The organism is Rhodococcus sp. HM1 (genome assembly GCF_023218075.1).
Lineage (GTDB): Bacteria > Actinomycetota > Actinomycetes > Mycobacteriales > Mycobacteriaceae > Rhodococcus.
On sequence record NZ_JALPTB010000002.1, the window covers coordinates 173,015 to 226,653 of the forward strand.

At 68.9% G+C, this 53,639-nt stretch carries 65 protein-coding genes and 1 pseudogene (2 of these 66 running past the window's edge); 35 read left to right on the forward strand and 31 right to left on the reverse strand.

Annotation, left to right across the window (positions count from 1 at the left end; translation table 11 throughout):
* Both M1M07_RS01890 and M1M07_RS01895 read left to right on the forward strand, forming a co-directional pair.
* Positions 1–431, forward strand: partial view of a GAF and ANTAR domain-containing protein gene (locus tag M1M07_RS01890; RefSeq protein WP_248673144.1) — the 3' portion only. The gene continues 292 nt to the left of window position 1, outside the view; only the last 431 of its 723 coding nucleotides appear in the window; its start codon lies beyond the left edge, outside the window; it ends in the stop codon at positions 429–431.
* Between the two features lie 210 nt (positions 432–641).
* Complete coding sequence (locus M1M07_RS01895) at positions 642–1,004, forward strand: STAS domain-containing protein (protein ID WP_248673145.1); 363 nt, start codon at positions 642–644, stop codon at positions 1,002–1,004.
* Positions 1,005–1,155: 151 nt separating this feature from the next.
* On the opposite strand, the gene M1M07_RS01900 is transcribed toward M1M07_RS01895, so the two are convergent.
* Positions 1,156–1,608, reverse strand: a complete 453-nt coding sequence (locus M1M07_RS01900; protein WP_197255159.1) for a MarR family winged helix-turn-helix transcriptional regulator — start codon at positions 1,606–1,608, stop codon at positions 1,156–1,158.
* Positions 1,609–1,721: 113 nt separating this feature from the next.
* On the opposite strand from M1M07_RS01900, the gene M1M07_RS01905 reads away from it, so the two are divergent.
* A complete protein-coding gene (locus M1M07_RS01905) occupies positions 1,722–2,600 on the forward strand; it encodes an alpha/beta fold hydrolase (protein WP_248673146.1) in 879 nt (292 codons plus the stop codon).
* A gap of 96 nt (positions 2,601–2,696) precedes the next feature.
* Positions 2,697–3,194: a hypothetical protein gene (locus tag M1M07_RS01910; protein ID WP_248673147.1), complete on the forward strand. Its 498-nt coding sequence runs from the start codon at positions 2,697–2,699 to the stop codon at positions 3,192–3,194.
* A gap of 28 nt (positions 3,195–3,222) precedes the next feature.
* On the opposite strand, the gene M1M07_RS01915 is transcribed toward M1M07_RS01910, so the two are convergent.
* From M1M07_RS01915 to M1M07_RS01930, 4 genes are read right to left on the reverse strand one after another with little or no spacing between them, the layout of a single operon-like run.
* Entirely contained in the window at positions 3,223–4,062 is an 840-nt protein-coding gene (locus tag M1M07_RS01915; protein WP_248673148.1) for a galactosyltransferase-related protein, read from the reverse strand.
* Complete coding sequence (locus M1M07_RS01920; RefSeq protein WP_248673149.1) at positions 4,059–5,060, reverse strand: glycosyltransferase; 1,002 nt, start codon at positions 5,058–5,060, stop codon at positions 4,059–4,061. The genes M1M07_RS01915 and M1M07_RS01920 overlap by 4 nt, the downstream gene beginning before the upstream one ends.
* Positions 5,060–6,163 (reverse strand): glycosyltransferase family 4 protein, encoded by a 1,104-nt coding sequence (locus M1M07_RS01925; RefSeq protein WP_248673150.1) that lies wholly within the window; start codon positions 6,161–6,163, stop codon positions 5,060–5,062. Before M1M07_RS01925 ends, M1M07_RS01920 begins: the two co-directional genes overlap by 1 nt.
* Complete coding sequence (locus M1M07_RS01930) at positions 6,160–7,236, reverse strand: glycosyltransferase family 1 protein (RefSeq protein WP_248673151.1); 1,077 nt, start codon at positions 7,234–7,236, stop codon at positions 6,160–6,162. Before M1M07_RS01930 ends, M1M07_RS01925 begins: the two co-directional genes overlap by 4 nt.
* 206 nt (positions 7,237–7,442) lie before the next feature.
* On the opposite strand from M1M07_RS01930, the gene M1M07_RS01935 reads away from it, so the two are divergent.
* Complete coding sequence (locus M1M07_RS01935) at positions 7,443–8,018, forward strand: hemerythrin domain-containing protein (protein ID WP_248673152.1); 576 nt, start codon at positions 7,443–7,445, stop codon at positions 8,016–8,018.
* A 96-nt stretch (positions 8,019–8,114) separates the two neighbouring features.
* Here the strand turns inward: M1M07_RS01935 and M1M07_RS01940 are convergent, their stop codons facing one another.
* Positions 8,115–8,810 (reverse strand): PAS and ANTAR domain-containing protein, encoded by a 696-nt coding sequence (locus M1M07_RS01940; RefSeq protein WP_197255125.1) that lies wholly within the window; start codon positions 8,808–8,810, stop codon positions 8,115–8,117.
* Between the two features lie 226 nt (positions 8,811–9,036).
* Between M1M07_RS01940 and M1M07_RS01945 the strand changes: the two genes are divergently transcribed.
* The 6 genes from M1M07_RS01945 (at position 9,037) to M1M07_RS01970 (ending at position 14,097) form a co-directional block, all read left to right on the forward strand.
* Positions 9,037–9,444 carry a hypothetical protein gene (locus M1M07_RS01945; protein WP_248673153.1) on the forward strand — a complete coding sequence of 136 codons (408 nt, stop codon included), beginning with the start codon at positions 9,037–9,039 and terminating at the stop codon, positions 9,442–9,444.
* Positions 9,441–10,670, forward strand: a complete 1,230-nt coding sequence (locus M1M07_RS01950; protein ID WP_197255127.1) for an NRAMP family divalent metal transporter — start codon at positions 9,441–9,443, stop codon at positions 10,668–10,670. The genes M1M07_RS01945 and M1M07_RS01950 overlap by 4 nt, the downstream gene beginning before the upstream one ends.
* Entirely contained in the window at positions 10,667–11,071 is a 405-nt protein-coding gene (locus M1M07_RS01955; RefSeq protein WP_248673154.1) for a hypothetical protein, read from the forward strand. Before M1M07_RS01950 ends, M1M07_RS01955 begins: the two co-directional genes overlap by 4 nt.
* Positions 11,058–11,375: a PRC-barrel domain-containing protein gene (locus M1M07_RS01960; RefSeq protein WP_248673155.1), complete on the forward strand. Its 318-nt coding sequence runs from the start codon at positions 11,058–11,060 to the stop codon at positions 11,373–11,375. The genes M1M07_RS01955 and M1M07_RS01960 overlap by 14 nt, the downstream gene beginning before the upstream one ends.
* Before the next feature lie 180 nt (positions 11,376–11,555).
* Entirely contained in the window at positions 11,556–13,034 is a 1,479-nt protein-coding gene (locus M1M07_RS01965) for an aminotransferase class I/II-fold pyridoxal phosphate-dependent enzyme (protein ID WP_248673156.1), read from the forward strand.
* Positions 13,035–13,086: 52 nt separating this feature from the next.
* The gene (locus M1M07_RS01970) at positions 13,087–14,097 is read left to right on the forward strand and encodes a hypothetical protein (RefSeq protein ID WP_197255130.1); all 1,011 of its coding nucleotides are present in this window, start codon (positions 13,087–13,089) and stop codon (positions 14,095–14,097) included.
* 59 nt (positions 14,098–14,156) lie between these two features.
* On the opposite strand, the gene M1M07_RS01975 is transcribed toward M1M07_RS01970, so the two are convergent.
* The 3 genes from M1M07_RS01975 to M1M07_RS01985 form a co-directional block, all read right to left on the reverse strand.
* Positions 14,157–16,295, reverse strand: coding sequence for a catalase (locus M1M07_RS01975; protein ID WP_248673157.1), 2,139 nt, complete (start codon positions 16,293–16,295; stop codon positions 14,157–14,159).
* Between the two features lie 95 nt (positions 16,296–16,390).
* Positions 16,391–16,756 carry a hypothetical protein gene (locus tag M1M07_RS01980; protein ID WP_197255132.1) on the reverse strand — a complete coding sequence of 122 codons (366 nt, stop codon included), beginning with the start codon at positions 16,754–16,756 and terminating at the stop codon, positions 16,391–16,393.
* Positions 16,757–16,765: 9 nt separating this feature from the next.
* Positions 16,766–17,008 carry a hypothetical protein gene (locus M1M07_RS01985; protein ID WP_197255133.1) on the reverse strand — a complete coding sequence of 81 codons (243 nt, stop codon included), beginning with the start codon at positions 17,006–17,008 and terminating at the stop codon, positions 16,766–16,768.
* Positions 17,009–17,178: 170 nt separating this feature from the next.
* Between M1M07_RS01985 and M1M07_RS01990 the strand changes: the two genes are divergently transcribed.
* The 4 genes from M1M07_RS01990 (at position 17,179) to M1M07_RS02005 (ending at position 18,504) form a co-directional block, all read left to right on the forward strand.
* Complete coding sequence (locus tag M1M07_RS01990; protein ID WP_197255135.1) at positions 17,179–17,601, forward strand: DUF6292 family protein; 423 nt, start codon at positions 17,179–17,181, stop codon at positions 17,599–17,601.
* A 45-nt stretch (positions 17,602–17,646) separates the two neighbouring features.
* Positions 17,647–17,901, forward strand: a complete 255-nt coding sequence (locus M1M07_RS01995; protein WP_248673158.1) for a DUF6480 family protein — start codon at positions 17,647–17,649, stop codon at positions 17,899–17,901.
* An 82-nt stretch (positions 17,902–17,983) separates the two neighbouring features.
* A complete protein-coding gene (locus M1M07_RS02000) occupies positions 17,984–18,220 on the forward strand; it encodes a CsbD family protein (protein WP_197255139.1) in 237 nt (78 codons plus the stop codon).
* Between the two features lie 83 nt (positions 18,221–18,303).
* Positions 18,304–18,504 (forward strand): hypothetical protein, encoded by a 201-nt coding sequence (locus M1M07_RS02005; protein ID WP_197255141.1) that lies wholly within the window; start codon positions 18,304–18,306, stop codon positions 18,502–18,504.
* 18 nt (positions 18,505–18,522) lie between these two features.
* On the opposite strand, the gene M1M07_RS02010 is transcribed toward M1M07_RS02005, so the two are convergent.
* Positions 18,523–19,938, reverse strand: coding sequence for a trehalose-6-phosphate synthase (locus M1M07_RS02010; RefSeq protein WP_308200756.1), 1,416 nt, complete (start codon positions 19,936–19,938; stop codon positions 18,523–18,525).
* Between the two features lie 278 nt (positions 19,939–20,216).
* Between M1M07_RS02010 and M1M07_RS02015 the strand changes: the two genes are divergently transcribed.
* Positions 20,217–20,759 (forward strand): Dps family protein, encoded by a 543-nt coding sequence (locus M1M07_RS02015; protein ID WP_197255143.1) that lies wholly within the window; start codon positions 20,217–20,219, stop codon positions 20,757–20,759.
* Positions 20,760–20,861: 102 nt separating this feature from the next.
* On the opposite strand, the gene M1M07_RS02020 is transcribed toward M1M07_RS02015, so the two are convergent.
* Entirely contained in the window at positions 20,862–21,428 is a 567-nt protein-coding gene (locus tag M1M07_RS02020; protein WP_248673159.1) for a type 1 glutamine amidotransferase domain-containing protein, read from the reverse strand.
* 119 nt (positions 21,429–21,547) lie between these two features.
* On the opposite strand from M1M07_RS02020, the gene M1M07_RS02025 reads away from it, so the two are divergent.
* Together M1M07_RS02025 and M1M07_RS02030 are read left to right on the forward strand one after the other, a co-directional pair.
* Complete coding sequence (locus M1M07_RS02025; protein WP_248673160.1) at positions 21,548–22,552, forward strand: DNA topoisomerase IB; 1,005 nt, start codon at positions 21,548–21,550, stop codon at positions 22,550–22,552.
* Positions 22,553–22,651: 99 nt separating this feature from the next.
* Complete coding sequence (locus M1M07_RS02030; RefSeq protein WP_248673161.1) at positions 22,652–23,833, forward strand: zinc-dependent alcohol dehydrogenase; 1,182 nt, start codon at positions 22,652–22,654, stop codon at positions 23,831–23,833.
* A 1-nt stretch (position 23,834) separates the two neighbouring features.
* Here the strand turns inward: M1M07_RS02030 and M1M07_RS02035 are convergent, their stop codons facing one another.
* From M1M07_RS02035 to M1M07_RS02050, 4 genes are all read right to left on the reverse strand, one after another.
* Complete coding sequence (locus M1M07_RS02035) at positions 23,835–24,467, reverse strand: DUF2231 domain-containing protein (protein ID WP_248673162.1); 633 nt, start codon at positions 24,465–24,467, stop codon at positions 23,835–23,837.
* A 151-nt stretch (positions 24,468–24,618) separates the two neighbouring features.
* Entirely contained in the window at positions 24,619–27,210 is a 2,592-nt protein-coding gene (locus M1M07_RS32975; protein ID WP_248673163.1) for a multicopper oxidase domain-containing protein, read from the reverse strand.
* Between the two features lie 80 nt (positions 27,211–27,290).
* Positions 27,291–27,950, reverse strand: coding sequence for a transcriptional repressor LexA (gene lexA, locus M1M07_RS02045; protein ID WP_248673164.1), 660 nt, complete (start codon positions 27,948–27,950; stop codon positions 27,291–27,293).
* 42 nt (positions 27,951–27,992) lie between these two features.
* Complete coding sequence (locus M1M07_RS02050; protein WP_197256559.1) at positions 27,993–28,844, reverse strand: aldo/keto reductase; 852 nt, start codon at positions 28,842–28,844, stop codon at positions 27,993–27,995.
* A gap of 80 nt (positions 28,845–28,924) precedes the next feature.
* Between M1M07_RS02050 and M1M07_RS02055 the strand changes: the two genes are divergently transcribed.
* Genes M1M07_RS02055 through M1M07_RS02065 form a run of 3 tightly spaced genes read left to right on the forward strand, consistent with a single transcriptional unit; the run spans position 28,925 to position 30,091 of the window.
* The gene (locus tag M1M07_RS02055) at positions 28,925–29,191 is read left to right on the forward strand and encodes a hypothetical protein (protein WP_197256562.1); all 267 of its coding nucleotides are present in this window, start codon (positions 28,925–28,927) and stop codon (positions 29,189–29,191) included.
* A 35-nt stretch (positions 29,192–29,226) separates the two neighbouring features.
* Positions 29,227–29,889 (forward strand): HemK2/MTQ2 family protein methyltransferase, encoded by a 663-nt coding sequence (locus M1M07_RS02060; RefSeq protein WP_248673165.1) that lies wholly within the window; start codon positions 29,227–29,229, stop codon positions 29,887–29,889.
* Positions 29,890–29,935: 46 nt separating this feature from the next.
* Positions 29,936–30,091: a CDGSH iron-sulfur domain-containing protein gene (locus tag M1M07_RS02065; RefSeq protein ID WP_197256655.1), complete on the forward strand. Its 156-nt coding sequence runs from the start codon at positions 29,936–29,938 to the stop codon at positions 30,089–30,091.
* 6 nt (positions 30,092–30,097) lie between these two features.
* On the opposite strand, the gene M1M07_RS02070 is transcribed toward M1M07_RS02065, so the two are convergent.
* The gene (locus tag M1M07_RS02070; RefSeq protein WP_197256566.1) at positions 30,098–30,253 is read right to left on the reverse strand and encodes a DUF6131 family protein; all 156 of its coding nucleotides are present in this window, start codon (positions 30,251–30,253) and stop codon (positions 30,098–30,100) included.
* Positions 30,254–30,469: 216 nt separating this feature from the next.
* Between M1M07_RS02070 and M1M07_RS02075 the strand changes: the two genes are divergently transcribed.
* Positions 30,470–30,850, forward strand: coding sequence for a DUF5709 domain-containing protein (locus M1M07_RS02075; protein ID WP_197256568.1), 381 nt, complete (start codon positions 30,470–30,472; stop codon positions 30,848–30,850).
* 38 nt (positions 30,851–30,888) lie between these two features.
* Here the strand turns inward: M1M07_RS02075 and M1M07_RS02080 are convergent, their stop codons facing one another.
* The gene (locus tag M1M07_RS02080; protein WP_197256570.1) at positions 30,889–31,887 is read right to left on the reverse strand and encodes an iron-containing redox enzyme family protein; all 999 of its coding nucleotides are present in this window, start codon (positions 31,885–31,887) and stop codon (positions 30,889–30,891) included.
* Between the two features lie 74 nt (positions 31,888–31,961).
* Between M1M07_RS02080 and M1M07_RS02085 the strand changes: the two genes are divergently transcribed.
* Positions 31,962–32,828 (forward strand): SDR family oxidoreductase, encoded by an 867-nt coding sequence (locus M1M07_RS02085; RefSeq protein ID WP_197256572.1) that lies wholly within the window; start codon positions 31,962–31,964, stop codon positions 32,826–32,828.
* Positions 32,829–32,927: 99 nt separating this feature from the next.
* Here the strand turns inward: M1M07_RS02085 and M1M07_RS02090 are convergent, their stop codons facing one another.
* Entirely contained in the window at positions 32,928–33,482 is a 555-nt protein-coding gene (locus tag M1M07_RS02090; protein WP_197256574.1) for a DUF6328 family protein, read from the reverse strand.
* A 131-nt stretch (positions 33,483–33,613) separates the two neighbouring features.
* Here M1M07_RS02090 and M1M07_RS02095 point away from each other — a divergent pair, with 131 nt between their 5' ends.
* The gene (locus tag M1M07_RS02095; RefSeq protein WP_197256576.1) at positions 33,614–33,835 is read left to right on the forward strand and encodes a hypothetical protein; all 222 of its coding nucleotides are present in this window, start codon (positions 33,614–33,616) and stop codon (positions 33,833–33,835) included.
* A gap of 33 nt (positions 33,836–33,868) precedes the next feature.
* On the opposite strand, the gene M1M07_RS02100 is transcribed toward M1M07_RS02095, so the two are convergent.
* Genes M1M07_RS02100 through M1M07_RS02110 form a run of 3 tightly spaced genes read right to left on the reverse strand, consistent with a single transcriptional unit; the run spans position 33,869 to position 35,810 of the window.
* Entirely contained in the window at positions 33,869–34,732 is an 864-nt protein-coding gene (locus M1M07_RS02100) for a polyphosphate kinase 2 family protein (RefSeq protein WP_197256578.1), read from the reverse strand.
* Between the two features lie 30 nt (positions 34,733–34,762).
* Positions 34,763–35,122 carry a DUF4873 domain-containing protein gene (locus M1M07_RS02105; RefSeq protein WP_197256580.1) on the reverse strand — a complete coding sequence of 120 codons (360 nt, stop codon included), beginning with the start codon at positions 35,120–35,122 and terminating at the stop codon, positions 34,763–34,765.
* Between the two features lie 40 nt (positions 35,123–35,162).
* Complete coding sequence (locus M1M07_RS02110) at positions 35,163–35,810, reverse strand: TetR/AcrR family transcriptional regulator (RefSeq protein ID WP_248673181.1); 648 nt, start codon at positions 35,808–35,810, stop codon at positions 35,163–35,165.
* A 226-nt stretch (positions 35,811–36,036) separates the two neighbouring features.
* On the opposite strand from M1M07_RS02110, the gene M1M07_RS02115 reads away from it, so the two are divergent.
* From M1M07_RS02115 to M1M07_RS02145, 7 genes are all read left to right on the forward strand, one after another.
* Complete coding sequence (locus M1M07_RS02115) at positions 36,037–37,308, forward strand: DUF445 domain-containing protein (protein ID WP_197256584.1); 1,272 nt, start codon at positions 36,037–36,039, stop codon at positions 37,306–37,308.
* A 60-nt stretch (positions 37,309–37,368) separates the two neighbouring features.
* Positions 37,369–37,878: a helix-turn-helix domain-containing protein gene (locus tag M1M07_RS02120; protein WP_197256586.1), complete on the forward strand. Its 510-nt coding sequence runs from the start codon at positions 37,369–37,371 to the stop codon at positions 37,876–37,878.
* A gap of 1 nt (position 37,879) precedes the next feature.
* Positions 37,880–38,695, forward strand: a complete 816-nt coding sequence (locus M1M07_RS02125; protein ID WP_197256588.1) for a heparin-binding hemagglutinin — start codon at positions 37,880–37,882, stop codon at positions 38,693–38,695.
* Positions 38,696–38,822: 127 nt separating this feature from the next.
* Positions 38,823–39,113: a DUF2516 family protein gene (locus tag M1M07_RS02130; protein ID WP_197256590.1), complete on the forward strand. Its 291-nt coding sequence runs from the start codon at positions 38,823–38,825 to the stop codon at positions 39,111–39,113.
* Positions 39,114–39,193: 80 nt separating this feature from the next.
* On the forward strand, positions 39,194–40,096 hold the full coding sequence (locus tag M1M07_RS02135; RefSeq protein ID WP_197256592.1) for a diiron oxygenase: 903 nt from the start codon (positions 39,194–39,196) through the stop codon (positions 40,094–40,096).
* 38 nt (positions 40,097–40,134) lie between these two features.
* On the forward strand, positions 40,135–41,181 hold the full coding sequence (locus M1M07_RS02140) for an alpha/beta fold hydrolase (protein ID WP_248673166.1): 1,047 nt from the start codon (positions 40,135–40,137) through the stop codon (positions 41,179–41,181).
* Positions 41,182–41,243: 62 nt separating this feature from the next.
* Positions 41,244–42,827, forward strand: a complete 1,584-nt coding sequence (locus M1M07_RS02145; protein ID WP_248673167.1) for a molybdopterin-dependent oxidoreductase — start codon at positions 41,244–41,246, stop codon at positions 42,825–42,827.
* A gap of 27 nt (positions 42,828–42,854) precedes the next feature.
* On the opposite strand, the gene purU is transcribed toward M1M07_RS02145, so the two are convergent.
* The 3 genes and pseudogenes from purU to M1M07_RS02160 all read right to left on the reverse strand — a co-directional run bounded on the left by purU (position 42,855) and on the right by M1M07_RS02160 (position 45,168).
* Positions 42,855–43,739: a formyltetrahydrofolate deformylase gene (gene purU, locus M1M07_RS02150; protein ID WP_197256597.1), complete on the reverse strand. Its 885-nt coding sequence runs from the start codon at positions 43,737–43,739 to the stop codon at positions 42,855–42,857.
* A gap of 43 nt (positions 43,740–43,782) precedes the next feature.
* Positions 43,783–44,634, reverse strand: coding sequence for a class I SAM-dependent methyltransferase (locus M1M07_RS02155; protein ID WP_248673168.1), 852 nt, complete (start codon positions 44,632–44,634; stop codon positions 43,783–43,785).
* A gap of 10 nt (positions 44,635–44,644) precedes the next feature.
* Positions 44,645–45,168: pseudogene (locus M1M07_RS02160) on the reverse strand (GNAT family N-acetyltransferase).
* Between the two features lie 62 nt (positions 45,169–45,230).
* On the opposite strand from M1M07_RS02160, the gene deoC reads away from it, so the two are divergent.
* Positions 45,231–45,896: a deoxyribose-phosphate aldolase gene (gene deoC / locus M1M07_RS02165; RefSeq protein ID WP_248673169.1), complete on the forward strand. Its 666-nt coding sequence runs from the start codon at positions 45,231–45,233 to the stop codon at positions 45,894–45,896.
* Between the two features lie 13 nt (positions 45,897–45,909).
* On the opposite strand, the gene M1M07_RS02170 is transcribed toward deoC, so the two are convergent.
* Positions 45,910–46,650 (reverse strand): DUF2993 domain-containing protein, encoded by a 741-nt coding sequence (locus M1M07_RS02170; protein WP_248673170.1) that lies wholly within the window; start codon positions 46,648–46,650, stop codon positions 45,910–45,912.
* Between the two features lie 104 nt (positions 46,651–46,754).
* Here M1M07_RS02170 and M1M07_RS02175 point away from each other — a divergent pair, with 104 nt between their 5' ends.
* A complete protein-coding gene (locus M1M07_RS02175) occupies positions 46,755–47,372 on the forward strand; it encodes a type IV toxin-antitoxin system AbiEi family antitoxin domain-containing protein (RefSeq protein ID WP_197256606.1) in 618 nt (205 codons plus the stop codon).
* Positions 47,373–47,430: 58 nt separating this feature from the next.
* Here M1M07_RS02175 and M1M07_RS02180 read toward each other — a convergent pair whose 3' ends face one another.
* The 3 genes from M1M07_RS02180 to M1M07_RS02190 are packed head-to-tail and all read right to left on the reverse strand — an operon-like array spanning position 47,431 to position 49,270.
* The gene (locus tag M1M07_RS02180; RefSeq protein ID WP_197256608.1) at positions 47,431–48,207 is read right to left on the reverse strand and encodes a class I SAM-dependent methyltransferase; all 777 of its coding nucleotides are present in this window, start codon (positions 48,205–48,207) and stop codon (positions 47,431–47,433) included.
* A 13-nt stretch (positions 48,208–48,220) separates the two neighbouring features.
* Entirely contained in the window at positions 48,221–48,721 is a 501-nt protein-coding gene (locus tag M1M07_RS02185) for a DUF2505 domain-containing protein (RefSeq protein WP_197256610.1), read from the reverse strand.
* Positions 48,722–48,763: 42 nt separating this feature from the next.
* Positions 48,764–49,270, reverse strand: coding sequence for a DUF2505 domain-containing protein (locus M1M07_RS02190; RefSeq protein WP_197256612.1), 507 nt, complete (start codon positions 49,268–49,270; stop codon positions 48,764–48,766).
* Positions 49,271–49,294: 24 nt separating this feature from the next.
* Here M1M07_RS02190 and M1M07_RS02195 point away from each other — a divergent pair, with 24 nt between their 5' ends.
* Complete coding sequence (locus tag M1M07_RS02195; protein WP_308200757.1) at positions 49,295–50,389, forward strand: UDP-N-acetylmuramate dehydrogenase; 1,095 nt, start codon at positions 49,295–49,297, stop codon at positions 50,387–50,389.
* Positions 50,390–50,437: 48 nt separating this feature from the next.
* Positions 50,438–51,610 carry an Ig-like domain-containing protein gene (locus M1M07_RS02200; protein ID WP_248673171.1) on the forward strand — a complete coding sequence of 391 codons (1,173 nt, stop codon included), beginning with the start codon at positions 50,438–50,440 and terminating at the stop codon, positions 51,608–51,610.
* A gap of 15 nt (positions 51,611–51,625) precedes the next feature.
* On the opposite strand, the gene M1M07_RS02205 is transcribed toward M1M07_RS02200, so the two are convergent.
* From M1M07_RS02205 to M1M07_RS02215, 3 genes are all read right to left on the reverse strand, one after another.
* The gene (locus tag M1M07_RS02205; protein ID WP_197256614.1) at positions 51,626–52,672 is read right to left on the reverse strand and encodes a DUF2804 domain-containing protein; all 1,047 of its coding nucleotides are present in this window, start codon (positions 52,670–52,672) and stop codon (positions 51,626–51,628) included.
* 29 nt (positions 52,673–52,701) lie between these two features.
* Positions 52,702–53,451: an SDR family NAD(P)-dependent oxidoreductase gene (locus tag M1M07_RS02210; protein WP_197256616.1), complete on the reverse strand. Its 750-nt coding sequence runs from the start codon at positions 53,449–53,451 to the stop codon at positions 52,702–52,704.
* 68 nt (positions 53,452–53,519) lie between these two features.
* Positions 53,520–53,639, reverse strand: the end of a protein-coding gene (locus M1M07_RS02215) for a biosynthetic peptidoglycan transglycosylase (protein WP_248673172.1). Its footprint extends 687 nt past the window's final position; 120 of the gene's 807 nt are visible here — the last part of the coding sequence; its start codon lies off the right edge, out of view; it ends in the stop codon at positions 53,520–53,522.

Consider the following 53,639-nt stretch of genomic DNA (forward strand, 5'->3'; position numbering starts at 1 on the left):
ACCTGGCAGTCCGCACCCGCTGGCCGGCGCTGACCAAGTGGGTCCTCGAATCCACCCCCGTCCGCGGAGCAGCGGGATTCCGTCTGACCGTCGAAGGTGCGGACGCCGCGGCCCTCAACATCTTCTCCGACACACCGGGCGCGTTGACGGAGCAGTCTCTCGACGCGGGCGCGGTGCTCGCCGCGTTCGCGTCGGTGGCGCTGAGCGCGAGGGCCCACCGGGACCAGGCCGTCTCGCTGCGTGCCGGTCTCGAGAGCAATCGGGAGATCGGGAAGGCGATAGGACTGCTCATGGCCATCCACGAGGTGCCCGAGGAACAGGCGTTCACGCTGCTCCGGGAGGCGTCGCAGCGGATGAACCTGCGATTATCCGAGGTTGCAAAGCAGGTGGTGGAGACCTTGAAACGAACGTCCGACGCGTCCGAATCATGAGATTCCGATGTCGTCCGTTGAGCATTGCCGTCGATTTGACGTAGGCTGAGTCCAGGTTGAGCACACAGCCTGGACCAGGAAGCATCGCGGAAGCGGGCATCCGTGGCAGGCCGCCCGACTTTCTGCGATTCTTCCCATCGTTTCGATGGGAGTGTCATGACTGTTGTTCCCAATTTTCGCGCCGCTACACGTTGGGCTACCAGCACGGGTGTGCCCGATGAAACATCCGCCGGTGCGCGTTTCGTCACCGAACGGATAAGCGGTGACATGGTGCGGGTCGCTGTGCAGGGCGAGATCGACCTGCTCAACGCTCCGGCGCTGCGTCGTTACGCCAGCGACCGGCTGCGTCCGTCCGCGCGAATGGTGCTCGACCTGTCCGAAGTCGAATTCATCGGGTCCGCGGGGCTCGCTGTGTTCGAGGCTCTCGAAGCGAGGGCAAACCAGTGCGACGCACGGTGGGTGCTCGTCGGGAAACGGCCGGTGCAACGACTGCTGCTCGCCGCGGGCGAGACCCGTCTGCAACTGCACACCTCGCTCGAGAGCGCGATGGGGGCGCTCCGGGTCTCGGCATAGAAGAGGGGGGCTCATCCTTGCCGGTCGGGCACCGATCGGCAAGGATGAACCACCGCGCGGCGTACGGAACCACGACACCCACGACTGCCGACGCGACGAACACGAATGCGAGATGCTTCTGATGCACGGCGATTCCTTCGGACGGTAGCGGTCAGGATCCGGGTTCGGTTCCTGCTCCGGTCACGCGGACATTCTCGACCACGGCCCGCATCTTCGAGAGGAACTCGTCGATCGTGGCGAGTTCCTCGGGGGAGAACGAGTCGAGAACCCCGACAGCCCGGCCGATGAGCGGCCCGAAGAAGCTCCAGCCGAGTTGTTCGGCGGACTCGGTGACCTGCAACCTCACGCGTCGGCGGTCCTGGCCGTCGCGTTCCCTCGCCACCAGGCCGTCCTTCTCGAGACGGTCGACGAGCGCGGTGGTCGACGCGGAGTTCAGGCCGAGTTGCTGCCCCAGCCATCCCGGCGTCGCGACGGCGCCGGCGCGGGCAGCGTCGAGCAGAGCGATCAGGGCGCGCACATCGGTGGCGTGAAGTCCGTGGGTCCGGGCGAACTCGGAGCCGAACAGGTTCAGCTGCACCACGAGTTCCCGTAGACCGTGCACCATCGCCAGGGCCCGGCCGTTCTCCGTGTCCGTCACTGCTGATCCTCCGGCTCGACCAGATTACCTCGACAGTCTACTATCTCGATCGTCGAGATAATTCCATGGCGGAGGTTGCAATGTCCCAACCGACGATCGAAGAATTCACGAACACCCCGGCAGGTACCGCCTTCCATCGCGCCTACGACGCCGTGCTTGCCCGCTGGCCCGACGGCACCACCTCGATCGATCTCGAATCCGGACACGGCAGCACCCGGATCAACGCGTACGGGCCGCCGGACGCGCCTCCGGTCGTGCTGCTACCCGGCGGGGGTGCGACCTCGACGGCGTGGTTCGCCAACGTCGCGGCACTCGGCGCACGGCACCGCGTCCATGCCGTCGACATCCTCGGGGATGCCGGACGTAGTGTCCCGGGCCCACACCCGCCACGGACCGTCGACGATCTGCTCGACTGGTTCTTCGGGGTCGTGAACGGGCTCGGCCTGGACACCTTCGGAATCGCGGGGCACTCGTACGGTGCGATGATCGCGCTCGCCGCTGCCCTGCGCAGACCTGAACGCGTCGACAAACTCGTTCTGCTCGACCCGAATTCGTGCTTCTCGGGGATGCGGCCCGGGTATCTGCTGCGCGCGTTGCCGCTTCTGCTGCGCCCGACCGAACAGCGCGAACGAACCTTCGTCGCGTGGGAAACCGGAGGTCGCCCGCTGGACGAGGGATGGCTGGACCTTCTCGCGCTCGGTGCGACATTCCCGGCATCGAAGACGATCGTCCCGAAAAGGCCGTCCGGGAAGGCATTCCGCGACTTCGGCGTCGACACCACGGTGATCCTCGCTCGGCGCAGCAAGGTTCACGACAGCCGCCGCGTCGACGAAGCGGTCCGGCGGCTCCTTCCCGATGCGCGGACGATCGTGCTGGACGACGCCACGCACCACACGCTTCCCGTGCATCCCGCCGACGCCGTGAACGCCGCGCTCCTCGAGGGGTTCGGGGGTCGCTGACCGGCCCGCCGGCGGCGCATTCCGACAGGCTCGGGGTTTTCCGGGACGGACCGGTGGGTATGCCCGGGAAAACCCGATCCGATCGGAGGTTTCGACATGGACGCGCTGGGCTGGATCGTACTGGCAATCGTGATCGTCGTCGTGGTGCTGCTGCTCGCCTGGTTGCTGACCAGACGCCGGACGCAACATCGTCGCACCGAGGCTGCGCATCTGCGGGCACAGGTCGCCGAACGTGCCCCGGTCGCGGAACAGCGCGCGGCCATCGCCGACGAGACCGCTGCCAAGGCCCGCCGGGCAGCCGCGGAGGCTTCCGAGAAGCAGGCCGAGGCGGCCCGCCTCGCAAGCCGCGCGAAAGTACAGCGGGAGGAGGCGGAATCGGTTCGCAGCGAGCTGGACGAGCAGCGTGAACGCGCCGACCGGCTCGATCCCGACGCCGCCGCGCCCTCGGCGCCCGCCGAGTCCCGGGCTTCGGCGGACGATACGGAGCCGAGGCGGGATCTGCGAACGGACCGGGTGCGGACGGACGAGGTGCGAACGGACCAGGTCCGAACGGACGAGGGTGACGCGAGCCGGGAGGGCCGGCACTCCGTGTAGAGGCGCCCGGGGAGGGACACCGACCCCGTCACCGAGCCGCGGCCGTGCAGATCCAACGGTCGCGGCGGGTGTCGTAGCGGACCAGACCCAGTTCGGCGAAACCGTCGAGCCACCCCCGCATCGGCCACCATCCCCACCTTCGTTGGAAAATTGTTGCGTTGGTGACGATGTCGTGAACGTGCTCGACGGGCGGGTCGGACACCGGGTGATATTGGTGGAACGCGTGAGCGCCCCCGACCCACGCAAGTTCCACATCGGATCGTGCTGCCGTGCAACCGAAGTCGGTGTCCTCGCCACCGTAACCGGTGTAGTCGGTGCAGAAACCGCCGAGCCGCCGCCAGGTGGTGGCGGTCGTCGCGAACGACAGCGACCAGAACAGGTGATGGTCTCGTGACGGAAGAACGTCATCGTCGGCCGGGACAGGCCGGGCGGGATGGGGATCGACCATTTCCGGCAGCCGGTCCAGGTCGTAGCCGTTCTCCGGCGGCGGTGGGAGGTATGTGACCGGCCCGCACAGCAGCGCATCCCGATAGCGCTCGTCGCCTGCGACATCCTCGTAGCGACGCAGCATCCCGGGCGCGGGAATGCAGTCCACGTCGAGGAACACGAGCAGCTCTGCGCCGAGATCGAGCGCACGGTCCGCCCCGAGATTGCGGGCCGCGGCGAGGGGGAGCCGGCCTTCGGCGTGAGGCATGAACACGATGCTGGCGTCGCTGCCGGTACGAGCGACGGTCGATGCCACGCCGGGGTCGCCCATCGCGACGACGACGTGCCGGTCGGGACGTCGGTCGCCGCGGTACAACCCGCGCAACTGCAAGCTCAGGTGCCGGTGCCGATGCGCTGCAATGGTCACCACGCAGGTCTTCACGCGCAGCTCGATTCGCCGGCGACCTTCTCGATCGCTGCCGCGGCCCGCGCGGCAGCACCCTCCGTGCCCCACAGATCCCAGCGACCCGGATCGGACCGGCGGGCACGATCGAGCAACCCGGGCCACGCCTGCGCCTCCGGCCAGCCGGTCAGAGCCACGGCGAGGCCGGCGTGATCGAGGGCGGTGACGGTGGCGCGTTGTTCGTCGAAGGGCCGTGGCTCGGCGACGAGCACGGCGGGCCGGCGTGCCGCGGCGATGTCGGCGACCGTGTTCTGACCGGCGTGGCCGACGACGACGTGTGCGCGGCACAGCGCCGGCCACGGGTCGTCGACCCACTCCCGGCCGGCGATGCCGAGACCCTCCCACGCGAAGCGCGGATCGCACCCGGAGTACGCCTCGAGGTCCGCGGCAGTGAGGGAGGATCCTCCGCTGCCGCCGAGAACCAGCACCGTGTCCTCGTCGGGACGGAACCGCGACGAGGACCGTCCGTCGAAGCGGCTGATGCCTCCCACATAGTTGGTCCGGTCGGCGAACGGCTGCAGCCATTCCGGTTCGTACATCGCGCGCGGCCAGGCCGCGATGATGCGATCGGACAATCGGTAGGCCAGCTGATGCGCTGCGTCCGTGCGGTTTCCGGGCATGGCGACCGTCACCACGGGAATGCCGAACAGTCGTGCCGTCAGCGCGATCTCGACGGACACGTCCACGACGATCGCGGTGGGCCGCGCCCGTTCGATCCACGCGGCGAATGCAGCCTGACGGCGGCGCAGGCCGGGATCGAGGCGGGGAACCCAGTGCAGGGTCCCGAACGCGGTCGGGTCCTGCACGGTCGGCGCGGCGTCGTCGCGGGGGAGGACCACCGTCTCGGCGAAGACGCCGTCCGGATCGGAAACCGGCTCGGAGCACAGAGCGGTGACCGGGATGCCGAGGTGGGCGCAGATCGCCGCGGCGCGGGAGCGGTGCCCGTGGCCGTGATGGTGGATGTAGTAGCCGATCATCAGGTGACACCCACTCGGGGACATGCTGTTCGGAGCAGGTCCCGGTAGAGGTCGAGGTAGGTGGCGACCATGACCTGCTCGGAGCAGTACGACTGCGCCCGCGCCCGTGCCGCCTCGCGCGGGAGAGTCGCTGCGACGGGCACGGCCTCGGCCATCGCGGCGGTGTCCCCGTCAGGGACGAGAACCCCGCAGTCGGGTGTGAGGAGTTCGGGGATCGCACCGCGCGCGAACGCCACCACCGGGGTTCCGCAGGCCAGCGCCTCGGCGACGACCAGACCATAGGGCTCGTCCCAGCAGGGTGTCACCAGGACAGCGGCGGCGCGACCCACCTCCGCGGCGAGATCGGCACGATCGAGATGCCCGAGATGGATCACGTCGTCACCGAGGTGCGGGTCGATGTGCTCGTCGAAATAGGAAGGGGCGCAGATCGGTCCGGCGATCCGGAGTCTTCGGCCGGAGCGCCGGGCCGCGTCGATCGCCAGGTGCGCACCCTTCTCCGGAACGAGGCGACCGAACCACATCAGGTCGGTTCCGCCGGGGCCGGGCGGCCAAGCCTGCAGGTTCACCCCGTTGTGGATCACGGTCGCGGGTGTCCCGAGCGCATGACGCCACGCCGCGGCGGTGTGACGGCTCACCGCGACGAAGGTGGCGGGACACCCGCCGGGCGTGGCCAGCGCGGATTCGATCCACGGCGTCGGGGGCGTGTGGAGCGTGCACACCACCGGAACGTCGAGCGTGTGCGCCATTGCCACCGGCAGGTAGTGGAGGCTGTGGTTGTGGATCACGTCGAAGCGCCCGGCGAGCGGTCCGGCCAGCTGCAGCATCAACGACAGATACGCGTGGTGGTCCGCGAGAAACGTTTCCGGCACCATCGATTCGTCGGTGCGTGCGGCCGCGCTCGGGGCGAACTCGTGGACGTCGAGAAACGTGGCGTGCAGACCGGGATCCGATCCTTCCGCTGCGAACAGCGTGACGCGGTGCCCGGCATCGGTGAGCGCGTGGGCCAGGTGCCAGATGTGCGCCTCGAGTCCACCGGCGAACGGCTCGCGGATGGGGTACCTGTTGGACGCGATCAGCGCGATCCGCAGCGACCCGGTGCTCACGACCGTCCCCGTTCACGCAGTGCCCGCTCGTAGAGATCCCGGTGGGTGCGCGCGATGTTCCGGCGCTGGGCGAGCCGGCTCTCCCATGCGGGCCGAGGAAGAGGCCGAGGGCGGTGGTACAGATCGCGGATGCCGCGGTCGAGCGAATCGGGATCGAACCGGTGCTCGTCGAATTCGAAGACCGCGCACGGTTGTTGCTGCCCGTAGAAGCCGCAGCTCGGCGCGGCGACGGCGGTTCCCAGGTCGTGGCAGGCCTCCAGCCACCCCGAGTGCGTGCCGAAGCGGTAGGGCAGGACCGAGACGGTCAGCGACGAGAGGTAGCGCCACAACTCGTCGTCGGAGAAGTAGGGGTGGACCAGCACCTCGACGCCGGGGCGGTCCGCGAAGGTCGTCAGTGCGGCTCCGGTGTCGGGTGCGTACCAATGATTGCCCGGATCGAAGATCTCGTCGTGGAGGTCGATGCGCAGGATCGCTCCGGGCAGCGAACCGATTGTCTCGGACAGTGTTTCGACGACGGGCAGCACGTCCATGTTCGCGCGCAGGCTCTTCGCGTGCACACCGACCACGAACCGGTCCTCGGCCGGGCGCGTGCGGTCGAACCACTCCTTCTCCACGACGTGCGGATGCGGGACGACCGTGGCGGAGCGTCCCCACACCTCGTGGATGCGTGCCGCCGCGCCGGGGGTGAGGGTGATCAGTTCGGTGGCGCCGCGGATCAGGACGTCGAGTTGTTTCTCGTGTGCACCCGGAGTGTCGTGGTGCGGATTACGAAGATCGTGCACCGTGTACACCAACGGGATTCGATGGTCGTCGAGCTCGGCGACGATGTCCTCGAGCTGGGCAGGCTCGATCGCGTCGAATCCGAAATGCACGTGGAAGACGTCGAATTCGTGGTGGTGCTCGGTGACCCAGCCGGGCTCGAGCATCAGCGGAGGCCACCAGCCGCCGGGAACCGTGCGGCCGTCCGCCGGCACCGGATCCGGCATCCGCGTCACCCCGTCGCCGTCCGGATCCGCCAGGTGCCGAACGTAGACATGCGAGGCGGGTACCGACGCAACACGAACGGATCGCACGAGTTCGCTCACTTCCCACGAGATCGGGTGACGGCCGTATCGACGGTGGCCGGCCGGGACGACCGAGGGATACCCAGAAAGTCGACTGCCACACCCGAGAGGTTCGGAAATCGACCCCGCGGTCCGGAAATCGGCAGGCGGCCGAACGGTTTCCGGGAACCCGGACCGGGTTACCCGCCACTGGAGCAATCGAAGGGAAGGTAGCGATGACAACGAGCGAGCGCGACGTGATCGAGGTCCTCACCCACGATCACCGCGAAGTGGAACGGATGTTCGCCGAACTCGAGGCACTCCACGGCATCGGAACCGACGAGGCGCGGCAGCGGCGCAAGGATCTCACCGACCAGGTGACCATCGAGCTGGTGCGGCATTCGGTCGCCGAGGAGGCCGACGTCTATCCGGCCGTGAAGAAGAAGGTCAGCGAAAGCGAGGCCGAGCACGCCAAGGAAGAGCACGCGGAGGCCGAGAGAACGATGAAGCGGCTGGAGGGGTTGAAGCCGGACGAGCCGGAGTTCGAAGCCCAGCTCGCACTGCTGATGCAGGAGGTCCGCGAACACGTCGCCGAGGAGGAGAGCGAGATCTTCCCGCACATGCGGAGCGTCTTCACCCAGGAGGAACTGATCGACCTCGGGAAGAAGGTGGAGTCGACGAAGAAGCTGGCGCCGACGCGGCCGCACCCGTCCGCCCCGGACGAACCGCCGGGCGACAAGATCCTCGGCCCGGTCACCGGCCTGCTCGACCGTATGCGTGACGCGGTGACCAAGCGCGGAACCGAACGATGAGGACGTGATCGATCGGGGATTGTGCCGATTCGGGAGGACTGTGCCGAATCGGACAGTTCGGGTGATACCCGCGAGCCGGCCCGGGGTGCAGGTCGCTCAGGGGCGGCTCGCGGGGCGATCCTCGCGGGAGATCGTCCGGTGCACGGTCATCAGGAAGTGGTCGAACTCGTTTCGCGAGGAATCGGAAATCTTCGGTCCGGATCCGCCGGTGACGACGTCGACGATGCGCTGGGCCAGCGCCCGGAGCTTGGTGTTCGTCTCCTGAGACCGCCACGTGAGGATCTCGAAGGCGTGCTCGGCGGAGATTCCGTACACGACCATCAGCACACCCTTGGCCTGCTCGATGATCGCGCGTGACTCGGCGAAAGTGGACATCGCTTCGTCGACGGTCTCACGGATCTCGTCCGCGTAGCTCTCGGTGAGGTCGACGTAGAACCCGGACGTGCCGATGACCGCGCCGGTGTCGTCGAGCAGCTGGTCACCGACCACGACGACCTGCTTGACGTTCCCGGCGACGTCCACGATCCGGTGCCGGCTGCTGAACGGCCTGCCGGTCGTGCGCTGAGCGTTCAGCACCTCGGTGATCTGCTGCAGATCCTCCGGATGCTTGTGGGACAGAACCAATTCCGTTGTCGGATGCACCGTACCGGGCTCGTATCCGTGCATCCGAGCCACCGCATCGGACCACTCCCATTCGTCGGTTGCGACGATGTACCGGAAGCTGCCGACACGCTGGGGCCTGTCGGCGCGCAGCTCCCGTCCTGCGCGGGTATCCGTGGTCGAATCGGTCATTCCGCGATTATGCCGCGAAGGGTGTTACCTCGACCACTCGGTCCCGATTCCCGAACCGCCGAGGGGCACCGACCGCGGGGAGACGGTCGCCTTCTGTGACGGGTGTGCAGGAAACCGACCGTGCGGGTTGAAATTCCGTTCGCGGGGTACTCCTGTGCGCACCGTATGCGGCGGTGCAGCTCGGGAGGTTCCGGTGCGTTGGCGGCGAGGCGTGGTCGCAGGAATCGTGGCGGTGTCCTTGTCGTGCGGCTGCTCGGGTCTGCCCGGGGGAACGGAGGGGGATCTGTCGCGGGCGGCGGAGGATGCGGCATCGGCGACCGCGTCCGCCCAGCTGGGACTGTCGCTGGTCACTGCGCACCGCACCACCGGTAACCACGCGGACGTGGTGCTCGACGACGCTCTGGAGACGGTTCTCACCTCCTACAGCGCTACGGCCACCGCCGAGACGGCGTCGCCGGAGGAGGCGGCGCACCGGGACGTGCTGCTCGGCTACCTCGACGACGCGGTAGCGGTGCTCGGCCGGGCCCGCGGGCACGTCGCCGGCGTGCCGGGGTCCGCGGACGCAGCGTCCCTCGACCAGGAACTTCGCCGGCTCACCGACACGCTGTCGGCGTTCGGGGAGGGCGCGCGGTGACGAAACTGTTCGCCGTCGCACTCGGCGTTCTCACCGCCATCGGCGGTTTCCTCGATATCGGGGACCTGGTCACCAACGCGGTCGTCGGATCCCGTTTCGGGCTGAGCCTGGTCTGGGTCGTCGTGCTTGGGGTCGGGGGCATCTGCCTGTACGCGAACATGGCCGGACGGGTCGCCGCGGTCAGCGGGCGCGCGACGTTCGAGATCATCCGCGAGCGTCTCGGTCCCCGCGCGGCGCTGGCGGACCTCGCAGCGTCCTTCCTGATCAACCTCATGACACTGACCGCCGAGGTCGGCGGCGTCGCGCTGGCGCTGCAACTCGCGTCCGGCGTCGGGCCCCTGATGTGGATGCCGGTCGCGGCGTTCGCGGTGTGGCTGGTGATCTGGCGGGTCCGTTTCACCGTCATGGAGAACGTCACCGGACTGGCCGGACTGTGCCTGATCGTGTTCGGGGTGGCGCTGTTCCTGCTGGGGCCCGACTGGGGTGAACTCGGACAGCAGATCCTCGCCCCGGCCGTCCCCGAAGCCGAGTCGACCGCGGTGTACTGGTTCTATGCGGTCGCATTGTTCGGGGCTGCGATGACGCCGTACGAGGTGTTCTTCTTCTCGTCGGGTGCGCTCGAGGAGAAGTGGACCGTCGAGGACCTGGGCAAGGCCCGGCTCAACGTGCTCGTCGGTTTCCCGCTCGGCGGGGTCCTCTCGGTGTGTGTGGCCGCCTGCGCCGCGGTGGTGCTGCTCCCGCAGAACATCGGCGTCGAATCCCTCTCCCAGATCGTCCTGCCGGTGGCCGAGGCCGGCGGTCGCCTGGCGCTGGCGTTCGCGATCGTCGGGATCGTCGCCGCGACTTTCGGTGCGGCCCTCGAGACGACGCTGTCCAGCGGCTACACGCTCGCGCAGTTCTTCGGCTGGCGGTGGGGCAAGTTCCGGGCTCCCGCGGACGCCGCCCGTTTCCACCTGGTGATGATCGTGTCGCTGCTCGTGGGACTCGCGATCCTCGCGACCGGCGTCGATCCCGTTCTGGTGACCGAGGTTTCTGTGGTCTTCTCGGCGGTGGCGCTGCCGTTGACCTACATTCCGATCCTCATCGTCGCCAACGACCCCGAATACATGGGCGAGCACGTCAACGGCCGGGTCGTCAACGCTTTCGCGCTGGCCTACGTGCCCGTGATCGTCGCCGCCTCGGCCGCTGCGGTACCCCTGCTGATCATGACGGGAGCCGGATCGTGACCGAATCGGACGCTCTGCCTCGGCTGCCGATCGAGGGTCGTGTCCTCGACGCGCGGTTGCACCTGCTGGACCGGCTGCTCGTCGACGTCGACGGCCGCCCGGTCACCACCGTCGACGATCTCGAGCTCGACGGCATCGAAACGGGACGGGAGATCCCGGCCGGGGCGGCGCCGCCGCGGGTGCAGGCGATCCTGAGCGGCAACGCGCTGCCGACGCGCATCTTCGGCGGCACACCGCCGGACTCGCGGCTGGACCGCATCGACTGGGCGGACGTGGACCGCATCGACGTGGCGGTGCACCTGACCGTGCACGGTGACGACCTCGACCACCTGTGGATCGAACGATGGGTCCGCGACCACGTCGTCGGACGGATCCCGGGAGGTCGTCGTGCGGTTGAGTGAGATCGTCGGGGCCCGAGTCCGCGACAGCGACGGCAACGGTCTCGGCACGGTCGTCGACGTCCGGTTCGCTCTTGCGGGGAATGAGGGCCCCACCCTGGCGGCGCTGCTGGTCAGCCCGAGATCCGCGGGCTCGTTCCTCGGATACGAACGGAGTTCGGTCGACGCCCCGGCGCTGATCGCCCGCTATCTGCGGTGGCGGCACCGCGGTACGTTCCTGGTCCGGTGGGCCGATGTGCGCCGTGTCGGAGACGGATGGGTCGACGTGCGCGACGGTTACCGCAAGTTCGCGCCCGCCCTGCCGTGACTCCGGGCGGAGTCGATCGGCTGGCTGACGAGGGGTTCATCCTTGCTGGCGCGGGCCCGATCTCTTGGCGATCACGAAGACGACGACGCCGATCAGAATGAGGATTGCAATCAGTTCCATGGCGCAGGGGTACCCCGTGGTGCCGAATCGAACCGGTCCCGAACGGGTACCCGCTGCGGCATGAGCGGAGATCGGAAGGATCAGGGGAGGGCGCCGCTGCTCGACGCGCTCGCGGACTACCACCGGCAGGACCGCTACGGATTCAGCCCGCCGGGACATCGCCAGGGCCGCGGCGCCGACCCGCGCGCGCTCGACGTGCTCGGTGACGCCTATCGATTCGATGTGCTGGCGACTGGCGGACTCGACGACCGGCTCGCGCGCAACCACTACCTCTCCGACGCCGAGGACCTGATGGCCGAAGCCGTCGGCGCCGAGCACGCGTTCTTCTCCACGTGCGGAAGCTCGCTGTCGGTGAAAGCGGCGATGATGGCGGTGGCCGGGCACAGTTCGGGCGGGCTGTTGCTCAGTCGCGACTCCCACAAATCCGTCGTCGCCGGGCTGATCTTCGGAGGCATCCAGCCGCGGTGGGTCACCCCGCAGTGGGACGCCGAGCGGCACATGTCGCATCCGCCGTCGCCGGAGCAGATCCGGGAAGGCTGGGAAAAGCATCCGGACGCGGCGGGAGCCCTGATCGTCTCACCCAGCCCGTACGGGACGTGCGCGGACATCGAGGGCATCGCCGAGGTCTGCCACGAACGGGGCAAGCCGCTCATCGTCGACGAGGCGTGGGGCGCGCACCTGCCGTTCCACGACGATCTGCCCACCTGGGCGATGAACGCCGACGCCGACGTGTGCGTGGTCAGCGTCCACAAGATGGGTGCCGGATTCGAGCAGGGCTCGGTCTTCCACACCCAGGGAGATCTCATCGACTTCGCCCACCTGTCGACGTGCGCCGACCTGCTGATGACGACGAGCCCGAACGTGCTCGTCTACAGCGGAATCGACGCGTGGCGCCGGCAGATGGTCGAGCGTGGCGAGAGGCTGCTGGGCGACGCGCTCGAGCTGAGCAGGCAACTGCGCGAACGTCTTTCGCAGATTCCCGGGCTGCAGGTCCTCGAGGACGAACTGCTCGGCCACGAAGCCTCGCACGATCTGGACCGACTGCAGATCCTCGTCGACGTCAGCGAGACCGGTGCCTCCGGTTATCAGTTCGCGGACTGGATCCGGGAACACTGCCGGGTCGACATGGGGCTGTCCGACCACCGCCGCATCATGGCGACGATGTCGATGGCGGACGGCCCGGAGACCGCCGACCGGCTGATCCGGGCGTTCGAAGCCTGCGCGGCCGCGGCGGACGGTTTCGAGCCGCCCCCGCCGATCCGCCTGCCGTCACCGGACGAACTGCAACTCGAATCCCGGATGTCGCCCCGGGACGCGTTCTTCGCGGAGAAGGTCGAGGACGTGCCCGCCGCACAGGCGCCCGGACGCATCGCGGCCGAGCAACTGACGCCCTATCCACCGGGCATTCCGGTGGTTGTGCCCGGCGAGTTGATCGACGACGCGGTCGTCGACTATCTGCGCAGCGGGCTCGCCGCCGGGATGGCCGTCCCCGACGCCACCGACCCGAAACTCGACACCTTCCGGGTGGTCGCGCAGTAGGACGAAGCGCCGATCACGTGTCGTCGTCCCCGCGGCTGGGTACCCCCCGGGGGTGAGGCTCGGTCTACTCGACATCGGTTCCAACTCGGCCCAGCTGCAGATCGTCGAGGCAGAGGTCGGTGCGCCCCCGCTGCCCGTGCACGCGATCCGGGTGCCGACCCGGCTCGCCGACGAGGTGCAGCCGGACGGATCCCTCAGCGTCGCAGGCGCGGACCGCGCGGCAAGCGCGGTGGCGACGGCGGTCGACGCGGCGTACCGGTACGGAGTGGATCGGCTGTTCCCGTTCGTGACCGCGGCGATCCGTGACGCCGAGAACCGGGACGCGGTGCTCGACCGGATCGTGCAGGCGTCCGGTATCCGCCCCGAATACCTCTCGGGCGATCAGGAGGCGCGGCTGACCTACCTCGCGGTGCACGCGTGGTACGGCTGGTCCGCGGGCCGGCTGCTGGTCCTCGACATCGGCGGCGGCTCGATGGAACTGGCCCTCGGGCGCAACACCGAGCCGGACATCGCGCTGTCGCTGCCGCTCGGTGCGAACCGGTTGACACGCCGCTATCTCGAGAGCGACCCACCCACCGCGAAGGAACTCAAGAGGCTGCGCCGAGACGTGCGGGACACCCTGGGTGACGCATCGGACCGACTGAAGTGGGAGGGCGATCCGCACGTTACCGTCGGGGCGTCGAAGACGTTCAAGCAGCTGGCTCGGCTGACCGGTTCCCCGGCCCAGCGCAAGGGACCCTTCGTTGCCCGCACACTGCAGCTCGACCAGCTGCGCCGGGTGATCGACAAGCTTGCGGGCATGCCCGCACAGCACCGCAGCCGCTTGCCCGGTGTGTCGGAGTCCCGCGCCCGGCAGGTGCTCGCCGGCGCGATCGTGGCCGACTGTGCGATGACGGCACTGGGCCTGGACAGCCTCGAGATCAGTCCGTGGGCGCTGCGGGAGGGGATCGTGTTGCGGCACTTGTCGTCCCTCGCCGACGACCGCGACGCGCTGCCGTTGCAGCCGTTGCCGGAGCGCACGGAGGAGGGCGCGACGGTGACCACGCTGCCCAAGCAGATCTGACACATCCGGATCCGGCGCGCGATGGGCTCCCGCCCACGGCGTGCCGGATCCGGCGAGTGTCATGCCGGCACGGAGTCCACCTCGCGGTCCCATGCCCGGTGCCGCGCCATGACGTCGGCGAAGGCGTCGAAGAACTCTCCCGGCAGTGACGCCTCGGCGGCCGTGGAGGTCACCACACCCGCATGGGTGAGGACGTCGGGGCCCTCGGCGACCGGGCAGTGCAGCCCGGCGGCGGGCAGCAGGTCCAGACCCGCCCCGAACGCTGCGATCGGCTTGGCGTGCTTGTACGCCTCGGCCAGGAAGTGCAGCGTGTAGCCGTCCTTCCGGAGGGTCGCGATCGCGTCGGGCCCGCACGGGACCACCACCGCGTCGTACAGCACCGACGCCATGGTGTTGATCGCGCGGTCGACGGCGATGTCGCCCCCGGAACCGCCGGTGAGCACGCCGCCGCCCTTGGGCGCGAGCACCTCGACGATCGCGCCCCGTTCGGTGAGCGCCTCGACGAGTCGGTCGACGCCGGTGACGTCGACACCGTCGGCCGCGAGTACCGCGACGCGCCGGCCGACGATGCTGTCCATCGCAGTGTTCAGCTGGGAGAGCGCGGGGGAGGGCGGCACGATGTCGACGAGCGACGACTCGGGTGGGGCGTCGAGGCCGAGTTCACCTGCGACCCGTGATGCCAGGCCGTGATCGACCAGGTCGAGCTCGGCGACGACGCGTTCGCGGATGTCGACGTCGGTGACCTTCCCCAGCTCGAAGCCGAAGGCCGCGACGATGTGATCGGCTTCGACCTCGGACATGCTGTGCCAGAACAGACGTGGCTGGCTGTAGTGGTCGGTGAAACTGTCGCTGCGGGCCCGCACCACGTGCCCGTCCACGTGCTTCGCGTAGTGCGTGAAGACCTCCTCGTCGGCCAGTGCCGGACACCCGCTGCCGAGCGAGTTCTTGTGGTAGGACGCCTTTCCCCGCTGGATGGTCGGTTGGCTGTATCCGTCGTGCTGGTGGGTGCGCACCTCGGTGACGGGCCGGTTGACCGGCAGATGCGAGAAGTTCGGTCCGCCCAGCCGGAGCAGTTGGGTGTCGAGATACGAGAAGTTGCGGGCCTGCAGCAGCGGATCGTTGGTGAAATCGATGCCGGGCACCAGGTTCGCGGTGTGGAACGCGACCTGCTCGGTCTCGGCGAAGAAGTTGTCCGGATTCCGGTTCAGTACCATCCGCCCCACGGGCTGCACCGGCACCTGCTCCTCCGGAATGAGCTTCGTGGCGTCGAGAAGGTCGAATTCGAAAGCGAATTCGTCCGACTCGGGAACCAACTGCACACCGAGTTCCCACTCGGGATACTGCCCGGCCTCGATCGCCTCCCACAGATCGCGGCGGTTGAAATCCGGGTCCTTACCGGCGATCTTCTGGCACTCGTCCCACACCAGTGAGTGCGTGCCGAGTTTCGGTGTCCAATGGAATTTGACGAATGTTCCGGTGCCCGTGGCATTGACGAACCGGAAGGTGTGGACTCCGAAGCCCTGCATCATCCGGTAGCTGCGCGGCAGCGCGCGGTCCGACATCAGCCACATCACCGCGTGCAGCGTCTCCGGCTGCAGTGACACGAAATCCCAGAACGTGTCGTGCGCGGACTGCGCTTGCGGAATTTCGTTGTGCGGCTCCGGTTTCACCGCGTGCACGAAATCCGGGAACTTGATGCCGTCCTGGATGAAGAAGACCGGAAAGTTGTTGCCGACCAGATCGTAGTTGCCCTGTTCGGTGTAGAACTTCGTCGCGAAACCGCGGACGTCACGGACCGTGTCCGCGGAACCGCGTGACCCCGCCACGGTCGAGAACCGCACGAACACCGGGGTACGCACCCCGGGTGTGGTGAGGAACCGGGCGGTGGTGACCTCGGCGAGCGAATCGTCGTAGGGCTCGAAGAAGCCGTACGCGCCGGCGCCCCGCGCGTGCACGACCCGCTCCGGGATGCGTTCGTGGTCGAAGTGGGTGAGCTTCTCCCGTGCGTGGAAGTCCTCGAGGAGTGTCGGTCCTCGGGTGCCGGCCGTGAGGGAGTCGTCGTCGTGGTCGACCCGTACGCCCTGCTGAGTGGTGAGGTAACCGGAGTTGCGGTCCACGCGGAAGCCGTCGAGCTGCCTGTCCTTCGGATCGCGCTGTTCGGGCGTGCCCGCGGCGCCGTCGGGTCCGGTCTTCGTCATCCTGTCCTCCGATCCGGGAATGCGGTGGTCCGTCCGGGGTGCAACGGTTTCGTACCGTGACTACCCCCGGGCGAGACCGGCAAACCCGGCGTTTCTCAGTCGCTGACGAGGACGCCGAACGAGAACATCAGGAAGACGATCATCCCCACGAGCAGACCCCATCCGACGCCCTGCCAGATCGGCCACGTCCCGTGTCGCTGCCATGTGCGGAATGCGCGGTACAGCGCGCCGAGCCCGCCGATCAGCAGGACCACGGGCGGGCCGAACGCGAGGATCTGCTTCGCCGGCGCGGTGCACACCGCGAACGACTCCTCGGCGCAGCGGTCTCCGGAGACGGCCAGTCCCCACACCACCCCGACCGCCAGCACGAGCAGCGCGACAGCGACGACGATCGCCGCGTACCACATCGCGGATCGGAAGGTCGCGGGATCGCGCCACCGCTTCTCGACGTCCTGGCTCATGGCACCTCCTCAGTGGTGTTCGGCGCGGTCGGTGACTTCGGGCCTGCCGGCGGCACGCGCGCAGTGCGCACAGCAATAGATGGTGCTGTCCACCTCGACGCCGTGGCCGAGAATCCGGCAGCTGCAGTGCGCGCACACCGGGGCCATCCCCTGGACCGCGCACTCGAAGCTGTCGTAGGTGCCGGTGACGTCGGCGCGGGTCACGGTGAACGTCTTGTCGTAGTCGTTTCCGCAGGTATCGCATGTGGGCATGGCGCTGTCTCCCTTCCCTCGGACCTACCGGACGAGTGCCCGTGCGAGTACTCGACCAAACGAGACGGGCCGGGAGGATACTGGGAACACACAGCGTGTCGGATTCGTCCGACGTGGGTATTCCCGTCCCGCCGGATCCGTGCCGGTCCTGCGGATGTGAGGAGAGCGTGATGGAACGGCCGTCAGGTGACGAGGTGATGGTCCGAGGGTTCACCCGGTACATCGAGCAGGTCGCCCAGGAACTGGGCATTCCGGAAGGGAAATGGGCGGCCCGCGACGACGGCGCCTGGGAGGCGTACGTGGGCATTCCGGAGCTCGAGTTGTATCCCGGCCGTGAAGTGGCTCTCGTCTGGACCCCGGACGAAGGGTGGGCGCTCGCCGTCGAGACCGGATCCGGTGAGGACATGATCCTCGCCGGCTACCTGGGGTCGACGCGGGTTCCCCCGCCGTCGGCGGTGCGGGCCTTCATGGATCGTCTTCGGCACGACGGAGGGGCCCTGCGCACGACCCCGGCCCGCGGAACCCGAGAGGACGCGCTGCGGGCGGTCGCGGACTACGGCGGGGTCGCGGGAGGTGTCGCAGCCGTCGAGTGAGGGTATGCGACGAGGACTACACGTTCCGCCCGGAAGGTGGGTCCGATGACAGTTCCCGATCCCGAACCACACGGCAACACCGATCCAGATCCCGGCACCACGCCCGGTCTCGAGCGCGGCGGAGGAGTGCCGCCCGGCACCACGCCACCCGAATCCGCCGGTACCTCCGGGCTGTCCGCTCCGGAACCGGAGACGAGGAAGCGTTTCCCCGTCACCGGGTGGATGACGCTCGGCGCGGTGATCGTCATCGTGCTGGTGTTCGTCGCCGTCATCGTCGGTCTGATCGCCGCGATGATGTGAGCGAGATCTCCGGGCGGGTTGAGACCGGCCACGGCGGGGTAGCCCCTGTGCGTCAGTGAAGAGTTCCGACAGGAGGATTCGCATGGCAGACGAGAAGAGCGGCCCCAGCGAGGCCGTCAAGGGCGTCGTCGAGGACGTCAAGGGTAAGGCCAAGGAGGCCGTCGGTGCCGTCACCGGCCAGGACGATCTGACCCGCGAGGGCCGCGCCCAGCAGGACAAGGCGGAGGATCAGCGCGAGGTCGCCCGCAAGGAAGCGGAGGCGGAGAAGGCCAGGGCGAAAGCCGAAGCGGACGAGGCCAGGCAGCGCGCCCAGCAGTAACGCTCACAGCAAGATGTCGTCCGGGGGCGGCCGGAGTCCTGCGGGACCCGGCCGCCCCCGTCGTCACAGGAGGTGTCGCAAACGTGCGGATCGTCACGCTCGTGGTGCTGATCTGGCTGGTCGTGGGTGCGATCGCGGCCGGGCAGCGTGGCTACTTCAGCGGAACCGAGCAGAATTGCGCGGGTGTCGCGACGGTGGTCGTGACGGTGCTCGCGGGCCCGCTGAACTATTTCGGTGTCAATCCGAGGATCGAGGACTGCCGCCTGCCCGAACCCAGCACGTGACCGACCGGGACCGGATGGTCAGGAACGGGCGGCGCGCAGATCGTCGAGGAAAGTGCGCGCCCACCGGTCGACATCGTGCTTCATCACCTGGGTGTGCATCGAGCGCATCCGTCGTGCCTTGACGGCGGGTTCCTCCGTCACGGCGGCGACGATCGCGCGCTTGACCGCGTCCAGGTCGTGCGGGTTCACCAGATGGGCGCGTCGCAGCTCCCACGCTGCCCCGGCGAACTCGCTGAGCACGAGGGCACCGCTGCCGTCGCCGTGGCAGGCGACGTACTCCTTCGCGACGAGATTCATGCCGTCGCGCAGGGGTGTGACGAGCATGGTGTCGGTACACGCGTACATCGCGATCAGCTCGTCGCGATCGACGGGCCGGTGCAGGTAGTGCACGACGGGCCGGCCCAGCCGGCCGAACTTGCCGTTGATGTTCCCGACCTGTCGTTCCACGTCGTCGCGGAGCTGCGCATAGGCGGTGAGCCGTTCACGGCTCGGCGTGGCGAGCTGGACCATGACGATCTTCTCCGGATCGAGGGTGCCCTCCTCGAGGAGTTCGCGGAGCGCTTCGAGCCGGATGTCGATGCCCTTCGTGTAGTCGAGTCTGTCGACGCCGAGCAGGACCGTGTCGGGGTCGCCGAGTTCGACACGAATCTGCTTGGCCCGCAATTGGGTCGATGCGGAGCGTGACTGCTCGTCGATGTGGGCGGAGTCGATCGAGATGGGATACGCCCCGACCCGCACGAGGCGGTCGCCGACTTCGACCGCGCCGGCCGAGCCGGGGCGGGGAGCGGGCGCGGAGAGCAGCCGCCGGGTCAGGAAGCGGAAGTTGTCGGCACCGCCGGGGAGATGGAAGCCGACGAGATCGGCTCCGAGCAGACCCTCGATGATCTCCCTGCGCCACGGTAGCTGGAGGAACAGTTCCGGGGGCGGGAACGGGATGTGCAGAAAGAAACCGATCGTCAGGTCGGGGCGCATCTCCCTGAGCATGCGCGGTACGAGCTGGAGCTGGTAGTCGTGCACCCAGACCGTGGCCCCGGGCGCCGCCGCCTGCGCGGCCGCTCGGGCGAACCGCTCGTTGACCTGCACGTACGTCTTCCACCAGCTGCGGTCGAAGGTGGGCGTGACCACGGCGTCGTGGTAGAGCGGCCACAGGGACGTGTTGGAGAAACCTTCGTAGTATTCGGCGACCTCGGTCTCGGTGAGCCGAACCGGATGCAGGGTCAACCCGTCCTCGACGAAGGGCTCGAGGTCGACATCGGGGGTTCCCGGCCAGCCCACCCACGCGCCGTTGGTCTGCCGCAGGATCGGTTCGAGCGCGGTGACGAGGCCTCCGGGGCTGCGATGCCAGGTTCCCGGACCTCCGTCCGGATCGGGTTCGAGGTCGACGGGCAGCCGATTGGCCACTACCAGGAAATCCGAGGAGGTCGTATTCGTCACGATTTTCAGCCCCTATTTCGCACAATTTCGGCAGCGGCGGCGGTCCGCGGAAACGTAGCGGTGCCTGGGCTTTCGGGATTCGTCCCCGAAAGTCTTCAACGGAACTGCGGTCCGTACTTCCGCTCCGGTGGCGAGAGTGTATCAGGTCACCGTTTCGGATCCCCGGAACCGCTGTCTGTGTTTAGCATTGGAACCGGCCGGGTAGATGTCGTACATCGACCGGTACCGCGATGCCGATTCCGCACGCCGGAGGGACATCGCTGGAGAGAGGAGAACGCATGGGTAAGTTCACAGTTCCGGGTCTGAGCGAGAAGGACGGCGGACGCGTGGCGGAGATCCTCCAGGAACGGCTGAGCGCCTACAACGATCTGCACCTGACTCTCAAGCACATTCACTGGAACGTGGTGGGCCCGAATTTCATCGGGGTACACGAGATGATCGACCCGCAGGTCGAGCTCGTGCGCGGCTACGCCGACGATGCCGCCGAACGTATTGCGGCGCTGGGTGCGTCGCCGCAGGGCACGCCCGGAGCGATCGTGAAGAATCGTACCTGGGACGACTATTCGGTGGGGCGGGACAGCGCGCAGGCGCACCTCGCCGCCCTCGATCTGGTGTACGACGGATTGATCGCGGACAACCGCAAGGCGATATCCGAAGTGGGAGAACTCGATCCCATCACCGAGGACCTGCTGATCGGGCAGACCGGTCAGCTCGAGAAGTTCCAGTGGTTCGTGCGCGCGCATCTCGAGAACGCGGCCGGAGCGCTCGTCAGCAGCGGTGCCACCACCGAGCAGAAGGCTGCCGACAAGGCCCGCTCCTAGCGCGTCACTTCCGTCGGCACCACAGATTTCGTCGAAAGGTCGGCCGCACACGGATATCCGTGTGCGGCCGACCTTTCGTGTGTAGCGTGCGGTGTGCGGGTGTCAGCTCTGCGTCACTCGTGAGAACACGTCGACGATGGCGTCGCAGAACGCGGGCAGATCGCGGGGGTTGCGGCTGGACACGAGATTCCGGTCTACGACCACTTCCTTGTCCACCACCGTGCCTCCGGCGTTCCGAATGTCTGTGCGCACACTCGGATACGACGTGAGGGTGCGGCCTCGCACCACGTCCGCCTCCACAAGTGTCCACGGCCCGTGACAGATGACGCCCACCGGACGTCCCGACGAGACGAAGTCCCGGACGAATGCCACCGCGGCGGAGTCCTGCCGCAGGTGATCGGGGTTCGTCGTTCCACCCGGCAGGAGCAGGGCATCGAAATCGTCGACGGAGGCGTCGGCCACCGCCTGGTCGACGCGATACTTGCCGGCCGGATGCACGTCGGAGTTCATCGCCTGGATCTCCCCGGCGGACAGCGAGAGCAGCTTCGTCTCGGCGCCGGCGCGTTCGACGGCACGCCGGGGCTCGACGAGTTCGGCCTCCTCCACGCCGTCGGTGGCCAGGATGGCGACCTGTCGCGATGCCAGCGGGCCCGTTTCCGAAGAATTCATGGTTCACCGTCCTTTCGTCGTCCGCCCCGGGTACCCGCGAGCACGAGAACAAACACGCTGTGTAGGCCCGGTCGATTCGGGATATTCCCCCGAATGCGACAGTGCCGGTGGAGGGACGGATGATCTTGCGGCGGAGCGTGACCAGCACGCCCGGTATCCGGAGAGTGCGGCGCGGACGTGGATTCGCCTACATCGGCGTCGACGGCGCCGCGGTGACGGCGACGGTCCGTGCACGCATCGAGGCCCTCGTGATCCCGCCCGCGTGGAAGCAGGTCTGGATCTGCCCCCACGAGAACGGTCACATCCAGGCGTACGGCACCGACATCGCCGGTCGCCGCCAGTACCTGTACCACGAGCAGTGGCGCGCCGAACGCGACGAGGAGAAACACGATCGCGTGCTGGCGATGGCGTCCCGATTGCCGCAGTGGCGACAGCAGGTGCAGGACGATCTCGTGCGCCGCGGAGCCGGGCGTCGCCGCGCCGAGGCCGTGGCGCTGCGCCTGCTGGACCGGGCCGTGTTCCGCGTCGGCGGGGAGGAGTACGCGGAGGAGAACGGCACCCGTGGCGTCGCGACCCTGCTGCGCAGTCACGTCCGGATCAGCGGCGACGTTCTCACCTTCGACTATCCCGCGAAGGGCGGGATCCGGCGGGTCGTCGCCGTCGACGACCCGGATCTCGCGACCGCGGTGCGGGCGCTGCGTCGTGTCCCGAGCGAGAGCGGCCGGCTGCTGACCTACCGCGAGGGAAAGACCGTGCGCGAACTGCACGCCGACGACATCAACGCACGGTTCAAGGAACTCGCCGGCGACGACTGCAGCGCCAAGGACCTGCGCACCTGGAACGCGACCGTGCTGGCCGCCGCCGCCTTCGCCGAGCAGGAGCCCCCGGCCGGCGACCGCGTCCTGGTCCACGCCGAGGCCGAGGTGATGCGCCGGGTCGCGGAAGAACTCGGCAACACGCCGGCGGTGGCGCGCGCCTCGTACGTCGATTCGCGAGTCGTTGCGGCCTACGAACAGGGCCGCACCGTACGGGCCGCGTTGCGGCGAGCCGCCCGCAGCAAGTCCGACGACGAGGCCCGTGAGATCGTCGAACGCGCGGTGATCCGGCTGCTCCGTCGATCGTGACGCCCGCGCTGTCGGTGCGCGGCGTTTGAACGGCAACCCCCGGCGGTAACCGGGGCAGGGGAGATCCGGTTCGGGGGACGCGAGAGGAAGGACGCAACGATGAAGGCCGTGACGTGGCAGGGCAAGCGCAAGGTCGAGGTCGACACGGTGCCGGACCCGCGGATCGAGGAGCCGACCGACGCCGTCATCCGCGTCACCACCACCAACATCTGCGGCTCGGATCTGCACCTGTACGAGGTGCTCGGGGCGTTCATGTCGCCGGGCGACATCCTCGGACACGAACCGATGGGCATCGTCGAGGAAGTCGGCAGCGAGGTGACGAACCTGAAGGCCGGTGACCGGGTGGTGATCCCGTTCCAGGTGTCGTGCGGTGGTTGCTTCATGTGCGGGCACGGCTTGTTCTCGCAGTGCGAGACCACCCAGGTACGTGAATACGGCAGTGGTGCAGCGCTGTTCGGATACTCCAAGCTGTACGGCAGCCTTCCGGGAGGGCAGGCGGAGTATCTGCGGGTCCCGCACGCGCAGTCCACGCACATCAAGGTCCCCGACGGTCCGGACGATTCCCGGTTCGTGTACCTGTCCGACGTGCTGCCGACCGCCTGGCAGGCCGTCGAATACGCCGACATTCCCGAGGGCGGCACGGTCACGGTCCTCGGCCTCGGACCGATCGGCGACATGGCCGCTCGGATCGCGCACCACCACGGTGCCCGCGTGATCGGCGTCGACCTCGTGCCGGAGCGGCTGGCCCGAGCCCAGGCGCGGGGAATCGAGACGATCGACCTGAACGGGACCGACGGGGAGCTCGGCGACCGGATCCGTGATCTCACGGACGGGCGCGGCACCGACTCGGTGATCGACGCGGTGGGCATGGAGGCACACGGCAGCCCGGTCGCGAAGTTCGCCCAGGCCGCGGCGGGGCTGTTGCCGTCGGCGGTCGCCGAACCGCTGATGCAGAAGGCCGGCGTCGACCGGCTCGCCGCGCTCTACAGCGCGATCGACGTGGTGCGGCGCGGCGGAACCATCTCGCTCAGCGGTGTGTACGGCGGCGCGACCGACCCGATGCCGATGCTGACCCTGTTCGACAAGCAGATCACGCTGCGCATGGGGCAAGCCAACGTGAATCGCTGGGTGCCGGAGATCCTGCCGCTGCTCACCGACGACGACCCGCTCGGCGTCGACACCTTCGCCACGCATCGGCTCCCGCTGTCCGAGGCGCCGCACGCGTACGACATCTTCCAGCGCAAGGTGGACGGTGCCGTGAAGATCCAGCTGGAGCCCTGATTCACCGATCCGCGGGCGTGACCGGTTCGGCGAGGACGGGGTCGTAGGCGGGGCCGGTCGCGTCGGTGTCGTGGGTGTGTGCGCGAGGGGAGACGCCCATTCCGAGTGCGTACGCCAGGTGACCGCCGAGGACGCCGCCGACACCGATCATCCCCAGGCCCGCGAGGCTCAGCGCCACCGACGACGTCGAGGATTCCGGGGCGCACCGCCGCCGTCGGAAGGATGCGACCGTCAGCGCGATGCCCGTGGCGTTCGTCAGTGCGTGGATCAGCCCGACCCGCCGCTGGATCGTGGTGCCGCGGGACCAGTCCGACCACCCCGTGAGCAGGGTCGGAGGGGTCGCGGCCAGACCGATTCCGAGAAGTCGCCGGGCCGCGTCCGGCTTGCGGAAGACCAGATCGAAGACCGCAGCCGAGGACCACGCGCCGATCGGGACCGCCACCAGTGCGGGATGCAGCGGATGGCCGAGGAACTCACCGCGCAGCACACCTCCGGCGGGGCCGTCGGCGACCGGCCTCACCAGGGCGCGGACCACCGTGGCGGGACGGTCGAGCCAGGACGCCGATTCGGTGCTCTCGAGCAGCCGGGCGAGCGGCGGGGATGGGTGGGGAGTCTGTGTGGGGATGTTCGACATGCTCGACGCGTACCCCGGTGGCCCTGCGGGAAAACGGCCGGCCCGCCACCGATCCACGCGCCGGGTTCGAATCCGCCCACGCTGTGTGGAGTGGGCAGATTCCGAATCCGTGAGCATTTGCGGTGACGAGCAACTGCCGGTGGCGGAACCGTCACTCGACGACGATCTTGCCCTTCGCGCCGCGTTCGGCGTCGAACATCCGGTGGTTGAGGAAGGTGTAGGTACCGGGTTCGAGGAACTCCATTTCGACGAATCCACCCTGCGCGACGGCCAGATCGAGCACCTGGGCCCCGCCGCGATCGGGGTCGCCCGGACGCAACAGATACGCGCCCTCCTTGTACACGGTGTCGAACTGGCTTCCGACGACGTGGAAAGAGATGTTCTCGGCCGGACCGGCGTCGAGCACCCAGATGCGGATCCGGTCGCCGACCTTCGCGTGCAGCGGCCGGTGCACGTACTGGTCCGCGAAACCGTTGAACACCACCAGATCCGGCGTCGCCGCGGTGACCTTGTCCGCGTCGACCTCGCCGTCGCCGAGATACACGTCCGACTGCACCACGAGATACTCGGCGTCGACCGGCGCGAGGCTCGGCGGGTCGATCACGACCGCGCCGAACATGCCGGCGGCGATGTGCACGGCCATCGGCGCGGTTGCGCAGTGGTACAACCAGATTCCGGTGTGCTCGGCACGGAACCGGTAGACGAGTTGCTCGCCGGGCTCGATGGTGCGCATCGGCTCGTCCGGCCCGACCGTTCCGGCGTGGAAATCGATGGAGTGCCCCATGGCCCCGTTGTTGACCAGCGTGATCTCGAAGACGTCGCCCAGCCGTCCTCGCAGCGTCGGGCCCATCGGCCGCCCGTTGTAGGTCCACATGGTCTGGGGCGCACCGACCGCGTAGTCGCCGGGAACCTCGGTGACCTCGAACGTGTAGCGGTGGGTCGTGCCGCCCGGTGCCGGCGCGAGCACCGGATCGCGGGCGACGAAGTCGTCGCCCGGGGCGATCGCGAGATCGACGGCCGGGGCACCGCCCGAGCCGTGATCGTGCACGCCTGCACCGCCGCCCGAGGCGCCGTCCGCGGTGATGGTCAGGACCATCCCCTGCTGCCGGTGCCCGACGATCGAACACCACCCGTCGATGTCGGTGCCCACGACCCCGACCTCCACGGTCGCGGTCTGCCCCGACCCGATCCGGCCGCTGTCGTGGCCGGAGGACAGCACCAGGTCGTGGACCTGATCGTCGGAATTGGTGACGGTGAGGACCAGCCGGTCGCCGGCCGGCACCGAGATGCGGTCGGGGACGAAGCGCATCCCCACCATCTGGACCTGCACTTCGGTGGTGTTGCCGGTCGGGGTCACGCCAGCGGAGACGTCCGCGGATCCGAGACCGGCGCCGCCGATCCCCGACGTGACGGCGGCGACGAGCGCGAGGCATGCGAGGGCCGCGGTGGCCTGCAACCCGCGGTGCTGCGGTGCGGGTGTGTACTCGGCCGGAGCCTTGCCCGACATCACGGCGCGGCGTCCCGCCATCGAGGCTTTGGCGCTGGTGACCATGATGGGCAGGAACAGCACGAACGCGAGCATGACGATCGCGGACACGCCCACCCGCATCCAGCTCGCGAGCGGCAGCAGGAACAGCAGCAACCCGACGTTGACGACGACGAGCCGCCACACCCACCAGCGGTTCATCTTGTCGACGCCGGCGCCGACGACAGCCGGCCCGCCACCCATCAGTGTGGGCAGCAGGTGGCTCATCACCCCGAACAGCAACTGTGCCGCGAAACCCGCCAGGAACGGGACGGTCATCAGGGTGGCGCGGTCCGGGGTCATGGGACCGGTCGCGAGCACGATCGTCAGGCTCAGCAGCGACCCGAGCAGCCACAGCATCGCCGCGGTGATCGAGGCGGCCGCGAACCCGGTGGGAGGGTGCGACACGGCTCCGCGCAGCAGCGGACCGGCGACGACGACCCATCCGGCGAGGTAGAGCGCGCAGCCTGCCGCGGCGACGAGCGGATGCGCGGTCAGGGCGCCGACGAGGAGCACGGCGATACCGGCGAGCAGGACCACGAGTGCGACGGGTCGTCGCCGCGCCCCGGTGGCGTCCATGCCGATCAGGTTCGGGTACATCACCGTAAGCACTCCGGCGGCGGCCAGGCCGAGGAAGCCGAGCAGGTTCATCGCCTGGTGGGCGAGCAGGAACCCGGCCTGGGTGCTGTCGGTCTGCCCGTAGGCGAGGGCGGCACCGAATCCGGCACCGACCGGCAGCAACGCCGACGATGCGACGAGGAACCACACGCTCTGGGCGTGCAGGGCGGGTTCCTCACCGTCCAGGGCCCGTACTCGCTGCGCCTGCCGGATCAGCAGCAGAAGCGAGATGGCATGCCACGCGAGCATCGCACCCACGAGGACCGCACCGACGAGCGTGGCCGGGAACCACCCTGTGAGGACACCGGCGACGGTGACGACGATGCCCGCGTTGAGCAGGTAGATCTTCACGAGCTGCGGGCCGCGGGCGCTCTCGGGGAGGTGATAGCCGAGGAAACGCTCGGCGAGGGTCTGCGACCACACCACGATCGAGTTGGTGACGGCGCCGAGGGTGAACAGGTGGACCAGCAGCCACCGCGATTCGGGCAGGAACGGGTGCGTCAGACCCGCGACGATCAGCAGGGCGAGCCAGATGCGCACGGGCTTACCTGCGCGCTGGTGCCAACTCTTGGGTCGTTTCACCGGGTGAGTGGTGGTCACAGGCCGATGGTAGGGCCGATCCGGACCCTTTTACTACGTCTTGTCGTAGAACTCACCCGGCGTCCGCGCGGGCGGGCAGCTCAGATCCTGCGCATCACCGACACCACCTTGCCCAGCACGACGGCCCGATCTCCGTCGAGGACCGGATACGCCGGATTCCGCGGTTCGAGCTGCACGTGCCCGTTCCGCCGGCGCAGCACCTTGACGGTGGCCTCGCCGTCGATCATCGCGGCGACGATCTCGCCGGAATGTGCCTCGCTCTGCTGCCGCACCACCACGACGTCGCCGTCGCAGATCGCCGCGTCGACCATGGAATCGCCGCGCACCCGCAACCCGAACACGGTGCCGGAACCGACCAGCTCCCGCGGCAGCGCCAGCACGTCGTCGGCGTGCTGCTCGGCGAGGATCGGCACGCCGGCCGCGATGTCGCCGACGACCGGCACCGGGACCGTCCGATCGGACCCGGCCGGCGCCGACGCGGCGAGGAACGGGCGCACGTCCAGCTGACGCGCCACCGCCGAACCCCGCCGCAGGAACCCCTTGTCCTCGAGACTGCGCAGATGCTTGGACACCGACGACGTCGACCGCAGGCCCACCGCGTCCCCGATCTGCCGGGTGCTCGGCGCGCACCCGTTGGCCGCTGCCCAGTCCCGGATCACCGCCAGGATCTGCTGCTGCCGCAGCGGCAGGGTCGAGGCGTCGAGGCCGCCGAACATGTCGAAATCGTCGTAATCGGTCACCCGGCGAATCGTAGTCGCGCGAACGAATCGACCCTCGGGCCGTCACCCCACGTCGAAGGTGGCGGGATCGCCGCCGAGCCGGTTCCCGGTGTCGAGTGCCGAGATCGCGTCGAGCTCGGCCGCATCGAGTTCGAAGTCGAACACGTCCAGGTTCTGCCGGATCCGGTGCGGGGTCACCGACTTCGGGATCGCCACGTTGCCGATCTGCAGATGCCACCGGAGCACCACCTGCGCGGGCGAGCGGTCGTGCTCGAGCGCGATCCGCGCGAGGGTGGGATCGTCGAGCAGGCCACGGCCCTGGCCGAGCGGCGACCACGCCTCGGTGACGATGCCGAGTTCGTCGTGCACCCGCCGCAGTTCGGTCTGCGCGAAATCCGGATGTACCTCGATCTGATTGATCACCGGCACCACGCCGGTGTCCGCGATGATCGTTCGCAACTGCTCCGGCTGGAAGTTGGACACACCGATCGACCGGGCACGACCGTCGGCCTTCAACTCGGTGAACGCCTGCCAGATCGTTCGATAGTCCTCACGCATCGGCCGCGGCCAGTGGATCAGATACAGGTCCACATAGTCCAGCCCCAAACGGTCGAGGGACGCGTCGAACTCGGTGAACACGCGGTCCCGGGTCCACGGACCGTCCGCGCTGTTCCACAGCTTGGTGGTGACGAACAGTTCGTCGCGCGGTACTCCCGCCGCCGCGATCGCCCGGCCGGTACCGACCTCGTTCCCGTAGATCGCAGCCGTGTCGATACTGCGATATCCGATGGTCAGAGCGCTGGTGACCGCGGTGAAGCACTCGTCGTCGGGCACCTGCCACACCCCGAACCCGATCTGCGGGATCGAGTTTCCGTCGTCGAGAGTCACATTCGGTACCGGGTTCGCAACAGTCATGCCCGGACCAACGACCGGACCCGGAATCTTGTTCCCCGGATGCCCGGTTTCGTTGTCCGTGCGGCCGGGTAACCGCCCGCATGGCGAATACAACGAATCGCGGTCGCTCCACGACGGGAAGCCGGTTCGCAGGATGGGCCGGGTATGTGTGCGTCCTGGCAGGCGTCGCCGCGATAGCTCTGGTCCTGACGGCCGCCGGTGGCGGTTTCGAAGGCTGGACGGCTGTCGGAACGATCGTTGCCGTCGCCCTGATCGTCGTGGGGGCAGTGATGATCGTGCTCAACTTCCGAAGTCGTCGGCTCGGCGGATCCGGTGGCACGTCCACCCACGAACCCGGAGTGCTGTAGTGGTGCGACCCGACATGTTGTGGAGAATGCCGGGAGTGTATCGGCCGCAAGAGGATTCGTGGCTGCTGGCGCAAGCCTACGGTTCCGCCGGCCCGCCGCCGGGTGCAAAGGTCCTCGACTTCTGTACCGGCACCGGAATCCTGGCGGTCACGGCGGCGCGAGCGGGTGCCGAATCGGTGACGGCACTGGACATCGCGCCCCGCGCGGTGTTCACCGCTCGGCTCAACGCGTGGTCGCGGCGACTGCCCATCCGGGTGCTTCGCGGGGGCCTCGGCGTTGCGCACAGGCTCGCGCCGTTCGACGTGATCGTCTCGAATCCGCCCTACGTGCCGGCGCCCGGTGGAGCCTACGATCCGCGCTGGGATGCCGGCCCGAACGGGCGTTCCGTCGTCGACCCGCTGTGCCGGGAGATCCCGAAGCTGTTGAGGCCCGGAGGATTCGCGCTCGTCGTGCACTCGGAGTTCACCGGCGTGGACACCACCTTGGAGATGCTGCGCGCCGGGGGCGCGAAGGCCACCGTGGTCGCGCGGGAGCGCATACCGTTCGGCCCCGTGATGCGAAGTCGAACCGAATATCTGAAGCAGCTTCGAAACGATTCTGCGGCAGACGCTTCCGTTCTCACAGTCGAGAACGAGACCGAAATCGAGACCGAGGAAGTGGTGGTGATCCGTGCCGACCGACCGGAACACACGGGATGACACGCGGGTGGATGTGCGGACCGTCCGGCTGGTGCCGGGCGGTCCCATGCTCGTCGAGGGACCGGTGCGGATCGTGGGTGAGGACGGCACCGAGGTGACGTCCGATCGGTTCGTGGTCGCGGTGTGCCGCTGCCATCGCAGCGGCATCTATCCGTTGTGCGACACCAGTCACCGCCGGAGCGCTCGCGCGCCCCGGCGGTGAGAAGAGTCAGTACCAGTGCCTGCGGCCGCCGACGGCCCGTCCGGTGGCGCCGAGCAATGCCAGAATGACGCCCACCACGAGGAGGATGATACCGAGCGTCCACAGGATCGAGATCCCGGTCAGGAATCCGACCACCAGAAGGATCAGGCCGAGGATGATCATGATCGTCTACCTTGCTGTCGGTGCCCGTGCTCGAATCGGCTCGGACGATGGGGGAGAATACCCCGATCCCGGCAATTCAAACCGTCGAGTACCGACTCGTCGACGGTCACCCGGATGCCGCCCGACCACATCGGATATCTGTTCCCGCATCGCAATCCACAGGCAGTGCAATACGCGAACATGGCGCAACCGGGCGAACGGTGGCATGGTCGAAGCATGCCTACTTCGGAGAACCCCGGGGCGAGCGTCCCCGGTGAGTACAGCGTCGACGACGAAGATCAGTTGCAGCCCGAGGACACCCTCGTCGATCGCGGTGTCGACGACGTTCTGGACGAAGGGATCTCACCGCCCGAGCGCCCCGTCGGTCTCGAACCGCACGACGACCTCGAATCCCGCCTCGCGGAAGAGGAACCCGATACGGGCTCGGGCGGTGCCGACACCGCCCGCGCGGGCCGGCTCGTCGCGCCGGACGAGGGGACGGGCGAGGACACCGAAGCCGAACTCGTCGCCGAGGACGTCGGAATCGACGGTGGGGGAGCCGGAGCCGAGGAAGCGGCCGTGCACGTCGTCGACGAGGACGACCTCGAGAGAGGCTGAACGGAGAGGCGCTGAACGGCTAAGGGGCCGAACGGGTCTCAGGTAGCCTCGACCGGTTCGAGCAGCGATGACTCGTCGCGGGACCACCGGTCGAGCAGATGGCTGCCGAGCCGGCCCTCGAGGAACTCGATGGCTTCCGCCCCGAAGACCACATCACCGGCCGCATCCGGATCGCGGTCGAGCAGGTCCCCGACGACGTCGTGTCGTAACACCAGCTCGTGCACCGCATCCGCCTCGACGTGCTCGGTGTAGAACCGGACGCATTCCGGGGCGGCATCCAGGCGTTCGAGTGCCTGCACCATCCGGCGCGCACTCGGACCTGTCGTCATCTCGGCGGCCGCGAACTGGCCGACGAGCATGCCGATGCGGGAGCGATGCAGGGCACACATCGACATGAAGTTCACCGGTGCCAGGGTGAGCGCCGGCACGCGGTCGAGATATCCCAGATAGGTGTCGTCCAATCCGGCCGCGACCATCAGATCGGCGAACAACTGCGCGTGCACACGGTCGTGGTGCCCCGCGCCGTACTCGTCGAATTCGACGGCCACCAGCGTCGCCTTGGCCCGGCCGGTGAGGCGCGGAATGGCCCAGGCCTGCGGATCGGCTTCCTTGAGCTGGTAGATGGACCGGTGCACGAAGTACTCCCGCAGCTGCGACCACGTGCCCTGCTCGGCCAGGTGGTGGGACACGCTCCAGGCGTCGCGGGGCTCGCGGCACACCGCGTCGAAGGTTGCGTCGACATCCGTACCTCCCGGGACATCGGCGCGCAGCCGGTCCAGGAACGACCGTTCGAGCGCGGCGCGCACACCGAGCGGACCCGGCGCCCACTCCCAACCGGGATCGACCTCGGGGAATCCCCGGTAGTGCAGTTCGTAGAGCACCGTCAGCGCCAATTGCACGTCGTCGCCGTACGGGTCCACGTCGGCGGGTGGATGCGGCCACGGTGACTCGTCCGGTGTCCCGGTGAGCCGGGTGACGACCGCATCGGAAATCGGCCCGCGCGGCCGCGGCAGCGGGGCGGCAGCTGGAGAACGCATGGTCGCGGATACCCGGAGCGGGGCGGAAGGAAACCGTCGGGTGTGAACCGGGCAGCGGCGGGTATCCGCCGGTCATGAGCAGCGATGACCAGGAACATGTACATCCTCCGCACACGATCGACTATCCCGGCGAAACCGCGGACATGGCCGACGAGCCCAGGGACGAGATGCGCGGATACCGCGGTCGCGGACTGCTCGAAGGGCGCAAGGCGCTGATCACCGGCGGGGACTCGGGGATCGGCCGCGCGGTCGCGGTCGCGTTCGCCAAGGAAGGCGCGGACATCGCCATCGCGTACCTCGAGGAGGACCGGGACGCCGAGCACACCGCGGAGCTGGTGCGGCGGGAAGGGTGCGACTGCCACCTGTTCCGGGGCGATCTCGCCGATCCGGCGCACTGCCGGGAGGTGGTGTCCGAGGCGGCCGCTCGACTCGGTGGCCTGCAGATCCTGGTGAACAACGTGGCCTACCAGGAGCCGGTCGACGACTTCGCCGATCTCGACGAAGCGCAGTGGCGCCGCACGTTCGCGGTGAACATCGACAGCTTCTATCACGTCACGAAGGCCGCGCTCGACCACCTGCCGTCCGGATCGTCGATCATCAACACCTCCTCGATCAACGGGCTGCGCGGCAACAAGTCCCTCATCGACTACGCAGCCACCAAGGGGGCTGTGCTGGCGCTGACCTATTCGCTCGCACAGGCGTTGCAGGACAGAGGAATCCGCGTGAACTGCGTCGCTCCGGGGCCGGTGTGGACTCCGCTGATCCCCGCCACCATGGACGAGGAGAAGGTCGCGGACTTCGGCAAGCAGGCGCCGTACGGGCGCGCGGCGCAACCCGACGAGATCGCACCGTCCTACGTGTTCTTCGCGTCGAACACGATGTCGTCGTACTACAGCGGTGAGGTGCTGGCGCCGATCGGGGGCGAGACGCTACCCGGCTGACCGCGGTGCGGTCGATCGATGCTGACCGCGGTGCGGTCGATCGATGCTGACCGCGGTGCGGTCGATCGATGCCGCCCGCGGTGCGGTCGGTGCATCCCGCTACTCGTTCCGGTGCTCCTCGCTCTGCTTCGGGTCGGGGTGCCGCCTGGCGCGACGGCGGAAGCGCCACGGGTAGAGGATCCAGATCGCGATGAACAGCGCGGCGGTGCACACTCCGGCGACGGTCGCCGCGGTCGAGTTGATCACGAGCCCGACCACGAGCATGGCGACCCCGGTCATCGACACCCCGAGCAGGAGCAGCCCGGCGAGTGCGAACCTGTGCGCGGTGAGCACCAGCCGGTCCAGTTGCCTACGCCGGAAGAGGAGCCGATGCATGCTGACCGGCGCGACGAGGAGGATGGTCGCCGCAATCGAGGCGAGGACGGTGATCAGATAGATGCCCTTCTCGTTCCTCGACAGGGCGCTGAAGGCGTTCTGGAACGGCAGGGTCAGGAGGAAGCCGGTGAGCAGTTGCACGCCGGTCTGGACGACACGCAGTTCCTGCAGCAGGCTGGACCAGTTCCGGTCGAGTTGTTGGGCGTCGCTCTCGTAGCGGCGCGAGTACGTGGTCTCGGGTGGCTCGTCCTCGTCCTCGAACGGGTTGGAACGCGTCATCAGTCAAAACTGCCATGCTGCCCGGCTCAGCAGGGGCGATGTGCGCGTTTCGCAACCTTGTGACGCGGATCACCGTGGGGTACCGTCGGCAGCACCGGACCAGGTATTCGTCCTTGCGGAAGGAGTGTCGTATGAAACTCAACCTCTTCGTCGCCTGGGCGGGATACACCCTCGGGTTGCTTGCGATCGCATGCCTCGCCCTGTTCCTGCTTGCGGCGGGATACGGCCACACCGGACCGGCAATCGTCGCCGGGATCAGCACCCTCGTCGTTGCCGGAATCGCGATGGCGATGATCGGAGGCACGATCCATCACGACCACAAGGTGCACCGGGTAACGCCCAAGTTGTTCTGACCCGGAGCCGACCCGATCGGCCTGGCGCAGCCCTCAGGACTGCGCCAGGCGCTGTTTTTCGAGTTCGACGTCGAACTGTGCTGCGGGCCAGTCCAGATCGAGGCGTTCGAGCGCGTCGATCAGGAGTTCGCCGACCGCGATGCGGCTGAACCACTTGCGGTTGGACGGGATGACATACCACGGCGCGTAATCGGTGTTGGTCTTGTCGAGCATCGCCTGGTACGCCTCCTGATACTCGGGCCACAAGGCGCGTTCGGTGACGTCCGACGGGTTGTACTTCCAGTGCTTGTCCGGGCGCTCGAGGCGCTCGGCCAGGCGCTTCTTCTGTTCGTCGAGCGAGACGAACATGGCGACCTTCACGATCGTGGTCCCACTGTCGACGATTTCCCGTTCGAACTGGTTGATCTCGTCGTATCGGGTGCTCCAGACCTTCTCCGGGACCAGATTGTGCACGCGCACGACGAGCACGTCCTCGTAGTGCGAGCGGTCGAACACGCCGATCTGCCCGGCGCGGGGCAGTGCCTTGTGGATCCGCCACAGGTAGTGGTGCTGCTTCTCCTCCGGCGTGGGGACCCCGAACGAGGCGTGGTCGACCCCCTGCGGGTCGACGTGCCCGATGACGTGGCGCACCATTCCGCCCTTGCCGGCGGTGTCCATGCCCTGCAGCACCAGCAGTACCGATCGCCGGTCACCCGAGCGGCCGTTCGCGAACAGCTTCTCCTGCAGGTCCGACAGGTACGCGCCGCGTTCCTCGAGAAGGCGTGTGCCGAGTTCCTTGTCGCCCTCGAACCCCGGGGTGGCGTCCGCGTCGATTTCGGCGACGCGGGTATGCGGGCCGGCCCGCAGTGCCTCGGTGGCAGGAATCGTCCACGGGCTGTTCTCGGCGTCCTTCGACATGGCACGAAGCGTGCCACACGCCGGCCGTCGTCAGCGGTGTTCGGGGTGAGTGTCGCCGAAGGTGTCGTCGTCCGGCAGATCGAGTTCGTCGGGTCCGACCGGATAGGGCGGCGGCGAAATGCCGTCGATCATGTGGCTGCCCCACAGATCGATGTCGGTCACGCGGGCGGTCGCGGTGGCAGCGTGGTCCGGGTCGAGAAGCGTCAGCGTCAGCTCGGTGCCGGTGGACGGCGGAGCGTCCGGAGCGAACGCGGACGCCAGGTCGCGCAGCCGGCCGCGCCAGCGGTGCCGACCACTGATCGGATCGAACCAGTCGGCGAGTTCGACGTCGACGACGACCTGCCTGCCGGCGACGGCGACCTCCGCGCGGCCTCGGAATCCCTCGGACATGACCCGATTTTACACGTAACCCGAAGTTACGTGAAAATGGTCACTCCGCGACTTCGTCGCTTTCCTCCCGGTCGTCGCGCCGGAGCGGATGCGGCTGGGACTTGAACCTGACGGGCGAGCCGGCCGCCGATGCGATGCCGGTCAAGCCGCCCCACGTCATCATCGTCAGGTAGTCGATGAGATCTTCCGCGGTCATCGACTTGTTCGAGATCCACCAGTGCGTCGCGAGCTGGATTCCGCCGACGATTCCGTAGGCCCACGGCACCGATCCCCCCGAATCCATCTCCAGCAACCGCAGGCGCTCACCGAGGACGGTCGCCACCAGCTCGGCGATCATCCGCTCGGAATCGGCCACGACATCGCGGCTCGCCGACGAGCTGTTGCTCATCACGTACAGGTAGACCTCCGGGTCGGAGGCAACGGTCTCGACGTACGCGGCGATCGCAACCCGGGTCAGTTCGTACTCGTCGAGATCCTCGCCGACGGCCGCGTAGATCCTCGGCGCCAGGATCCGCTCGACGTACCGCATCATCGTTGCGGTCGTCAGATCGTTCTTGTCCGTGAAGTAGCGGTACAGAACCGTCTTGGAGACGCCGATCTCCGCGGCGATCTCGTCCATCCCGATGTCGTGGCCGCGTACCCGGATCGCGGCGATCGTGCCGTCGACGAGCTCCTCGCGCCGCGCGATCTTGTGCTCGTGCCACCGGCGTTTGCGTCCGTCCTGCTTGGCGGGCGCCGGTTGCGGCGCTGGGGATGCTGTGGACGCTGGTGATTCCGGGGTCGTGGTCGGCGAGGGCGCGCTTTTGCTGGGCACTGGGTTGGCACATCCGTTCGGTTTCGATCGTCGGCTCAGTCTACGGCGAGCCGCTTCGTGTCGCGGCACGTCCCGCGGGTGTCCGTCCGGTTTCGGCACAATGGCGAAGGTGCAACTTCTCACCAACGACGATGCCGCCAAGCGCGCTGATCTCCGCCGGATGAAGGTGGTGGCCACCGGATTCCTGGTGTTCGCCACGGTGGTGTATCTGTTCTGCCGCTGGCAGGAAACCCGGGGTGCCGGCGAGTGGGTCGGTTACGTGCGAGCGGCCTCGGAAGCGGGCATGGTCGGTGCCCTCGCCGACTGGTTCGCCGTGACGGCCCTGTTCCGGCATCCCCTCGGTGTCCCGGTGCCCCACACCGCGATCATCAAGAAGAAGAAGGACCAGCTCGGGGCGAGCCTGAGTTCGTTCGTGGGCACCAACTTCCTGGCTCCGGACGTCGTGTCCGCGAAGATCGAGTCTGCGCAGATCCCGCTGCGGCTCGGGGGCTGGATGGCCCAGCCCGCGAACGCGCAGCGGGTCGCGCAGGAGACGTCGACGGTGCTGCGCGGCATCGTGACGGTGCTGCGTGAGGAGGACATCCAGCAGGTCATCGACCACACGATCGTCAAGCGCATCGCCGAGCCCGAGTGGGGGCCGCCGATCGGCCGGGTGCTGACCGAGCTCATCGCCGAGGAGCGTCACCTGCCGCTGATCGACATGCTCGCCGAACGGGCCCACCAATGGGCGCTGGGCAGCCAGGAGACCATCGACCGGATCATCTCGCGGGACTCGCCGTCGTGGTCGCCGAAGTTCGTCGACATGCTGCTCGGCGAGAAGATCCACCGCGAACTCGTCGAATTCACCTGGAAGGTCCGGTCCAACCCGACCCACGAGGTCCGGCTCGCCGCCAACAAGTTCCTCGCCGACTACGCGCGCGACCTGCAGACCGATCCGGCCACGATCGCCAAGGCCGAACGCGTCAAGGCGGAGATCATGGGACGGGACGAGGTGACCCAGCTCGCGGCCGCCACGTGGCGGACCGCCAAGCGCATGATCCTCGAATCCGTCGACGATCCGAACAGCACCCTGCGCACGAAGGTCGCCGAGAACGTCATGCACCTCGGGGCGCGGCTACGCGACGACGACGAACTGCGCGGCAAGGTCGACGGCTGGCTGCTCGACGGTGCCCGCTACATCGCCGCGAACTACGCCGACGAGATCACCGCGGTGATCCGGGAAACCGTCGAGCGCTGGGACGCCGACGAGGCGAGCCGCAAGATCGAGCTGGCCGTCGGACGGGATCTGCAGTTCATCCGCATCAACGGCACGGTCGTCGGGTCGCTCGCGGGTCTGGCCATCTACACCGTGTCCCAGCTGCTGTTCTCGTGAGGTCCCTCACTTGCTAGCAGAGTGCTTGCTGTAGCTAGCACCTGCTCGTATGCTGAAGTCATGCCCACGAACGAAGGGGACACCGCGCCGGTCGAGAGCCCGGACGGTGAGGGATCCGGAACCGGCGGACCGAGCGATCTCGCGTCGCGAGTCGTCAACTCCGCAGCACAGGACATCGGCGGGTTCATCCGCGCCCAGCGCGAGGCGGCGCAGGTGTCGTTGCGGCAGTTGTCGCAGCTCGCCGGCGTCAGCAATCCCTATCTCAGTCAGATCGAACGTGGGCTCCGCAAGCCCTCCGCGGAGGTGCTCGGGCAGATCGCGAAGGGCCTCCGGTTGTCCGCGGAGGTTCTCTACGTGCGGGCCGGGATTCTCGAGCAGCGCCCGCAGAGCGCGGTACGTGACGCGCTGCTTGCCGATTCCGCTCTCACCGAGCGGCAGAAGCAGGTCCTGCTCGACATCTACGACTCGTTCTGTCGCGAGAACGAGTCCGCCCCGCCCGGGCCGGCGCCGGACGCGAAGTCCGGGACCGCCGACCGGTACGAGACCGACCCCCATGAACAGGAGAAATGACATGACCGATCCCAATGTCTCCATCCGCAATTCCCTCTACGCCGCAGTCGGCGCGGGCGACGCCGTCGTCCAGGCCGTCGCAGACGTCGTCGCTCAGGTGCGTGAGCGCGCCGAAACCAACCGGGCCGACGTCAACGAGCGCGTGGACAGCGCCCGCGAGAAGCTTCTCGCCCTGCCCGGCGACCTGACCGAGACCGTCGAATCGCTGCGCGAGCGTCTCGCGGGGCTGCCGTCCGAGCTGCCCGAGGAACTCGCGGAACTGCGCGAGAAGTTCAGCCCCGAGGAGCTGCGCAAGGTCGCCGAGGCGTACCTGAAGGTCGCGTCCGACCTGTACACCTCGCTCGCGGAACGTGGCGAGGAGACCGTCGAGCGCCTCCGCAAGCAGCCCGCGGTCGAAGAGGGCCTCGAGCGCGCCGAGGCTGCGTTCGGTGACGCCGTCGACCTGACCGAGGACGCCCTCGGCACCGTCGCCCGTCAGACCCGCGCCGTCGGTGAGCGGGCCGCGAAGCTCGCCGGTCTCGCTGCCGGCCGCATCTCCGAGACCGCCTCGGAGGTCGGCGACGCCATCGCCGACGCCGGCGACGAGGCTGCGCTGCGGGTTCTCGAGATCGCGGACCAGGCCGAAGAGGTTGCCGACGAGGCTGCCGACCGCGTCGAGGCCGCCGCTGTGGAGGTGGACGAGGCGGCCAAGTCCGTGACGGAGAAGGCTGCTCCGGCGAAGCCTGCCGCCAAGGCCACCGCGGCCAAGGCGCCCGCCAAGACCGCGGCGAAGGCCCCGGCCAAGAAGGCGGCCCCGCGCAAGACCACCGGCGCCTGATCTAAGGCTTCTCTCCGGTAGAACGCGGAACATCTCCTGTAGAACACGGAGCATCGGCTCCCGTGAGAACACAGAGCATCGGCTCCCGTGCCCAGTGCACGGGAGCCGATGCTCGTAGGATGGAGGCGTGCCGAATGTCGATTCTCTCGCCGGTCTGATCCTCTTCGCTCTGCAGATCCTCGCGATCGCAGGGGCGGTGTTCGCGCTCGTCCACGCGGTGCGTCAGCCGGCGGAAGCATTCCCCGCCGTCGACAAGCTCACCAAGCCGGTGTGGGTCGGGATCCTCGCCGTGGCGCTGGTCGTGCTGTTCCTGTTCGGGGCCATCGGGATGCTGGGCATCGTCGGGGTCGTCGCGGTGTGCGTGTACCTGGTGGACGTACGGCCGCGCGTGGAAGAGGTGCAGCGCCCGCGCTGGTGACCCCTGCCGTCCCTTGACACCGGACGGCAAGATAGTGACACTCGGAGTTACGGCTAAATTTCCGAGACGAGGTGATCGCCGTGACGCTCACCCGACCCTTCCGCACCGGTGACCGGCAGGACACCGCCGCGCGGCTGCTCGAATCCGCTTCACGCTCGTCCTTCGATCCCGGGATCGAGATCGACTGGGACGCTCCGATCCCGCCGGACAAGTACGGCATGAGTCCCGAATGGTCCAGTCTCTACGGCACCGAGCTGTGGGACCGCATGACCGAGGACCAGCGCCTCATCCTGACCCGGCACGAAGCCGCCAGCATCGCGGGCACCGGGATCTGGTTCGAGATGATCCTCATGCAGATGCTCGTCCGGGATCTCTACCGGCACGACCCCGCGACACCCTACGTGCAGTTCGGCCTCACCGAGATCGCCGACGAATGCCGGCACTCGACGATGTTCGCCCGATCCGCGCAGCATTTCGGCATCCCCTCGTACCGGCCGCCGCGCTGGGTCCGCGAATCCGGACGCGCCTTCAAGGCCGTGGCCGGCGGCGCACTCGCCTTCGGCGGGGCACTGTTCGCCGAGGAGATCCTCGACGCGATGCAGCGCGACTTCATGCGCGACGAGCGCGTCCAGCCCATCACGCGAACCGTGAGCCGGATCCACGTGATCGAGGAATCCCGGCACATCCGCTACGCCCGCGAGGAGACGGCCCGCCGGATGCGCGACGCGTCCCGCGCCGAACGGGCCTGGATCAGGATGCACCTCGGAGTCTCCGCGTATTTCATCGTCACGAACCTGGTGAACCCGCGCGTCTACGCGGCGGCGGGCCTGGACGTCGACGAGGCCAGGGCCGCGGCCCGGAGCAATGCCCACTACCACGACCGGATCCGCAACGCCTCGCGCCGCACCGTCGAATTCCTCGACGGGGTGGGGCTGATCGGCGGCCCCTCGACCGCGCTGCTGCGCCGCGCGCACATCCTCTGACCAGAAGTACCGCCGGACCAGATCGGAGAAGAACACAGGTGAAGAAGCCTTCACGTCGGACCGCGCTCGCGGTCGCCGGACTCGTCACCACCGGTGCCGCGCTCGGAGCCGTGGCTGCCCGCCGCAGGAACGCGGCAGCCCGGAGCGTCGTGGCGGTCGGGGATCCCAGCGAAGCCCTGCTGGCGGAACCGCAGGTCCTGCACGACGAGGTCGAGGTCGTCACGGACGACGGTGCGCGCCTGCACGTCCGCGCCTACGGCGATCCCGACGCCGACGTCCTCGTGCTTAGCCACGGCTGGACCTGCTCCACCGAATTCTGGACACCGCAGATCAACGCGTTCGCCGAGAAGTACCGCGTTGTCGTCTACGACCAGCGGGGACACGGGCGCAGCGACGTCGGCAGCCGCGTCTTCGGGCCCGACGTGCTCGCGGACGACCTCGCCGCGGTGCTCGCCGCGACCGTCCCGGCCGGCCGCACGGCGGTGCTCGCCGGTCACAGCATGGGCGGTATCAGCATCATGGCGTGGGCGGAACGGCATCCCGAGCAGGTGCGCGACCGGGTCTCGGGCGTCCTGCTCGCGAGTACCGGCATGGACAATCTGGTCGCGGCGTCGACGATCGTGCCGCTGCCGCAGCGCGCCCCCCGCGTGCCGGTGCCCGTCGCACGCCGGTTGATGGGTGCCACCGTGCCGCTCGTCGCGTCTCCGGTCACGACCCGCGCACTCAAGTACGTCGCTCTGTCACCGACCGCGACCCCCGCCGCGGTCGCGTTCTGCGAGAAGATCGTGCTCGGCTGCCCGCCCCGCACCCGCGGTGGCTGGGGTGTCGCGCTCAGCGCCCTCGACGTCCACCACGGGCTGGCGAACCTCACCGTCCCGACGACCGTCCTCGTGGGCACCGCCGACCGGCTCACCCCGCCGAGCCACGCGCATCGACTCGCCGCAGAACTCGACGATGCCGGCCACCTCGAGCATCTCGTCGTCGTCGACGGCATCGGGCACATGAGCTCGGTCGAGGCGATCGACGTGTTCAACTCCGAACTGCAGCATCTGTTCGAACGCGCCGGCCGCCTCGTCCGCGGCTGAACCGCCGGCCCATCCGACGGGGCTGCGGGTCCGAACCCTCGGTGACCCACCGGAGGATCGCCATGGCCGCACCGCCGAGCACCCGACCACCGAGCACCGGCTCGCCGGGGGTGCTCTCGCGGGCGGCGACCGGCGTTGTCGCGGTCCTCCTCGTCCTCGGGGTCGGTGAGCTGCTGGCCGCAGCGACCGATCCGGACGCGTCCCCGTTCTTCGCGGTCGGCGGCACGACCGTCGATCGGGCACCCGCCTGGGCCCGCGAATTCGCGATCGGTACGTTCGGCACCGCCGACAAGCCGGCGCTGTTCGTCGGCATGTCGGTGCTGCTCGCGGTATGTGCGGTCGTCGCCGGGCTGATCGAACGGCCGCGGCGCCCCTACGGCGGAGCGCTGCTCGCGGCGCTCGGAGCGGTCGGGGTGTACGCGGCGCTGCACCGGCCCGAAGCGACCGCGACCGCTGCGATCCCGACGGTGATCGCCGTCGTCGTGGGAATGCTGTTCCTGCAGTTCGCGATCCGGGCGCTGTGGACGCCGCGGGGAGGGGAGGATCCGGCGTCGCCGAACCCGGACCGCCGGCGCTTCCTGGTGGTCCTGGGCGCGGGTGTCGCGGTCGCGGTCGTGGCCGGTGCCGTCGGCCGGTATCTCGCGGATCGGCTGGCGGTGGTGCTCGAGGACCGCGACCGGTTCCGGGTGCCCCTCGCCGCGGACGCGGCACCGGCGATTCCGCCCGGCGCCGACCTGACGACCGGACCGCGCGCGGTGCCCGGCGCCACCGCCTTCGTCACGACGAACCGCGACTTCTACCGGATCGACACCGCCCTGCAGGTGCCGCGCCTCACCACCGCGGACTGGCGGCTGCGCATCCACGGCATGGTGGATCGGGAGACGACGCTCACCTGGGACGATCTCGCGGCGTTCGAGACGGTCGAGCGTCTGGTGACGCTGACGTGCGTGTCGAACGAGGTGGGCGGTGACCTCGCCGGCAACGCCCGCTGGACCGGCTACCGGATCGCGGACATCCTCGACCGTGTCGGGGTCCACCCCGATGCCGACATGTTGCTGTCCACCAGCGTCGACGGGTTCACCGTCGGAACACCCGTCGAGGTGCTGCGCGACGGTCGTGACGCGCTCCTGGCCGTCGCGATGAACGGCGAACCGCTCCCTCTCCAGCACGGTTACCCGGCGCGGCAGGTGGTGCCCGGGCTCTACGGCTACGTCTCGGCGACGAAGTGGGTTGTCGACTGGGAGCTGACCCGGTTCGACCGCGCGGAGGCCTACTGGACGCGGCGCGGCTGGGCGGCGAAGGGCCCGATCCGCACCGCCTCGCGGATCGACGTGCCGGCTCGATCCGCCCGGCTCACGGCCGGGCCCGTCGTCGTGGCCGGCACCGCGTGGGCGCAGCACCGCGGGATCGACCGGATCGAGGTCCGCGTCGACGGCGGTCCCTGGCAGGAGGCGGAACCGGCCACCGAGTACTCGGTGGACACCTGGCGCCAATGGCGGTGGGTGTGGGACGCGAGCCCCGGCGACCACACGCTCGAGGTCCGGGCTGTCGACGGCACCGGGGCAATCCAGGACGAGCAACGGCGTCCGCCGGTCCCGGACGGTGCGACCGGGCTGCACAGCCGCACCGTCACGGTCGTCGCGTGAGAGCGGTCCCGGTCGGTCGAAGACCGATCAGTTGAAGACCACGGTCTTGCGGCCGTGCACCAGCACCCGGTCCTCGAGATGCCAGCGCAGACCGCGGGCCAGCACCAGCTTCTCGACGTCCCGGCCCTGACGCACCATGTCGCTGACCGTGTCGCCGTGGCCGACGCGGATCACGTCCTGCTCGATGATCGGGCCCGCGTCGAGTTCGGCGGTGACATAGTGGCAGGTCGCCCCGATCAGCTTGACGCCGCGCGTGAACGCCTGGTGGTACGGGCGGGCACCGATGAACGACGGCAGGAAGCTGTGGTGGATGTTGATGGCCCGCCCGGCCCAGTGCTCGCACAGCGAGGAGGGCAGCACCTGCATGAACCGGGCCAGCACCACCGCGTGCGGGTCGTGCACGTCGACGAGTTTGCGCACCTGCTCGAACGCCGGTCCGCGCTCGGCCGGGTCCTTGGGGAACGACACGTAGTGGTAGTCGATGCCGTGCCGCTTCGCGACCGTCTCGAGTTCGGGGTGGTTCCCGACGACCGCGCAGATCTCGGCCTTGAGTTCGCCGGCCGCCACGCGTCCGAGGATGTCGTGGAGGCAGTGCGCTTCCTTGCTCACCAGCAGCACGACGCGCTTGGTCTCGCCGGTGTCCGACAGCGTCCACTCGGTGTCCGGGCCGATCTGCTCGGCGACGACCGCGAACTTCTCCCGTAGTTCGTCGATCCCGAACGGGATGGACGAGGCGCGCACCGCCTGCCGCGTGAAGAACCAGCCGCTGTCCTGGTCGGCGTGGTAGGCCGCTTCGACGATGGAACCGCCCACCTCGGCGAGGAAGGTGGCGATGCGGGCCACGATGCCGGTGGTGTCCGGGCAGCCGAGGGTCAGAACATAACGGCGGTCGTCCGTCGAAGCAGCGGTCATGCCGCCGATTGTCTCAGGTGCGTCCGGGGTGCCGGTCCGCCGGTCAGACGGTCGCCGGGGGACGCCGCACGGTCGCGGTGCCGACCAGGGTGGTCGCGTCGATCGTGTGCAGGCCGCGTTCGGTGATCTCGGTCAGCAGATCCTGCCGCAGCGCCTCCACGGCCGGCTCGTCGAGTCCCTCGAGGACGCTGTGCAAACCGGTGCCCACGACGAGGTTCCAGCACAGTTCGTCGGTGGCGGGTAGCAGATTCGGCATCACGTCCACCTGGACGGAGTGACATCCCGCGGCGGCGAGCCATGCCTCGAGTGTCTCCGGGGTGTCGATGCGGTGCAGCGGCGTGCGGTCGCGGAGCGACTGCCGATCGGCCAACGCGGGGGAGTACCGGGTGGCGACGTCGAACACCACGGCGGTGAACTCGGTCATCGCGCCGGCCCGCCACACGGTCACACCGACCCGGCCGCCGTGCCGCACCAGGCCGACGAGCCGCGCGAAACTCGCGTCCATGTGAGGGAGGAAGAACACCCCGTAGGAGATGGCCAGCGCGTCGTATCCGGCCTCCGGCACCGACGACGGCGGCTCCCACGTGGTGGCGTCGGCGCACACGAAGTCGATGTTCTGCAGAGCGCGCTCCTCGGCGGTCAACCGGCCCAGCTCGAGCAGGTCCGCGGCGACGTCGACGGCGTGGACCCGTCCGGTCGGGCCGACCGCCGCGGCCGCCGGCAACGCGGACGCACCGGCACCGCAGCACGCGTCGAGGACGGTGTCGCCGGGGTGGAGGCGGAGAGCGAACACGAGCGACTGCCCGGCCGGGCCCCACACGGTCGCGGTCAGGCGGTCGAACCGGTCGCTCGCGTCGTCGAACGTGCGGGCCACCTGATCGATCGGATCGGCCATGCCCGAAACGCTAGCCGATCTCGTAGAACGGTGGGGCGTACCGGAACACACCGCTCACACCCGGTCGGTGGGCGGTCAGCGCGCGGGCCTGGAAGTGCGGCGCCACTCCGCCACGTCCGGGGCGATGCCCAGGTCGGCGGCCGGCACGAACCCGAACCGCGGGTAGTAGTCGACGTGGCCGAGCAGCACCACGGCCGCTTCGTCCAGAGCGTCGGCGGCCCCGAGCACCGCGTGCATCAGGGCCGCGCCGACGCCCTTGCACTGCAGGTCCGCCCGCACGCCGAGCGGGCCGAGTCCGAGGGCGGGAGCGGACGCGATCGTGCCGCGTGTCGCGACCGCGTGACCGACGACGGTGCCGTCGCGGTCCTCGGCGACCAGCGACAGCGCCGGAATCCACGCGCTGCTCGCCCGCAGCGCCGCAACGAGTCCCGGTTCGACGGGCTCGGACCCGGGCGGGGTGAGCGGCGCGAACGCCGAGCGATGCACCTCGGCGATCGCGTCGACGTCGGCGGGAAGTTCGCGGCGGATCAGCACGCCGACCATCCTCCCGCATTCCGTGGGACGGGGCGGCAGGGAAGGTGTGGGAGGCTGGCGGCATGCCGGACACCGCACACACCCGCGCCCAGGTCGCCGCGATGATCGATCACACCCTGCTCAAGCCGGAGGCGACCGCCGCCGACGTGCGCGCGCTCGTCGACGAAGCCGTCGAACTCGGGGTGTACGCGGTGTGCGTGTCCCCGTCCATGCTGCCGCTGCGCGCCGAGGGCGTCACCGTCGCGACCGTCGTGGGATTCCCCTCGGGCAAGCATCATTCTCTGGTCAAGGGCGCCGAGGCGCGGCTGGCCGTCGAACAGGGCGCGCGGGAGGTCGACATGGTCATCGACGTGGGCGCGGCGGTCGCGGGGGACTGGAACGCGGTGCTCGCCGACGTCCTCACCGTCCGCGAGGCCATCGGTTTCGACCCCGTCCTCAAGGTCATCATCGAATCCGCGGTGCTGTCCGACGACGCGATCGTCGAAGCGTGCCGCGCGGCCGAACGCGCCGGTGCGAACTTCGTGAAGACGTCGACCGGGTTCCATCCGGCCGGCGGTGCGTCGGCGCACGCGGTGCGGTTGATGGCCGAGACGGTCGGTGGCCGGCTCGGCGTCAAGGCCAGCGGCGGCATCCGCACAGCCGAGGCGGCGCTGGAGATGATCGACGCCGGCGCCACCCGGCTCGGCCTGTCGTCGTCGCGGGCCGTGCTCGACGGACTGCCGGACTGAGCGGGCAGCTGCCTCAGATCAGGCTGCAGCCCTGCTGTTGCTGCTGACCTTCCTGCGGGGCCGGCATCGTGAAGCGGCCGCCCTCGAGGGTGAGGTTCACACCGTTGTCGTCGACGGAGACCGCGGTGGCCTGCATGCCGAGCGGATACTGCTGCAGACCGGTCGCGAGGATCTGCACGACACCGTCGACGAGCGCGGTCGGCAGACCGAACCCCAGCACGGACGCGTCGACGGTCTCGACCGAGACCACGCCGCCCTGCACGACCGGGCGCACCGTGAACTCGGCGAGACCGGCATCGCCGACGGTGAACCGCAGGGTGCCCGCGTCGGCGTCGGGGGTGACGGCGGTGACGAGAGAGCCGAGGCCCTGGCTCTGAACGGTCGCGAGAATGCCGGTGGCGGGCCACACGACGTCGGCGCGGGAGCTGCCGATCGTGCCGGCGCTGTCGGCCGTCGCGTTCAGATCGACGTCCTTCGCCACGGCGTGGACGGTCATCTCCTTCGCGGGACCGAACGCGGTGTCGTCGCTGTCGAGCGTCACCGACGGAACCTTCTTGTCGATCGCCTGCAGCAACACCGGTTTCCAGCTGAGATCGACGTCGACGCCGGTTCCCAGTTCGGATTCGAGCGATTGTGCGAGGCAGGTCGTCGCCCGGTTGCGGACGTAGACCTCGGCGCCGACGAGCACCGCGACGAGCGCGACGACGACCACGGCGGCGACGGTGGCGAGAGTGGAGCGCTTCGAGTTGGGCATGAGCCCGATTGTTTCCGACAACTCTGAGGATCTTCTGAGCCGCGCGCGGCAACCTGCCCTCGAATTTGTGAGCTGGGCCACAATTGTTCGGTACTGTTGGCGGCATGACGAGCTGGACGGGTTCTGGATACGGGGCCTCCGGGCGGGCCGATGCGGACGAAGCGCTTCGTCGACTCGCACTGACGCAGGCCGGATTCTTCACCGCCCGACAGGCGATCGGGCACGGTATCGACGCGGACGCGTTCGTCACGCGCATCGATGCGGGGCTGTGGATGCGCGTCGAGAACGACCTGTTCCGGCTCGCCGAGAGCCCTCGCACGAAGTTCGACGAGTTCGCGCAGTGGTGTGCGTGGTACGAGGGTGCCGCGGTCGTGTCGCACCAGAGCGCCGCGGAGCTGCACGCGATGGGTCACCTGCAGCCGCGGTTCCTGCATCTGTCGACGCTCGATCAGCGCACCGTGCCGAGCAACCGGCTCGCGCTGCACCATCGGGCGTTGTCGAACGAGGACTGCGAGATGGTCGGGTGCTTCCGCGTGACCACCCCCGCGCGCACCGCCGTCGATCTCGCCGCCGGGGGGGTGTCCCAGGAGGTGCTCGACGAACTGGTCGGTGACGCCCTCGCGATCGGCCGTGTCGATTCCGACCAGCTGCATGCCGCGGTCGCGAACCAGCCGGCTGCGGTCGCCGACCGCATCGAACTCGCGTTGCTCGCGGCCGGTTGAGCGGTGTGTCTTCGTGGCGCCTGGGGCCGCCACAAAGGCACACCAGCGCGTAGCGCACTCAGCTCGGCGCGACCGTCTCCCACGGCACCGTCAGCACGCAGTCGCGCAGGCGGCGACGCTGCGGGGCGACCGGAATTCCCTGCCCGCGCAGCAGATCGAGGGTGGCCCGCCAGCGGACGCGCGGCCCGAACGCGGCATGCGGAGCGGCGGTCGCCCACGCCCGATCGGCGGCCTGCAGCAGATCGTGGATCCGCTCGCCGGGAACATTGCGGTGGATCAGCGCTTTCGGCAACCGCTCGGCCAGGTCGGACGGGGTGTCGATGTGGAACGGACTCCACGCCAGCGTCAGGCTGCGCGGACCGTCGCGATCCAGCAGCACCCACGCGCAGCGCCGGCCCAGTTCGTCACACGTGCCGTCGATCACCAGACCGCCCGGCGCCAGCCCCGACCGCAACCGCTCCCACACGGGCGCGACCGCGTCCTCCGGGTACTGCCGCAGCACGTTGAACGCGCGGACCAGCACCGGCCGCAACCCGGCCAGCTCGAAGCCGCCGCGCGCGAAACGGACTCCGTCGCGGCCGGGAACCACCCGCTCGGGGTCGATCTCGAGGCCGACCATCCGCACGTCGGGGCGCACGGTGCGCAGCCGCGACGCCAGCTCCAGCGTGGTCACCGGCATCGCGCCGTAGCCGAGATCGACGACCAGCGGATCCGGTGCCGACCGCAGGACGCGGGCGATACCGGAATGGTGCACGGCCCAGCGGTCGCTGCGGCGCAGCCGGTTGATGCCGGTGGTGCCGCGGGTGACGACACCTTCCGGGCGTAGCGTTCGCACTGTCGGGACCGGCCTACTGTCCTGCCAGCCAGTCGGCCGTGATCTCCGCTTCGGTGCGGAACAGGTCGACGAGGTTCTGCAGCATCAGCTCTTCGAGCTTGCCGCCGATGAACGGCAGATGCACCTTCGCCTCCGACGTCGTGCGCAGCGTGCACCCGTCGTCGCCGGCGAACAGTTCCATCGTGCCGGTGAGGCTGCCCGGTCCGGCCGGGATCGACGCCTCGTAGCGTCCGGTGGCCTTCCCGTCGAACGGGCTGTAGGACTCCTTGCGGGTGATGACCAGGTCCTTCTTCATCACCGTCTGCGCGATCTCCGGCAGTTCGGACCGGGGCAGGATGTGGTGCAGCACCAGCGAGATGCCGGAGTCCGACGCCTCGAAGGACTCCACGTGGTTCTGCGAATACTTGCGCATCTCCACCATCCGGGCCTCCCAGTGGGCCGGATCGCGCAGCGCCTCGTACACCCGCTCCGCCGGATACGGATAGCGGGCGGAGTAGTTCATGCGCCGTGCCACAGCGGGCCAGGGTACCGGTTCGCCCCGGTCACGCGAAAATCGTCAGGAGCCGGATCGGCCCAGCCAGCCGGCTGTGAACTCCTGCTCGGCGTCGAACAGTTCGACGAGTTGCTCGACGATCATGCCCTCGATCTTCCCGCCGAGGAACGGGATCTTCACCTCGACCTCGCCGTCGATCTCGACGACCGTCCCGGTCCGGCCCGGCGCGAGCGTGAAGGCACCCTCGACCCTGCCGGGCATCCCGTCGACACCGGCCGAGAACCGGCCGCGGGCACGCTCGCCGTCGAGCGGCTCCCACGATTCGTGCCGGTGGATGACCAGGTCGCCGGGCCGGATGCTGGTGACCACGCTCGGCAGGTGCTCGGCGGGGATGGCCTGCGTCATGTGCAGGTCGATCGTTCCGGCGGAGGTCTTCACGTCCTCGATGGTGGCGCCGGGGCCGCCGACCCGCGCCAGGCGCTCACGCCAGTATTCCGGGTCGACGAGCGCCGCGTGCACGTTCGCGGCGGGGAACTCGTAGTGCGCGGAATGGTCGATAGGGGTACCCATGGCTCGTCACGCTACCGTTTGCGGGTGTCCGATCCACGTATCGCTGCCCGCCTCGCCGAGTCGGGAGCCACGGTGTCCGAGCAGGTGCCGCTGTCGACCCTGACGACGCTGCGGCTCGGCGGACCCGCCCGAGTTCTGGCCGAATGCGCCACCACCGACGTTCTCGTCGACGTCGTGCGCCTGCTCGACGCCGAGCAGGTGCCGACGCTGATCCTGGCCGGCGGATCCAACCTCGTCGTCGGCGACGCGGGATTCGACGGTGTCGTGGTGAAGATCGCGACCACCGGCGTCGAACTCGACACCGACTCGGTGCGCATCGAAGCCGGCGCGGTGTGGGACGACGTCGTCGCCCGGACGGTCTCGGCCGGGTTCGGCGGCCTCGAGGCGCTGTCCGGGATTCCCGGGTCCGCCGGGGCGACCCCCGTGCAGAACGTCGGGGCGTACGGGGTCGAGGTCGGGTCGGTGCTGCGGCGGGTGCGGCTGCTCGACCGCCGGACCGGTGAGGTGCGCTGGGTGGGTCCGGAGCACCTGGGTCTCGGATACCGGACGAGTGTGCTCAAGCATTCCGACGCGGCGCTCGTCGTCGACGTCGAGCTCGAGGTCCGGCCCGACGGGTCGAGCGCGCCGCTCGGCTACCGCGAGCTCGCGACCGCGCTCGGCGCAGAGGAGGGTGAGCGCCGCCCGGCCGCGGAGGTGCGCGAGCAGGTGCTGGCGTTGCGTCGCGGCAAGGGCATGGTGCTCGACGAGACCGATCACGACACGTGGAGCGCCGGCTCGTTCTTCACCAACCCGGTCGTGCCCGAAGGCGCGCTGCCCGCGGTGCTCGCGGCGATCACCGAACGCGTCGGCGCCGATGTGCGGATCCCGCAGTTCCCCGCGAAGGGCGGCACCAAACTGTCCGCGGGCTGGCTCATCGAACGTGCCGGATTCGGCAAGGGCTTCCCGTCGGCGGACGCCCCCGCGCGGCTGTCGACGAAGCACACGCTCGCACTGACCAACCGCGGGAACGCGACCGCCGCGGATCTGGTGGCGCTGGCCCGGCAGGTGCGGGACGGGGTGCAGAAGGTGTTCGGTGTGCGGCTCGAGCCGGAACCGGTGCCGGTCGGCGTCGAGATCTGAATCCGCCGAGGTCCGGGTCACATCTGCCCCGCGCGTACCGTGGAGAGGGTGCACGACCTGCGTAAACGGACAAATCGGTTGGTGTGGCTCTGGTGCCTCGCTCTCGTCGCGGTGCTCGCCGCCTGCTCGACGTCGAACGGCGGTTCGATCGCCGGCGACCCGCAACCGGCCGTCGGGGCCACCATGAACCCGGCAGACGGCGCCACCGACGTGGCTCCCACGGCACCGATCTCGGTGACCGCGACCGACGGCACCCTCACCGATATCGCGCTCACCAACACCGAGTCCGGGGTCGTCGTCGCCGGTGAACTCGCCGCGGACGGCCACAGCTACACCGTCACGGAACCGCTCGGATACGGCGCGACCTACGAATGGTCGGGGTCCGTGATCGGCGCAGACGGTGACGAGGTCGCGGTGGAGGGCAGTTTCTCGACCGTCGAACCGGACGAGGTGGTCTCCGCGACCCTCAACATCGCGGACGGTCAGGAGGTGGGGATCGCCGCGCCGATCATCGTGCAGTTCGACGGTCCGATCGAGGACAAGGCCGCCGTCGAGAAGGCGCTCGTGGTCACCACGAACCCGCCGACCGAGGGTGCCTGGGCGTGGCTGCCCGACGACAACGGCGGCGCGCGGGCGCACTGGAGGCCCCGGCAGTACTGGGCGCCCGGTACGACGGTGAGCCTGGACGCGCGGCTCTACGGACTCGCCTACGGCGACGGCGCGTACGGCGCCGCGGACCTGACCCTCGACTTCGGTATCGGCCGCAGCCAGGTCGTCGTCGCGAACGCGCAGAGCCACCGCATGCAGGTGGTGCGCGACGGGCAGACGGTCATGGACATCCCGGTGAGCTACGGCGAGGGCTCCGAGGCCCGCAACGTCACGCGCAGCGGCATCCACGTGGTCACCGAGAAGCACGAGGATTTCCTCATGTCGAACCCGCCGTACTACGAGAACGTGCGCGAGCGCTGGGCCGTGCGGATCTCCAACAACGGCGAGTTCATCCACGCCAACCCGCTCACCACCGGCCAGCAGGGCGCCTCCAACGTCACCAACGGGTGCATCAACCTGTCGATGTCCGACGCGCAGGAGTACTTCGCGATCGCGATGTACGGGGATCCGGTGGAGGTCAGCGGCACCTCGATCGACCTGTCCGAGGCGGACGGGGACCTGTGGGACTGGGCCGTGGACTGGCAGACCTGGCAGTCGATGTCCGCGTTGTAGGTCTTCCGGGCGGGTCTACCAGCGGTTGCGGACCTCCTCGGCGAAACCGAGCAGGTTCTCGATCTCGAGGCGGGTGCCGTCGTCGAGCAGCACGTGTCCGCTGAACCGTCCGAACACCTGATGCTGGGTGGACCGCACGACGAGCGCGTTGACGTCGGCGGCGCGATCGACGATCGGCTCGAAGTCCATCTCGAAACGGCTGTCGTTGCTCGTGAAACGCCACGGCGCGCCGTCGTAGCTGCCGTGCGGACGGTGGAAGTGCACGCGGTCGAGTTTGTGTGCGACCCCGTCGTGGAAGAGCATGTTCTCCGAGGCGGCGGTGGTGTCGCCGAAGCCGTAGCCGACGTTGAAACCGAACCGCTTTCCCTCGTGCAGCCCGGACGCCGAACCCCAATACCAGGTGTTGTCGTAGGTCCACACACCGCGGCCCCAGTCGAGGACGCCGAAGGTGGACGCCGGGTCGAACTCGTGCCGGACACCGCGGACTTCGATCGTGCCCGCCGCGGGCAGGCAGTTGATCTTCTGGTTGTAGTAGAACGCCTTCGGGGCCCGCGGGAACGGTGTAGCGATCACCATGCGGTCGTCGTCGGGCTGCTGCAGCAGCAGGTCCCCGGACAGGCCGCGGCCGCCGTCGAAGCCCGGATGGTCGACGATGAGGCGGCGCCCCTGCGTCTCGTGGCGGAACTCGACGCGCAGCGCGCCCCGGCGCACGACCACGTCGCCGGTGTCGGCGCTGGACGGCATCCGCATCCGGCCGAGCGGGAACGGGATCAGCTTGTTCTCGGTGGTTTCCGTGCCGGCGGCCAGATCCAGCCAGCTCAACCCGACCAGGCCCATGTACCCGTTGTCGGCGACCGTCAGCGCGAGTCCGACCGGACCGGAAGCGGGGTCGGAGGTCGGGTCGGAGACGATGCAGTAGTAGTCCCACTCCTTGATGCGCAGCCGCGACGCCGAGATCCGCGCCCGGTCGTAGGTGCGGATCTCGGCGGTGGCCCAGCCCGCCTGCTCGAGGTGGCCGCGGTCGTCGAGCAGTGGCCCGGGCGAAAGACGCTGCTGCTGCATACCTCCAGAGGTTAGTTGCTCACGCGGTGTTATTTGCTCACGCGATGGAACCGGCCCGCACTCGCCTGATCACGCGGCTTGACGATGATCTGGTCCAGGTTCACGTGCGAGGGGCGCGATGCGACGAACCCGATGATCTCGGCGATGTCCTGTGCGACGAGCGGCGTGATGCCCTCGTACACCTTGTCGGCACGTTCCTGATCGCCCTCGAATCGCACGAGCGAGAACTCGGTTTCGACGGCGCCGGGGGCGATCTCGGTCAGCCGCACCGGCTTGCCGAGCAGCTCTCCGCGCAGCGTCCGGTGCACCACCGCCTGTGCATGCTTGGCGGAGGTGTATCCGGAGCCGTTGTCGTACGCCTCGAACGCTGCGACCGACGTGATCGTCACGATCAGTCCGTCCCCCGACTCGATCAGCTTGGGCAGCAGCGCCTTCGTCACGCGCATGGTGCCGATGACGTTCGTCTCCCACATCCAGCGCCAGTCGTCCTCGTCGGCCTCGGCGACCGTCGCCAGTCCCTTCGCGCCACCGGCGTTGTTGACCAGCACGTCCACGCGCGGCAGGACGGTGGTGAACGCGGTGACCGAATCCTCGTCGGTGACGTCGAGTTCGAGTGCGGTGCCGCCGATCTCCTCGGCGAGTTTCTCGAGGCGGTCGAGTCGGCGGGCACCCACGACGACGTGGTAGCCCTGCGCGGCGAGAGTGCGGGCGGTGGCTTCGCCGATCCCGGACGATGCCCCGGTGACGACGGCGACGCGCGAATCTGGGGAGATACTCATGCGTCGATCCTAGGACGCGCCCGTGCCCGTCACCGGGCGGCGGCGCCGCGCCTCACATGCCCCCGGACTCACATGCCCCCGGCGGAGACGAAGCCCGGATCTTCGACGGCGAGCCGCTCACGGACCGAGTCGGGCATCGTCGAGCACGAATCCGCGCTCGGGCGGGCGTCGGCGTGATCGGCTGCGGA

Coding starts and splice junctions, on each gene's coding strand:
- M1M07_RS01900 (WP_197255159.1), bottom strand. CDS start 1,608: ATGGTGCACGGTCTACGGGAACTCGTGGTGCAGCTGAACCTGTTCGGC.
- M1M07_RS01905 (WP_248673146.1), top strand. CDS start 1,722: ATGTCCCAACCGACGATCGAAGAATTCACGAACACCCCGGCAGGTACC.
- M1M07_RS01910 (WP_248673147.1), top strand. CDS start 2,697: ATGGACGCGCTGGGCTGGATCGTACTGGCAATCGTGATCGTCGTCGTG.
- M1M07_RS01920 (WP_248673149.1), bottom strand. CDS start 5,060: ATGATCGGCTACTACATCCACCATCACGGCCACGGGCACCGCTCCCGC.
- M1M07_RS01935 (WP_248673152.1), top strand. CDS start 7,443: ATGACAACGAGCGAGCGCGACGTGATCGAGGTCCTCACCCACGATCAC.
- M1M07_RS01940 (WP_197255125.1), bottom strand. CDS start 8,810: ATGACCGATTCGACCACGGATACCCGCGCAGGACGGGAGCTGCGCGCC.
- M1M07_RS01965 (WP_248673156.1), top strand. CDS start 11,556: ATGAGCGGAGATCGGAAGGATCAGGGGAGGGCGCCGCTGCTCGACGCG.
- M1M07_RS01975 (WP_248673157.1), bottom strand. CDS start 16,295: ATGACGAAGACCGGACCCGACGGCGCCGCGGGCACGCCCGAACAGCGC.
- M1M07_RS01980 (WP_197255132.1), bottom strand. CDS start 16,756: ATGAGCCAGGACGTCGAGAAGCGGTGGCGCGATCCCGCGACCTTCCGA.
- M1M07_RS01985 (WP_197255133.1), bottom strand. CDS start 17,008: ATGCCCACATGCGATACCTGCGGAAACGACTACGACAAGACGTTCACC.
- M1M07_RS01990 (WP_197255135.1), top strand. CDS start 17,179: ATGGAACGGCCGTCAGGTGACGAGGTGATGGTCCGAGGGTTCACCCGG.
- M1M07_RS01995 (WP_248673158.1), top strand. CDS start 17,647: ATGACAGTTCCCGATCCCGAACCACACGGCAACACCGATCCAGATCCC.
- M1M07_RS02000 (WP_197255139.1), top strand. CDS start 17,984: ATGGCAGACGAGAAGAGCGGCCCCAGCGAGGCCGTCAAGGGCGTCGTC.
- M1M07_RS02015 (WP_197255143.1), top strand. CDS start 20,217: ATGGGTAAGTTCACAGTTCCGGGTCTGAGCGAGAAGGACGGCGGACGC.
- M1M07_RS02020 (WP_248673159.1), bottom strand. CDS start 21,428: ATGAATTCTTCGGAAACGGGCCCGCTGGCATCGCGACAGGTCGCCATC.
- M1M07_RS02025 (WP_248673160.1), top strand. CDS start 21,548: ATGATCTTGCGGCGGAGCGTGACCAGCACGCCCGGTATCCGGAGAGTG.
- M1M07_RS02030 (WP_248673161.1), top strand. CDS start 22,652: ATGAAGGCCGTGACGTGGCAGGGCAAGCGCAAGGTCGAGGTCGACACG.
- M1M07_RS02035 (WP_248673162.1), bottom strand. CDS start 24,467: ATGTCGAACATCCCCACACAGACTCCCCACCCATCCCCGCCGCTCGCC.
- M1M07_RS02050 (WP_197256559.1), bottom strand. CDS start 28,844: ATGACTGTTGCGAACCCGGTACCGAATGTGACTCTCGACGACGGAAAC.
- M1M07_RS02055 (WP_197256562.1), top strand. CDS start 28,925: ATGGCGAATACAACGAATCGCGGTCGCTCCACGACGGGAAGCCGGTTC.
- M1M07_RS02065 (WP_197256655.1), top strand. CDS start 29,936: ATGCTCGTCGAGGGACCGGTGCGGATCGTGGGTGAGGACGGCACCGAG.
- M1M07_RS02070 (WP_197256566.1), bottom strand. CDS start 30,253: ATGATCATCCTCGGCCTGATCCTTCTGGTGGTCGGATTCCTGACCGGG.
- M1M07_RS02075 (WP_197256568.1), top strand. CDS start 30,470: ATGCCTACTTCGGAGAACCCCGGGGCGAGCGTCCCCGGTGAGTACAGC.
- M1M07_RS02080 (WP_197256570.1), bottom strand. CDS start 31,887: ATGCGTTCTCCAGCTGCCGCCCCGCTGCCGCGGCCGCGCGGGCCGATT.
- M1M07_RS02085 (WP_197256572.1), top strand. CDS start 31,962: ATGAGCAGCGATGACCAGGAACATGTACATCCTCCGCACACGATCGAC.
- M1M07_RS02090 (WP_197256574.1), bottom strand. CDS start 33,482: ATGACGCGTTCCAACCCGTTCGAGGACGAGGACGAGCCACCCGAGACC.
- M1M07_RS02095 (WP_197256576.1), top strand. CDS start 33,614: ATGAAACTCAACCTCTTCGTCGCCTGGGCGGGATACACCCTCGGGTTG.
- M1M07_RS02100 (WP_197256578.1), bottom strand. CDS start 34,732: ATGTCGAAGGACGCCGAGAACAGCCCGTGGACGATTCCTGCCACCGAG.
- M1M07_RS02105 (WP_197256580.1), bottom strand. CDS start 35,122: ATGTCCGAGGGATTCCGAGGCCGCGCGGAGGTCGCCGTCGCCGGCAGG.
- M1M07_RS02115 (WP_197256584.1), top strand. CDS start 36,037: ATGGCGAAGGTGCAACTTCTCACCAACGACGATGCCGCCAAGCGCGCT.
- M1M07_RS02120 (WP_197256586.1), top strand. CDS start 37,369: ATGCCCACGAACGAAGGGGACACCGCGCCGGTCGAGAGCCCGGACGGT.
- M1M07_RS02125 (WP_197256588.1), top strand. CDS start 37,880: ATGACCGATCCCAATGTCTCCATCCGCAATTCCCTCTACGCCGCAGTC.
- M1M07_RS02145 (WP_248673167.1), top strand. CDS start 41,244: ATGGCCGCACCGCCGAGCACCCGACCACCGAGCACCGGCTCGCCGGGG.
- purU (WP_197256597.1), bottom strand. CDS start 43,739: ATGACCGCTGCTTCGACGGACGACCGCCGTTATGTTCTGACCCTCGGC.
- M1M07_RS02155 (WP_248673168.1), bottom strand. CDS start 44,634: ATGGCCGATCCGATCGATCAGGTGGCCCGCACGTTCGACGACGCGAGC.
- deoC (WP_248673169.1), top strand. CDS start 45,231: ATGCCGGACACCGCACACACCCGCGCCCAGGTCGCCGCGATGATCGAT.
- M1M07_RS02170 (WP_248673170.1), bottom strand. CDS start 46,650: ATGCCCAACTCGAAGCGCTCCACTCTCGCCACCGTCGCCGCCGTGGTC.
- M1M07_RS02175 (WP_197256606.1), top strand. CDS start 46,755: ATGACGAGCTGGACGGGTTCTGGATACGGGGCCTCCGGGCGGGCCGAT.
- M1M07_RS02190 (WP_197256612.1), bottom strand. CDS start 49,270: ATGGGTACCCCTATCGACCATTCCGCGCACTACGAGTTCCCCGCCGCG.
- M1M07_RS02205 (WP_197256614.1), bottom strand. CDS start 52,672: ATGCAGCAGCAGCGTCTTTCGCCCGGGCCACTGCTCGACGACCGCGGC.
- M1M07_RS02210 (WP_197256616.1), bottom strand. CDS start 53,451: ATGAGTATCTCCCCAGATTCGCGCGTCGCCGTCGTCACCGGGGCATCG.